General features: G+C 65.6%; 58 protein-coding genes (2 of these 58 running past the window's edge). 27 read left to right on the top strand and 31 right to left on the bottom strand.

Translation table 11 applies throughout. The features are described 5' to 3' along the window. Nucleotides 1–656 carry the 5' portion of an NDP-sugar synthase gene (locus LDH74_RS20580; protein WP_226040516.1) on the bottom strand. The gene continues 319 nt to the left of window position 1, outside the view, so the window shows 656 of its 975 coding nt (coding positions 1–656); its start codon is at nt 654–656; the stop codon falls past the left edge of the window. Nucleotides 657–780: 124 nt separating this feature from the next. On the opposite strand from LDH74_RS20580, the gene LDH74_RS20575 reads away from it, so the two are divergent. After that, a complete protein-coding gene (locus LDH74_RS20575) occupies nt 781–1,071 on the top strand; it encodes a transcriptional regulator (RefSeq protein WP_226040515.1) in 291 nt (96 codons plus the stop codon). Nucleotides 1,072–1,265: 194 nt separating this feature from the next. Beyond that, on the top strand, nt 1,266–1,637 hold the full coding sequence (locus LDH74_RS20570; protein ID WP_226040514.1) for a hypothetical protein: 372 nt from the start codon (nt 1,266–1,268) through the stop codon (nt 1,635–1,637). A 187-nt stretch (nt 1,638–1,824) separates the two neighbouring features. Here the strand turns inward: LDH74_RS20570 and LDH74_RS20565 are convergent, their stop codons facing one another. Further along, nucleotides 1,825–2,286, bottom strand: a complete 462-nt coding sequence (locus LDH74_RS20565) for a Rieske 2Fe-2S domain-containing protein (protein WP_226040513.1) — start codon at nt 2,284–2,286, stop codon at nt 1,825–1,827. Between the two features lie 96 nt (nt 2,287–2,382). On the opposite strand from LDH74_RS20565, the gene LDH74_RS20560 reads away from it, so the two are divergent. After that, entirely contained in the window at nt 2,383–3,492 is a 1,110-nt protein-coding gene (locus tag LDH74_RS20560; RefSeq protein ID WP_226040512.1) for a saccharopine dehydrogenase NADP-binding domain-containing protein, read from the top strand. 136 nt (nt 3,493–3,628) lie between these two features. Beyond that, nucleotides 3,629–4,024: a hypothetical protein gene (locus LDH74_RS20555; protein WP_226040511.1), complete on the top strand. Its 396-nt coding sequence runs from the start codon at nt 3,629–3,631 to the stop codon at nt 4,022–4,024. A gap of 8 nt (nt 4,025–4,032) precedes the next feature. On the opposite strand, the gene LDH74_RS20550 is transcribed toward LDH74_RS20555, so the two are convergent. The 5 genes from LDH74_RS20550 to LDH74_RS20530 form a co-directional block, all read right to left on the bottom strand. Next, complete coding sequence (locus LDH74_RS20550; RefSeq protein WP_226040510.1) at nt 4,033–4,950, bottom strand: aminotransferase class IV; 918 nt, start codon at nt 4,948–4,950, stop codon at nt 4,033–4,035. Further along, entirely contained in the window at nt 4,943–5,605 is a 663-nt protein-coding gene (locus LDH74_RS20545) for an aminodeoxychorismate/anthranilate synthase component II (RefSeq protein WP_226040509.1), read from the bottom strand. Before LDH74_RS20545 ends, LDH74_RS20550 begins: the two co-directional genes overlap by 8 nt. Further along, the gene (gene pabB, locus LDH74_RS20540) at nt 5,598–7,226 is read right to left on the bottom strand and encodes an aminodeoxychorismate synthase, component I (protein WP_226042574.1); all 1,629 of its coding nucleotides are present in this window, start codon (nt 7,224–7,226) and stop codon (nt 5,598–5,600) included. Before pabB ends, LDH74_RS20545 begins: the two co-directional genes overlap by 8 nt. Before the next feature lie 151 nt (nt 7,227–7,377). Then, nucleotides 7,378–8,061 (bottom strand): DUF4332 domain-containing protein, encoded by a 684-nt coding sequence (locus LDH74_RS20535; RefSeq protein ID WP_226040508.1) that lies wholly within the window; start codon nt 8,059–8,061, stop codon nt 7,378–7,380. A 76-nt stretch (nt 8,062–8,137) separates the two neighbouring features. Then, nucleotides 8,138–8,941, bottom strand: a complete 804-nt coding sequence (locus LDH74_RS20530; protein ID WP_226040507.1) for a shikimate dehydrogenase — start codon at nt 8,939–8,941, stop codon at nt 8,138–8,140. A gap of 168 nt (nt 8,942–9,109) precedes the next feature. Here LDH74_RS20530 and LDH74_RS20525 point away from each other — a divergent pair, with 168 nt between their 5' ends. Continuing rightward, nucleotides 9,110–10,054, top strand: a complete 945-nt coding sequence (locus LDH74_RS20525) for a calcium/sodium antiporter (RefSeq protein WP_226040506.1) — start codon at nt 9,110–9,112, stop codon at nt 10,052–10,054. Between the two features lie 34 nt (nt 10,055–10,088). Here the strand turns inward: LDH74_RS20525 and LDH74_RS20520 are convergent, their stop codons facing one another. Both LDH74_RS20520 and LDH74_RS20515 read right to left on the bottom strand, forming a co-directional pair. Further along, the gene (locus LDH74_RS20520) at nt 10,089–11,072 is read right to left on the bottom strand and encodes a hypothetical protein (protein WP_226040505.1); all 984 of its coding nucleotides are present in this window, start codon (nt 11,070–11,072) and stop codon (nt 10,089–10,091) included. 67 nt (nt 11,073–11,139) lie between these two features. After that, nucleotides 11,140–13,560 carry a PAS domain S-box protein gene (locus tag LDH74_RS20515; protein ID WP_226040504.1) on the bottom strand — a complete coding sequence of 807 codons (2,421 nt, stop codon included), beginning with the start codon at nt 13,558–13,560 and terminating at the stop codon, nt 11,140–11,142. A 580-nt stretch (nt 13,561–14,140) separates the two neighbouring features. On the opposite strand from LDH74_RS20515, the gene LDH74_RS20510 reads away from it, so the two are divergent. The 3 genes from LDH74_RS20510 to LDH74_RS20500 all read left to right on the top strand — a co-directional run bounded on the left by LDH74_RS20510 (nt 14,141) and on the right by LDH74_RS20500 (nt 17,969). Further along, the gene (locus LDH74_RS20510; protein WP_226040503.1) at nt 14,141–15,652 is read left to right on the top strand and encodes a D-aminoacyl-tRNA deacylase; all 1,512 of its coding nucleotides are present in this window, start codon (nt 14,141–14,143) and stop codon (nt 15,650–15,652) included. Nucleotides 15,653–15,810: 158 nt separating this feature from the next. Then, a complete protein-coding gene (ftsZ, locus tag LDH74_RS20505; RefSeq protein WP_226040502.1) occupies nt 15,811–16,983 on the top strand; it encodes a cell division protein FtsZ in 1,173 nt (390 codons plus the stop codon). A gap of 614 nt (nt 16,984–17,597) precedes the next feature. Then, complete coding sequence (locus LDH74_RS20500; protein WP_226040501.1) at nt 17,598–17,969, top strand: hypothetical protein; 372 nt, start codon at nt 17,598–17,600, stop codon at nt 17,967–17,969. Between the two features lie 593 nt (nt 17,970–18,562). Here the strand turns inward: LDH74_RS20500 and LDH74_RS20495 are convergent. Next, complete coding sequence (locus LDH74_RS20495) at nt 18,563–19,195, bottom strand: rubrerythrin family protein (protein ID WP_226040500.1); 633 nt, start codon at nt 19,193–19,195, stop codon at nt 18,563–18,565. Between the two features lie 88 nt (nt 19,196–19,283). On the opposite strand from LDH74_RS20495, the gene LDH74_RS20490 reads away from it, so the two are divergent. Beyond that, on the top strand, nt 19,284–20,504 hold the full coding sequence (locus tag LDH74_RS20490) for an MBL fold metallo-hydrolase (protein ID WP_226040499.1): 1,221 nt from the start codon (nt 19,284–19,286) through the stop codon (nt 20,502–20,504). Between the two features lie 87 nt (nt 20,505–20,591). Here the strand turns inward: LDH74_RS20490 and LDH74_RS20485 are convergent, their stop codons facing one another. Further along, nucleotides 20,592–20,927 (bottom strand): 2Fe-2S iron-sulfur cluster-binding protein, encoded by a 336-nt coding sequence (locus LDH74_RS20485; protein ID WP_226040498.1) that lies wholly within the window; start codon nt 20,925–20,927, stop codon nt 20,592–20,594. Nucleotides 20,928–21,134: 207 nt separating this feature from the next. On the opposite strand from LDH74_RS20485, the gene LDH74_RS20480 reads away from it, so the two are divergent. Beyond that, nucleotides 21,135–22,541, top strand: a complete 1,407-nt coding sequence (locus tag LDH74_RS20480; protein WP_226040497.1) for a geranylgeranyl reductase family protein — start codon at nt 21,135–21,137, stop codon at nt 22,539–22,541. Nucleotides 22,542–22,825: 284 nt separating this feature from the next. Here LDH74_RS20480 and LDH74_RS20475 read toward each other — a convergent pair whose 3' ends face one another. Further along, nucleotides 22,826–24,106, bottom strand: coding sequence for an amidohydrolase (locus tag LDH74_RS20475; RefSeq protein ID WP_226040496.1), 1,281 nt, complete (start codon nt 24,104–24,106; stop codon nt 22,826–22,828). A 90-nt stretch (nt 24,107–24,196) separates the two neighbouring features. Beyond that, nucleotides 24,197–24,532, bottom strand: coding sequence for an uS10/mL48 family ribosomal protein (locus LDH74_RS20470; RefSeq protein WP_098724481.1), 336 nt, complete (start codon nt 24,530–24,532; stop codon nt 24,197–24,199). 186 nt (nt 24,533–24,718) lie between these two features. Between LDH74_RS20470 and LDH74_RS20465 the strand changes: the two genes are divergently transcribed. Beyond that, nucleotides 24,719–25,159, top strand: a complete 441-nt coding sequence (locus tag LDH74_RS20465; protein WP_226040495.1) for a bis(5'-nucleosyl)-tetraphosphatase — start codon at nt 24,719–24,721, stop codon at nt 25,157–25,159. 189 nt (nt 25,160–25,348) lie between these two features. After that, a complete protein-coding gene (locus LDH74_RS20460) occupies nt 25,349–26,398 on the top strand; it encodes a DUF5787 family protein (RefSeq protein ID WP_226040494.1) in 1,050 nt (349 codons plus the stop codon). 35 nt (nt 26,399–26,433) lie between these two features. Here LDH74_RS20460 and LDH74_RS20455 read toward each other — a convergent pair whose 3' ends face one another. After that, nucleotides 26,434–26,934 (bottom strand): DUF5797 family protein, encoded by a 501-nt coding sequence (locus tag LDH74_RS20455; protein ID WP_226040493.1) that lies wholly within the window; start codon nt 26,932–26,934, stop codon nt 26,434–26,436. A 258-nt stretch (nt 26,935–27,192) separates the two neighbouring features. Further along, the gene (locus LDH74_RS20450) at nt 27,193–28,482 is read right to left on the bottom strand and encodes an MFS transporter (protein ID WP_226040492.1); all 1,290 of its coding nucleotides are present in this window, start codon (nt 28,480–28,482) and stop codon (nt 27,193–27,195) included. A gap of 115 nt (nt 28,483–28,597) precedes the next feature. Between LDH74_RS20450 and LDH74_RS20445 the strand changes: the two genes are divergently transcribed. Together LDH74_RS20445 and LDH74_RS20440 are read left to right on the top strand one after the other, a co-directional pair. Next, the gene (locus LDH74_RS20445) at nt 28,598–28,852 is read left to right on the top strand and encodes a hypothetical protein (protein WP_226040491.1); all 255 of its coding nucleotides are present in this window, start codon (nt 28,598–28,600) and stop codon (nt 28,850–28,852) included. Between the two features lie 87 nt (nt 28,853–28,939). Continuing rightward, entirely contained in the window at nt 28,940–29,248 is a 309-nt protein-coding gene (locus tag LDH74_RS20440) for a transcription factor S (RefSeq protein WP_226040490.1), read from the top strand. A gap of 319 nt (nt 29,249–29,567) precedes the next feature. Here LDH74_RS20440 and LDH74_RS20435 read toward each other — a convergent pair whose 3' ends face one another. The 4 genes from LDH74_RS20435 to LDH74_RS20420 all read right to left on the bottom strand — a co-directional run bounded on the left by LDH74_RS20435 (nt 29,568) and on the right by LDH74_RS20420 (nt 32,455). Next, nucleotides 29,568–30,392, bottom strand: coding sequence for a methyltransferase domain-containing protein (locus LDH74_RS20435; RefSeq protein WP_226040489.1), 825 nt, complete (start codon nt 30,390–30,392; stop codon nt 29,568–29,570). Continuing rightward, nucleotides 30,389–30,778: a nascent polypeptide-associated complex protein gene (locus tag LDH74_RS20430; RefSeq protein WP_226040488.1), complete on the bottom strand. Its 390-nt coding sequence runs from the start codon at nt 30,776–30,778 to the stop codon at nt 30,389–30,391. The genes LDH74_RS20435 and LDH74_RS20430 overlap by 4 nt, the downstream gene beginning before the upstream one ends. Nucleotides 30,779–30,860: 82 nt before the next feature. Beyond that, nucleotides 30,861–31,718, bottom strand: a complete 858-nt coding sequence (locus LDH74_RS20425; RefSeq protein WP_226040487.1) for an SDR family oxidoreductase — start codon at nt 31,716–31,718, stop codon at nt 30,861–30,863. 248 nt (nt 31,719–31,966) lie between these two features. Continuing rightward, nucleotides 31,967–32,455, bottom strand: coding sequence for a PUA domain-containing protein (locus LDH74_RS20420; protein WP_226040486.1), 489 nt, complete (start codon nt 32,453–32,455; stop codon nt 31,967–31,969). Between the two features lie 195 nt (nt 32,456–32,650). Between LDH74_RS20420 and LDH74_RS20415 the strand changes: the two genes are divergently transcribed. Then, nucleotides 32,651–32,827, top strand: a complete 177-nt coding sequence (locus LDH74_RS20415) for a hypothetical protein (RefSeq protein WP_226040485.1) — start codon at nt 32,651–32,653, stop codon at nt 32,825–32,827. 93 nt (nt 32,828–32,920) lie between these two features. On the opposite strand, the gene LDH74_RS20410 is transcribed toward LDH74_RS20415, so the two are convergent. After that, nucleotides 32,921–33,418 (bottom strand): NYN domain-containing protein, encoded by a 498-nt coding sequence (locus LDH74_RS20410; protein ID WP_226040484.1) that lies wholly within the window; start codon nt 33,416–33,418, stop codon nt 32,921–32,923. A gap of 72 nt (nt 33,419–33,490) precedes the next feature. After that, nucleotides 33,491–34,315 (bottom strand): M48 family metalloprotease, encoded by an 825-nt coding sequence (locus LDH74_RS20405; protein ID WP_226040483.1) that lies wholly within the window; start codon nt 34,313–34,315, stop codon nt 33,491–33,493. A gap of 352 nt (nt 34,316–34,667) precedes the next feature. Between LDH74_RS20405 and dapA the strand changes: the two genes are divergently transcribed. From dapA to LDH74_RS20365, 8 genes are all read left to right on the top strand, one after another. Then, a complete protein-coding gene (gene dapA, locus LDH74_RS20400) occupies nt 34,668–35,594 on the top strand; it encodes a 4-hydroxy-tetrahydrodipicolinate synthase (RefSeq protein ID WP_226040482.1) in 927 nt (308 codons plus the stop codon). Beyond that, nucleotides 35,591–36,361: a 4-hydroxy-tetrahydrodipicolinate reductase gene (dapB, locus tag LDH74_RS20395; protein ID WP_226040481.1), complete on the top strand. Its 771-nt coding sequence runs from the start codon at nt 35,591–35,593 to the stop codon at nt 36,359–36,361. The genes dapA and dapB overlap by 4 nt, the downstream gene beginning before the upstream one ends. Beyond that, nucleotides 36,358–37,194, top strand: coding sequence for a 2,3,4,5-tetrahydropyridine-2,6-dicarboxylate N-succinyltransferase (locus LDH74_RS20390; RefSeq protein WP_226040480.1), 837 nt, complete (start codon nt 36,358–36,360; stop codon nt 37,192–37,194). Before dapB ends, LDH74_RS20390 begins: the two co-directional genes overlap by 4 nt. 107 nt (nt 37,195–37,301) lie before the next feature. Then, nucleotides 37,302–37,523: an AbrB/MazE/SpoVT family DNA-binding domain-containing protein gene (locus LDH74_RS20385; protein WP_226040479.1), complete on the top strand. Its 222-nt coding sequence runs from the start codon at nt 37,302–37,304 to the stop codon at nt 37,521–37,523. 49 nt (nt 37,524–37,572) lie between these two features. Continuing rightward, a complete protein-coding gene (lysA, locus tag LDH74_RS20380; protein WP_226040478.1) occupies nt 37,573–38,916 on the top strand; it encodes a diaminopimelate decarboxylase in 1,344 nt (447 codons plus the stop codon). Nucleotides 38,917–38,926: 10 nt separating this feature from the next. Then, nucleotides 38,927–39,757 carry a diaminopimelate epimerase gene (dapF, locus tag LDH74_RS20375; RefSeq protein ID WP_226040477.1) on the top strand — a complete coding sequence of 277 codons (831 nt, stop codon included), beginning with the start codon at nt 38,927–38,929 and terminating at the stop codon, nt 39,755–39,757. Beyond that, nucleotides 39,754–40,917: a M20 family metallopeptidase gene (locus LDH74_RS20370; RefSeq protein ID WP_226040476.1), complete on the top strand. Its 1,164-nt coding sequence runs from the start codon at nt 39,754–39,756 to the stop codon at nt 40,915–40,917. The genes dapF and LDH74_RS20370 overlap by 4 nt, the downstream gene beginning before the upstream one ends. A gap of 130 nt (nt 40,918–41,047) precedes the next feature. Continuing rightward, nucleotides 41,048–42,118: a hypothetical protein gene (locus LDH74_RS20365; RefSeq protein WP_226040475.1), complete on the top strand. Its 1,071-nt coding sequence runs from the start codon at nt 41,048–41,050 to the stop codon at nt 42,116–42,118. A gap of 63 nt (nt 42,119–42,181) precedes the next feature. Here LDH74_RS20365 and LDH74_RS20360 read toward each other — a convergent pair whose 3' ends face one another. From LDH74_RS20360 to purB, 3 genes are all read right to left on the bottom strand, one after another. Next, nucleotides 42,182–42,598: an EamA family transporter gene (locus tag LDH74_RS20360; RefSeq protein WP_226040474.1), complete on the bottom strand. Its 417-nt coding sequence runs from the start codon at nt 42,596–42,598 to the stop codon at nt 42,182–42,184. Beyond that, nucleotides 42,598–43,020 (bottom strand): EamA family transporter, encoded by a 423-nt coding sequence (locus LDH74_RS20355; protein ID WP_226040473.1) that lies wholly within the window; start codon nt 43,018–43,020, stop codon nt 42,598–42,600. Before LDH74_RS20355 ends, LDH74_RS20360 begins: the two co-directional genes overlap by 1 nt. A 180-nt stretch (nt 43,021–43,200) precedes the next feature. Continuing rightward, nucleotides 43,201–44,586: an adenylosuccinate lyase gene (purB, locus tag LDH74_RS20350; RefSeq protein WP_226040472.1), complete on the bottom strand. Its 1,386-nt coding sequence runs from the start codon at nt 44,584–44,586 to the stop codon at nt 43,201–43,203. A 176-nt stretch (nt 44,587–44,762) separates the two neighbouring features. Here purB and purH point away from each other — a divergent pair, with 176 nt between their 5' ends. The 4 genes from purH to LDH74_RS20330 all read left to right on the top strand — a co-directional run bounded on the left by purH (nt 44,763) and on the right by LDH74_RS20330 (nt 48,181). Further along, nucleotides 44,763–46,400, top strand: a complete 1,638-nt coding sequence (purH, locus tag LDH74_RS20345; RefSeq protein WP_226040471.1) for a bifunctional phosphoribosylaminoimidazolecarboxamide formyltransferase/IMP cyclohydrolase — start codon at nt 44,763–44,765, stop codon at nt 46,398–46,400. 213 nt (nt 46,401–46,613) lie between these two features. Next, nucleotides 46,614–46,808 (top strand): hypothetical protein, encoded by a 195-nt coding sequence (locus LDH74_RS20340; protein ID WP_226040470.1) that lies wholly within the window; start codon nt 46,614–46,616, stop codon nt 46,806–46,808. 12 nt (nt 46,809–46,820) lie between these two features. Further along, nucleotides 46,821–47,375, top strand: coding sequence for a metal-dependent hydrolase (locus tag LDH74_RS20335; RefSeq protein ID WP_226040469.1), 555 nt, complete (start codon nt 46,821–46,823; stop codon nt 47,373–47,375). 143 nt (nt 47,376–47,518) lie between these two features. Then, a complete protein-coding gene (locus LDH74_RS20330) occupies nt 47,519–48,181 on the top strand; it encodes a DUF3267 domain-containing protein (protein WP_226040468.1) in 663 nt (220 codons plus the stop codon). Between the two features lie 198 nt (nt 48,182–48,379). On the opposite strand, the gene LDH74_RS20325 is transcribed toward LDH74_RS20330, so the two are convergent. The 7 genes from LDH74_RS20325 to LDH74_RS20295 all read right to left on the bottom strand — a co-directional run. Continuing rightward, nucleotides 48,380–49,105, bottom strand: coding sequence for a diphthine--ammonia ligase (locus tag LDH74_RS20325; protein ID WP_226040467.1), 726 nt, complete (start codon nt 49,103–49,105; stop codon nt 48,380–48,382). A 47-nt stretch (nt 49,106–49,152) separates the two neighbouring features. Continuing rightward, a complete protein-coding gene (locus tag LDH74_RS20320; protein WP_226040466.1) occupies nt 49,153–50,487 on the bottom strand; it encodes a DUF373 family protein in 1,335 nt (444 codons plus the stop codon). A 184-nt stretch (nt 50,488–50,671) separates the two neighbouring features. Then, nucleotides 50,672–51,667, bottom strand: coding sequence for a signal peptide peptidase SppA (gene sppA / locus LDH74_RS20315; RefSeq protein ID WP_226040465.1), 996 nt, complete (start codon nt 51,665–51,667; stop codon nt 50,672–50,674). A 90-nt stretch (nt 51,668–51,757) separates the two neighbouring features. Next, nucleotides 51,758–53,125: a carboxylate--amine ligase gene (locus LDH74_RS20310; protein ID WP_226042573.1), complete on the bottom strand. Its 1,368-nt coding sequence runs from the start codon at nt 53,123–53,125 to the stop codon at nt 51,758–51,760. Nucleotides 53,126–53,215: 90 nt separating this feature from the next. Next, on the bottom strand, nt 53,216–53,650 hold the full coding sequence (locus LDH74_RS20305) for a nuclear transport factor 2 family protein (RefSeq protein ID WP_226040464.1): 435 nt from the start codon (nt 53,648–53,650) through the stop codon (nt 53,216–53,218). Nucleotides 53,651–53,833: 183 nt separating this feature from the next. Beyond that, the gene (locus LDH74_RS20300; protein WP_226040463.1) at nt 53,834–54,715 is read right to left on the bottom strand and encodes a phosphoserine phosphatase; all 882 of its coding nucleotides are present in this window, start codon (nt 54,713–54,715) and stop codon (nt 53,834–53,836) included. A gap of 313 nt (nt 54,716–55,028) precedes the next feature. Continuing rightward, nucleotides 55,029–55,391: the end of a glycoside hydrolase family 2 gene (locus LDH74_RS20295; RefSeq protein ID WP_226040462.1), read on the bottom strand. 1,560 nt of this gene lie beyond the right edge of the window; only the last 363 of its 1,923 coding nucleotides appear in the window; the start codon falls outside the window, past its right edge; it ends in the stop codon at nt 55,029–55,031.

Raw genomic sequence — 55,391 nt, 5'->3', positions numbered from 1 at the left:
GTGTAGGCGTAGGTGGCCTCGCGATTCTGCAGCCACTGAACGAACCAGCCCGGCTCGTCGGGGTTGTTGCCGTCCTCGAGGTAGGTCGGGAGCAGATCCAGGGATTGGCGGGGGAACGCGTAGCAGGCGATCGAGACGAGCGTGCTCTTGGGATCGTCGGGTTTCTCCTGAAAGTCGACGACGCGGTCGCCCTCGAGTTCGACCAGACCGTAGGATTTCGCCTTCTCGCGGGAGCCGACGTCGTAGGCGGCGAGGGTGGGGGCGTCGTGGTCCTCGAAGTAATCGAGGAAGTCGGAGACCGCGAAGCTGATCAGGTTATCGCCGGCGATGACCAGGAGATCGTCGTCGACGTTCTCGCGGTCGATCAGTTGCGCGAGCGCGCCGACGACGCCGAACTTGTCGTCTTCCTCGGTCGTCTCCTCGACCGAGAGCTGGGGCTTGTCGAACTCGCTGTCCGCGAGATGGGCCTCGAAGTCGGGGGCGAAGCGCTGATTGGTGCTGACGTAGACCTCGTCGATCCGGTCGTCCGCCTCGAGTTCAGCGAAGATGCGATCGACGACGGTCGACTCGCCGATCGGGAGGAACATCTTCGGCCGATGTTTGGTAATCGGCCACATTCGCGTCGCGTACCCGCCTGCAAGGACGACGGCCTTCATGGGCCGGTGTTCACCTGCGGGGTCTAAGTCACTTGTCCTTTCATAAGATCTGGACCGGTCTCGCGACCGAGCGTCGGTGACTCTCGTCCGATAGTATAAAAGCGCGAGCGCCGTGAGCAGACGTATGCGCGAGGCCGACGAAACGACGCGGCAGAAACTCGCCGACGCGCTCCGCGAGGAGCCGGCGACGCCAAGCGAGCTGGCCGTTCGACTCGATCTGACGCCGCACGCGATAGTCCGCCACGTCGAACACGTCTCCAGGTCGGTCGACGGGACGGACGAACAGCTACTCGTCGCGCCGCCGACGTGTCGAGACTGCGGGTTCGACGACTACGACGACCTCCTGAACTTGCCCTCGCGGTGTCCCGATTGCAAGAGCGAGTCCGTCGACGAGCCGACGTTCACGATCGAGTGAGATCCCCGACTGTCACCGGCTCCCGATTGTCCAGTGAGAGTGACAATTGTCAGCCGGATTCGACACTAATATTTAGGGTGCAGGCGAGAACCCGATAGGAACCCTCGAGCGAACGGCGGCGTCACGGGCCGATGAAACGCCTATCGGTCGGTTTCCGTCACGTTCGCCCGAGAACGGCGCAGCACGGAGCACACATGACTTCCAGATCTCACCCGGAGCGAGACCCCGTCGAGTTCGTACGGGCAACATTCGACTGGCTCGACGAAGACGACGCACCCGACGCATCGGCCGAAACGCTCGACGACGCGTTCGCACTCCTTGCCGATCAGCGTCGGCGACTCCTCCTGTCAGTCCTGCACACCTACGGCGAGGAACTGACGCTGCCGGACGCGGCCGAGGAGGTAGCGATCCGCGAAACGGGACTCAACGTGGCGGACATTCCGGCCGAACAGGTCCAGGAAGTCTATCTCTCGCTCTACCACGATCACCTCCCGCGGTTGGTCGATGCCGGCCTGCTCGAGTACGATCAGGAACGGGATCTGGTCACTCCGGACGGTCTCTCTTAGAACCCCCGATAGCCAGCACACAGTCGGTCAGACGGGGGCTATCCGATTTCACGCCACCGATAGTAGTTACTGAAGCAATTTACACGCTGATCACAACGCAGTCGTGCGATCAGGTGCGTATTGACTTTCAGTGGCTACTATATTCGATCGTCCCCCGGCTCCCGTCATCGGTCGACGAGAACGCCGACTAGAATTCGACGTTCGAACTCGAGGTCCGATCGAGATCGTCGCTTTCGATCGGGCCGAGACCAACGAACACGTAGTCCTCGTCGGTCAGGTAAACATCGCCCTCGGAGACGGTGACTTCGAGGTCGGTGAGATAGGCGCCCTCGCAGGGACCGTACGTGCAGTGGCCGGAGTCGGCCTCGAAGTACGCGCCGTGGTTCGCACAGATGAGTTCCCCGTCTCGCATCGGCGCACCAGACCCCTTGTCCAGTTTGATGTGCGTCAGGTGCTGACAGTAGTTCAGCCAGCAGGCGACCGGCTGGTCGTCCGCCGCGTCCCCGGCGCGTTCCCCGCCGTTCGTCGCTGTGACGCCGTTCGTGACGAGAATTGCTTCCCGTTCCTCGCCCGACTCGTCGGTCACGCGAAAGCAAACCGTCGAGTCGTCGGGCACGTCCGACAGCGCCGTGATCCGTCCTGCATCCATCACCGCGTCCGTTACCGGTCGGTGGCCCTGAACGTTACGACACCAAGCAAGCACTGTCTGACTCAGGTTTAAACCACTCTCCGCCCAAGGCCGCCTATGGACTCCCTTCTCATCTACGGCTCCTACGGCTACACGGGGCGGCTGATCGCACGCGAGGCCGTCGCTCGAGGCGGTTCGCCCGTCGTCGCCGGCCGCGACGGCCGGGCAGTCGCCGAACAGAGCGACGCGCTCGGCGTCGAAGGGCGGACGTTCGACCTCGAGTTGGGCGATCCGGCCGCACAGCTCGGGAGTTTCGACGCCGTCCTGAACTGCGCGGGGCCGTTCGTCGACACCGCCGAGGCGCTGGTTGCGGCCTGCCTCGAGACGAACACGGACTATCTGGATATCACGGGTGAGTTCTCGGTGTTCGAGTTCCTCCGCCAGCGCGACGCCGCGGCTCGAGAAGCGGGCTGTACCCTCCTGCCGGGCGTCGGTTTCGACGTCGTGCCGTCGGACTGTCTGGCTGCCTTTCTCTCGGAGCAACTCCCCGAGGCCGACGAGTTACGACTCGGAATCAAGGGCGGCGGCGGGCTTTCGCGGGGCACCGCCAAAACGCTCGTCGAGCACCTCGGCAACGGCGGCGTCGTGCGCCGGAACGGGCGGCTCATTCAGGTACCGACCGCCTTTCGAACCCGCGAGATCGACTTCGGTGACGGGCCCGAACACGCCGTCACGATCCCGTGGGGCGATGTCGTCACCGCGGCCCACACCACCGGCATCGAGGCGGTCGAGGTCTACACCGCCGCGCCGTCGTGGGCGACGAGAGGACTGTCGGCCGTCGATTCGATGGGGTGGCTCCTCGAGCGCCGGCCCGTCGAAGGACTGCTGAAGCGACTGATCGACGCCCGTCTCGACGGTCCGGACGAACGGCAGTTGGCGACCGGCAGCGCCGTCGTCTGGGGCGAGGTCACCGACAATTCCACCGGCCAACGAGCGCGTGCTCGCCTGCGAACGCCGAATCCCTACGCGCTGACCGCCGAGTCCGCGGTGACGGCCGCCGAACGGGTCCTCGAGGGCCGGAGCCGAACTCCCGCGGGCTTCCAGACGCCGGCGTCGGCGTTCGGGAGCGAGTTCGCCCTCGAGCTTTCGGGAACGGAGCGCGAACTGATCGACGCACCGACCACATCGGATAGGGCGGATAGAGCGGCCGTCGAACCCGAGCACTGACGGGAACGGCTGCGATCGGGAGTCGTCCGTCTGTCGTGTTTCCGCCAGACAGCCACGGCGTCGATCCTCAGCGGGGGCGAAACTGTTGCATGAGTGAGTGTATTTTTATACTGTCGACTCGAGTCAGTAGCTATCGATGTCTTCTGATCGGCCGACCCTCCGCGAGCGGTATGCGAACGATTTGCACTCCGGATCCCTGCCAGTCCTGCTCACTGCGGTTCCGATCGCGATGGTGGTTGCACTCGGAAGCGCGTGGTACTGGGACGAGTTCGCCGGCGGATTTCTCCTGTTGATGACGATCGGTGTATTCGTTCCCTACGCACACGAAAATTATTGGCCGCAGGATCGGCCGTGGTCGCGGGACGTGTTGTGGACCATCGCTGCATCGGCCGTCGCCAGCGGGCTGTTCGCAGGCGGCTATCTGCTCGCCGGTGTCCCGCTCTCCGATTCGACCCTCCGCGCGGCGGTCGCGTTCGGGGTGACGGTCCTCGGCGGCGGGACAGTGGTATGGTCGCTTCGACGGAGACGGTGATCGCGGCTTCAGGGTCGTTCTGATCGATAACACGATTCCTCGACGCGCTCGTCGTACGACCGCGAGAGTCGATCCGTAATCGGACCACCGCCGATTTCGAGGCCATCCAGCGTCGCGATCGGCCGCAGTTCCCAGGTCCGATTCGTGAGAAATGCCTCGTCGGCCTCGAGCACGTCGGCCGGCTCGTAGCGCCCCTCGTGGACCCGCATCCCGGCCCCGCGAGCGATCTCGAGGACGATCTCTCGAGTGATCCCTGGCAGAACGGGACCGTCGGTCGTCGGCGTGTACAGTTCGCCGTCGCGGACGAAAAACAGGTTGCTCGTCGCGCCCTCTGTGACGCGGCCCTCGAGGTCGCACATGAGCGCCTCGTCGGCCGTCGCGGCTCCGTCCGCGTCCCCGCTCTCGGCGCGCAGTTCAGTCCGCGCGAGGATCCCGTTGAGGTAGTTGTGCGTCTTCGCCGCGGCCGGGACCGCCTCGTCGGGGACGCGTCGCGTCTCGACCGTCTGAACCGTCGCCGGGCCGTCCCAGACAGGTTCGCCCTCGAGTCCCCCACGGGGGAGCGGTTTGACGTAGATCACGACCGTCGGATCGACGTCTGGGTGGGGCGTCAGTTTCCCCGGCTGGACGCCGCGCGTGATCGAGAGGCGGACGTAGGCGTCCGCGAGGTCGTTCGCCGCGAGCGTCTCGTCGATCCGCTCGCGGAGGTCGTCGCCCGTCAGCCCGTGCTCGAGCGAGAGGGAGTCGCAGGTCCGCTCGAGTCGCTCGAGGTGGCGCTCCCACGCGAACACCGTTCCGCCGTAGGCTCGCAGGGTTTCGAAGGCGGCATCGCCGTACCGAAACCCCCGGTCGTCGACGCTGACGGTCGCCTCGCCCGCGGGAACGATCTCGCCGTCGACGTGATAGTAGCGGTCGTCGCCGTCAGTCATCCCGTATCCCCTCCGCCGCCGTCGCTTCCGCAGCGAATCGACAGAAATTGGCGATCATGCGCTTCCCGACCCGCAACGAGATGCCGTCGCCGCCGGCCGCGTCGTCGTGACCCCGCGTCAAGATGCTTTCGGGGTGGAACTGGACGCCGACGTGGGGCCGCTCGCGGTGGCGGACCCCCATCAGGACGCCGCGCTCGTCGATCGTCTGCGCCGTCTCGAGCAGCGAATCGGGAAGGTCCGCGCGGTCGACCGCCAGCGAGTGGTAGCGCCCGACCTGAAACGTCTCGGGCAACGCGGCGAAGATCCCGTCACCATCGTGCTCGACCGTCGAGGGCTTGCCGTGGACGACGTCGGGCGCGTGTACGACCGGCGCGCCGTTGGCCGCACAGAGGGCCTGGTGGCCGAGACAGACCCCCAGAATCGGGTACGCCGTCTCGGCGAACAGCGGGATCGAGATGCCGGCCGCTTCGGGCGTTCCCGGCCCCGGCGAGACGACGATGCCGGTCGGCTCGAGGTCGCGGACGCCCGCGAGACCGATCGCGTCGTTGCGCCGGACGATCACCTCGTCCGCTATTTCGCCCACGTACTGCACGAGATTGTACGCGAACGAATCGTAGTTATCGATGACCAGGATCCGAGTGGGGGACTCAGTCATCCGACTCACCGCCGTCGGCCCGCTCCGAGTTCGGTTCGCCGCTCGCCTCGAGCCCCAGTTCGGCCCGCTCGCCGAGCGCCTCGTCGACCGCGGTGATGAGCGCGCGAGCCTTGTCGAGGGTCTCGTCGTACTCCCGGACCGGGTCCGAATCGTGGACGATGCCCGCGCCGACCCGCAGGTGGTACTCGTCGGCGTGGCGGACCAGCGTCCGGATGACGATATTGAGCGTGGCCCGCCCGTCGAAGCCGAAGATGCCGACGCTGCCCGTGTAGGGGCCGCGCCGGGTCGCCTCGAGTTCGTCGATGATCTCCATCGTGCGCGGTTTGGGCGCGCCGGTAATCGTCCCGCCCGGGAAGACCGCCGCGACGGCGTCGGCCAGCGTCTCGCCGTCGCGCAACCGACCGGTCACGTTCGAGACGAGGTGCATCACCTCGGCGTAGCGGTCGATCCGGCGGTACTCCTCGACCGCGACGGAGCCGTATTCGCAGACCTTCCCGAGGTCGTTGCGCTCGAGGTCGACCAGCATGGCGTGTTCGGCTCGCTCTTTCTCGTCGGTGAGCAGGTCGTCCTCGAGCGCTCCGTCTTCCTCGGGCGTCTCGCCGCGCGGCCGGGTGCCGGCGATGGGCTCCGTTCGGACGAACTCGCCCTCGCGCTCAAGTAGCAACTCGGGACTCGCGCTCACCAGGTCGGCCGCCCGGAGCTCGAGCAGACAGGAGTAGGGTGCCGGGTTGACCCGGCGCAGCGCGTCGTAGGCCGCGACGGGGTGGACCGCGGCCGGGGCGACCAGCCGCTGGGAGACGTTCGTCTGGAAGGTGTCGCCCTCGCGGACGTACTCCTTGACCCGCCGCACGCGATCGGCGAACGCCTCCCGACCGCAGTCGCTCTCGAACGTCGCTTCCGGGCTCGAGACGGGTGGCTCGCCGATTTCGGGATCGCCGTCGCGGACGGCCTCGGCGAGTTCGAGCGCTCGGTCGCGGCCGCGCTCGTAGGCCGCCTCGAGGGCGGCATCGGTCGGTTCCGCGTCGCTCTCGGTATCGATGTCGGAATCGGGATCGCCGATCCGCGGACAGGCCGTGATCCGCAGCGTCACGTCGCCGTCGGTGGGCTCCTCCCAGGCTGCGAACCGATCGTAGACCGCGACTTCGAGACGGGGGAGCCCTCGGTCGTCGACCGCAGCGTCGGGCAGGGTCTCGAGTTCGCGGGCCACGTCGTAGGAGAGCCAGCCGACGGCCCCGCAGGGGACGGGCACGTCGCAGTTTCCGCGGGCGAGCCGATCGCCCGCGAGCAGTCCCTCGAGTGCGGCGAGCGTCGGCGACCGCTCCGAGTCGCGGGTTCGCGTCACGGCGTCGGGACCGACGGTCAGCCGGTCGACGGGATCGACGCCGAAGTAGCCCCAGCCGGGCTGACCGCCGGTCGTCTCGAGGAAGGCGGAGCCGTCACCGTCGCGCGCTCGCCGGTAGGCGAGAAACGGGTCGGCGACGGACACGCGAGCCTCGACGGGGACGCGGCGTCCGGCGGGCGTCGGCGACGCGGCGCGGTCCGTCGCCGACCCGTCGGGTTCGCGGTCGCGAGCGGCGGCGCGAAACGAATCGGGCGTCGTCACGACGCGCGGATCGCTCATGTCCCCCGAGAGGAGGGCTGGGGTAATCATCTTGCGGTTTCGGGGGCCGGAATAGCGCCGAAAACCGGCCCCGCGAACGGTCGAAATTGACGTGGAGATGCGCAATTCGCAGAAGAGAAAGGGAGAGGTGTAACGGGCGACGTGCCGTCCGTTATCTGACTTCGGCGCGATCGATCCAGCCCTGGATGCGCGTTTCGGAGATGTCGGTCTGTTCGGCCAGTTCGGCGGCGTCGGCGGCGGCGAGTTCGCCGACGGTGTCGACTCCCGCGCCGGCGAGGCGGTCGGCATAGGCCGGACCGATTCCCTTGATCTCGACGACGGGTTCCGGGTTGGTCTCCTCGGGCTCGGCCTCCGTTTCCGGTTCGGATTCGGCCTCCGACTCGACCGCTGACTCCGGCTCGAACTCGGTGTCGTCGACCGGTTCGAACTCGGTGTCGTCGGCCGTCCCGGATTCGGTGTCGGCCTCGGCCTCGGCTGCCGCGGCCGATTCGGGCGTCAGCTCGCTGTCGGCGGTCTCTGTGTCGGGTTCGGGTTCGGTCGCTGCGTCGGGTTCGGCCTCTTCGACGGGCGACTCGTCGCTCGTGTCGGCCGACTCCGCCGTCGCCGTCGATTCCGACAATTCCGTCGAGTCGTCCGTCCGCGAGCCGGTCGCGGCCGATTTCGTCGGCCCGGCGCTCGCGTCGTCGACCGTTTCGTCTCGATCCGCGTCGGCGACAGTCCCGTCGTCCGCCGTCCCTTCCCGTTCGACCGTTACCCCGACCTCTCGAGTGCCCCCGCGCTCCGACTCCGAGTCGTCGAACCCCAACAGGGACTTCAGCTTCTGGAGGATTGCCATTATCTCGACGTAGTGGGTTCCACCACTTAAATTCGCCTGATACTGTCACAGCAGCGGCCGCAGACACCGCGTCGGCTCACAGTCGTGATCGAAGCGCGCTGTTCATCACGTCGACAGGTGCGTCCCGGCCCGTCCAGATCTCGAACGCCTCGACGCCCTGATAGAGCAACATCCACGCCCCGTCGATGGTCGTCGCCCCGGCGGCGGCCGCATCGCGCAGGAGTCGCGTTTCGATCGGGGTGTAGACCGCATCGAGGACGGTTAACTCGTCGTGGAGCGCATCCGCGGGGACCGGCGTCTCGGCCGAGTCCATCCCGACGCTCGTGGCGTTGACCAGCACGTCGGCGTCGGCCACGAGTCGCTGCATCCCTCCCAGCCCGTGTCCGGTCGCACGGGACACCTCGTCCGCGAGCGCGTGCGCTTTCGACTCGGTTCGGTTGGCGATCGCGACCGTCGCGCCGGCGTCGGCGAGACCGAAGGAGACCGCCCGGCCGGCACCGCCGGCGCCGACGACGACCGCGCGCGAACCCTCGAGGTCGACGTCGTGGTCGCGGAGTGCGCGCAACGCGCCGACGGCGTCGGTGTTGTACCCCGTCGGCGGGCCCGACCCCGAGAAGTCGATCGTGTTCACCGCGCCGATTCTGGTCGCCAGATCCTCCGGCGCGACGATCTCGAGCGCGTCCTGTTTGAACGGGATCGTTACGTTGAGCCCCGCGATTCCGAGCGCGTCGGCCCCCCTGATCGCGTCGTCGATATCGTCTTCGTCGGGCTCGAAGGTCACGTAGCGCGCCTCGAGCCCGAGTTCGTCGTACGCGGCCTCGTGCATCGGCGGCGACAGCGAGTGACCGACCGGATTGCCGAGTAAACCGTAAACGTCCATAGCCATCGTTTCCTGTCACTCGACGCGGCAGGACCATAACCGGTCTGGCTTCCACAACGATCTCCGGTCTCCGCTATCTGCGAGGCCTCACTGCGTTCGGCCTCGCTGGACACACGAACGACGGTCCGTTTCGCGTCGTTTTTACTCTCCTCTCGAGTAGCCGGTGCCATGCTCTCCGGAACCCCGCTCGACCTCCTCTTGCTGGCGGGCGGGATCGTCGCGCTGTACGGTGGTGCCGAGTTACTGGTCGCGGGCGCGGGGCGGCTGGCACTGGGGATCGGGCTCCGGGCCGCGACCGTCGGCGTAACGGTGATCGCGTTCGCGACGACTGCACCGGAACTGTTCGTCTCGACGATCGGCGCGCTGAACGTCTCGAGCGACGTCGGACTCGGCACGGTCGTCGGCTCGAACATCGCGAACATCGGACTGGTGCTCGGGATCTCCGCGCTGATCAAACCGCTACAGATCAGTGACCGGGTGCTCCGGCGGCACGTTCCCGTGATGGTGCTCGCAGCAGTCCTGTTGGTCGCCCTCGGCACGAACGGACGGATCGGTCGCCTCGAGGGAGTACTCTTCCTGCTGGTCCTCGCGGGGTTCACGGCGGGTATTCTGTACTCCGTCAGTGGGGAGTCCCCGCCGATGGTCGACGAACCGGACGCGGAGTCGGGGGCGTCCGTGCGGGACGTCGCGCTCGTCATCGGCGGGCTGATCGCGCTCGTCGTGGGCTCGCGGTGGCTCGTCGCCGGCGGGACGAGCCTGCTGTCGGCGCTCGGCGTCTCGGATCTCGTCATCGGTCTCACGGTGCTCGCCCTCGGCACGTCGCTCCCGGAACTGGCGGCCTCGGTCGTGGGCGCGGCCCGCGGCAAGACGGCCTTCGCCGTGGGCAACGTCGTCGGCTCGAACATCTACAACGTCCTCGCGGTGCTGGGGGTCGTGGCGCTGATCACACCGATCGAGATCCGACCGTCGACGCTCCGGTTCGAACTCCCGATCATGGTCGCGTTCACGCTCGCGCTGGTCGGGCTGATGGCGTACGGCCGGCGGCTAACGCGGGTCGACGGCGCGATCCTCGTCGTCGGTTACGTCGGATTCATCTTCCTTCTCGTTCCGTGATCGGGGGAGCGCTCGCAGGACCGCATCTTGGAGTTCACGTCGACGGTCCGTCCTGCTGATCGCTCCCGGCCGACGACTCGCCGAGCGGGCTCGTGATCTCCCGCGAAGACGACGATTCGCCGGCTTCGGATCGGTCGGCTCGCGGCCGCGCCAACGTCCACAGCATCCGATCGCCGTTCGCTGCTGACGCCGTCGGGGCCGGCGCGTCCGCGGCCGCCGACTCGGTCGTCGCCCCGTCCGAAGCACCGCTCGAGTCGGAACGCCGATCTCGTCGGCTGGGACGGCGGAGGAGATCCGCAACGTCGGCGAGTGGCCCCTCGGTCACCCAGTCGATCCGCCACTGTGGTGCATCGGTCGCGAGCGCGACCTGCGTCGCCTCGGCGTCGTACTCGACGAGACCCGCTTCGGACAGTACCGGTAGATGCTCGTGGACGAGCGCCGCCGAGACGGTGGAACACTCGGGCCCGGTGACGTCGACGAGCCGCGTCCCGTCGCTGCCCTCTCGCGCGACGACTGCCGCGGCGAGATCGGTGACGGAGACGGTTCCGCGCCGCTTCGAGAGGACGGCACAGACGGTTCGCCGACGCGGATTGCGAAGGGCCTCGAGGGTCCGGTCGACCGTCGACTCGTCGACGGGAAGCGTTTCGCCGGTCGGATCGGCGAGGAGGGAACGAACCCACTCCGACTCGAGGACGGGGTGCTCCGCGAGAGCGATGGTCGTTTCGTTACCGTCGGTGCGTCGGGTCACGAGTCCGGCGTCGACGAGTCGCGGTACGTGGGCGTGAATCAGGTCCGTGTGGACGCGCTCGTACTGCTCGTTGGTGACGATCGGACAGTCGCGTTCCACGGTCGTGACATCGATCGCGAGTCGCTCCATCGACGACCGTTTTGACGCCGACGAGCGGTCGGTCGAAGTCGTGTCCTCGGACTCGAGCAGCGTCGCGAGCAGGTATCGACGTCGCGGCGCTGCGAGGACGTCCAGCGCCGTCGTGAGTTCGGCGGATGGGGGTGTACTCATTGCCAGATAGAGACAACGAGCGGGGGAAAGGAGTGTACCAGCATGCTCTGGTATCCGGCGGTGGTCGTCAGTCGCTCGAGTCGAAATACGCCGAGAGGAGTTTCGCCTGTGCGACTCTGAGGTGCTGATGGAAGGTCTGCCGGGCGATGCCGAGTCGATCCGCGACCTCGGACGCATCGCTGTTTCGCGTCGGCCACTCGAAGTAGCCGCCGTGGTAGGCCGCCTCGAGAGCCGTGCGCTGTTTGTCGGTCAGCATGGACTCGACGGTTCGTCGGAAGTCGCCGCGCGTCTCGACCGGTCGCTCGACGGTTTGCTTCGAGCGGAGCCGGCTGTCGGGGTACGCCGACGTGATCCGATTGACGAGTCCGCGAAGGTCCGCATTGGGGCTGACCTGGACCGTCATATCCGCGACGCCGTCGTGGATCGTTTGCGACTGCAGTCGTGCGCCGTAGTCCGCGAGGTGATCGGTGATCGCCGATCCGCGGACGACGCACTCCCAGTAGCTCTCGTCGTCGGCCTCGATGAGCCGCAGTTCCGTGAACGCGTCGTCGTCGCGAGCGACCTCGCGGACGCGTTCGGGATCGGCGTCGGACACGGTGATGTAGTAGACGAACACGCCGTCGGTCAGCGGCAACACGTGGTCGATCGACAGCGCACAACCGAGCTCGTCCGAGAGTCTGGTACAGGCATCGCCCCGATCGGTCGACTCGAACTCGAGTTCGATGACGGTGTCCTGATAGAGGAGCCGGCGGAGCGTCATTGCGTTGATCGCGTGGCCGATCGTTCCCCCGAACTCCTGGAGCACCTCCCGCTCCCGGTCTGCGAAGGCCGACGGCTCGTCCGCGGCGATCACGAGCGCTCCGAGGGACCGATCGCTCGCGACCACCGGGACGACAGCGACGGAATCGTACTCCCGCTCGTTGGCGTGGTGTCGCCACGTTTCGACCGGACTCTCACCGAGGGACCGATACCGCTGGACGGTGCGGGTTTCGAGCACCGACGCGCCGTCCGCATCGGCCGGCGGGTCGACGAACGACGAGAGGACGGGCGTAGACTGGGCGTCGATTCCCGCCCAGGCCACGGGCTCCCACGCATCCCCGTCGGTCGCCGCCGCGGTGTCGGTTCGGCCGATGACTGCGAATCGGTACGCGTCTGCCGACGCGAACTCCCGGACGATCGCGGTTTCGATTTCGTCGCGAGTATCGGCCGCGACCATCGTCTCGTCGATCGTCCGAATAACCGCATTGAGCCGTTCCAGGCGCTCGAGTTCGCGCTCGCGGGCCTTGCGCTCGCGAATGTCTCGGCCGACGCCGGTGAAGCCGAGCACGGTCCCGTCGTCGTCCGTGATTCGGGCGCTGTTGAACTCGTAGGGGATCCGTCGACCGTCACTCGTCAGGACGTGCCCCTCGGCGGTGACGCGCTCTCCCTCCTCGAGGATTCGATCGATCGCATCGCGAATGTGGTCCCGATCCTCCGGAGCGATGAACTGAAGCGGGTTCATACCGGAGAGTTCGTCCGAGTCGTGGCCAGTCGCGCGTTCGAACTGGTCGTTCCACTGGACCAGATTTCCCTCGGAATCGTACGCGTAGAGAACGTCCGGCTGCGCTTGGAGAATGCTCTCCGTGAGCGCTTTCTCCTCGCGAAGCGCGCGCTCGCGTGCCTCGCGCTCGCTGATGTCGCGGCCGGTCCCGGTAAAGCCGAGCACGGTGCCGTCGTCGTCGGTGATTCGGGCGCTGTTGAACTCGTAGGGGATCCGACGGCCATCCTTCGTCAGGAGGTCAGCTTCGGCAGTTACGTACTCGTCCTCCTCGAGAACCCGCTGAATCGCTGCGGCGATTCGGTCCCGGTCGTCCGGTGCGATGAATTCGAGCGGGGCCATCTCGGCCAGTTCCGACTCGGCGTAGCCCGTCACCGCCGGTAACTGATCGTTCCACTCGAGGTGATTTCCCGTCGCGTCGAACGCGTAGACGATGTCCGGTTGCGCCTCGAAGACGTGTTCGGCGAAGGCCTTCTCCTCGCGGAGCTCTCGAATCCGCTCGTGCTCCTCGGTGCGGTCGTGGACGACCCAGACGTACCCCCGGAGATCGGCGTCCGAACGATCGACGGGGACGCCGACCTCGCTACCCTCCCGGACCGCCGCGATCACCTCGCGAGCCCAGAACCGGCTCCCGTCGCTCCGGACGCGCCACCCGTCAGTCTCGGCGGTGCCGTCGGATCTCGCTCGCTCGAGCAACCGTTCGGGTCGGCCGTCGTCTCGGTCGTCCTGCGGGAAGACGGTCCGATAGTGGGAGCCGACGATCGTTTCCGCGTCGTATCCCGTGAGGCGACGCGCACCCCCGTTCCATGCGGTGATGCGTCCGTCGGCGTCGAACGACACGATAGCGCAATCACCGGTGAACGAACTCAGATCGGCGATATCGAGATCGAAATCGACCGACTCCGTATCGGCTTCGGTGTGGCCTGTTTCGTTCGACGTGTTCTCGGTCATTGATCGACCAACTCATCTACGTTATATGTTACCGCCACACACGAAAAGCTACGGGTAGCCGTTGCTACGGGTATTTCCGCGATTCCGGTATCGCCGGCGGTGACGGCGTCAACAGCCCGGTTTAAATGGCAGTACGGTAAGATCATCGTTCGATCGATCCTCGGTTTCCCATCCCGTTCCCCTGGCCTCGGCCCGGTTGCCGGTGTCTGATCAGTGTTCGAGTGGATCGGTATACCGTTCCAAAAGCGAGTAGAAGAAAAACTACGCCAAATAGTTAAAATTCAATAGCGTTCGAAAGTTCGTCCAATACAGGGTATCAATTACGTATGGAAACCATCGATCTGATAATGCTGTATGGGATTGCAGTACTGTTATTTGCCATATTCACACTCCAGTTCGATCTTATATTTCCGAGTTGAGGCGAGAGGATCGGGTTTCTCGGAACTGGACTTTGTACACTCTCTCTGGGAGCGAAATTCTGGCGGCAAACGGGTAGCTGACGACATCCGGGTAGCAACCGCGATCAGGAGACAGCACGCGGATTCTGCAACTCCCGACGGGTAGCGCTGCCGAGACGAGGATGCCAGAAACCACGGAGAGCAAACGGCCGATGGCGAGTAGCGTGCCCGGCCAAACCGATTCGACCGCGCGCTCCGACGGATACCGGTCGACGAATGCCATCACCGCCGTCGAAAGCGCAGGCTATTCGTCGGCCCGGCACCGACGCTCTCCCGTGATCGCGATCGTCGAAAGCCGCGCCGACCGCGCCTCGGAGCATATCTGCCGGTCTCTCCGCGAGCGCGCCGACTGGGCGGAACTGACCGACGACGACCTCCCGACGGCCGACGGCGGCGGAACCTATTATCGGACCGACGGTGCAGAACTCCGCTCGTTCGACGAGTTACACATCGACCTCGAGCGCCCCGCCGACGCCTTCGACTGCGACCCGGACCTGCTCGTCTTCGCCTCCCGGCACTCGGGGGACACCGGTGCGCTACTGACGGGCCACTTCACGGGCAACTTCGGCCCGGCCGAGTTCGGCGGCGAGCCCGACGCGCTGGCCGAGGCCGCGCCGAACGCGCTGAATCGGCTGCTCGAGGCGTTCGACAAATACGCCCCCGAGCGATACGACGTTGGAATGGAGTGTACTCACCACGGTCCCTCCGAGGTGGGCTGCCCGTCGCTCTTTGCGGAACTCGGCAGCGGCGACGAACAGTGGGACGATCCCGCCGGTGCCGACGCCGTGGCGCGCGCCATCCTCGAGTTGCGAACTGTCGACCCCCATCGGTCCAGACAGGTCGTCGGCTTCGGCGGCAACCACTACGCGCCGCGATTCGGACGGGTCGTCCGCGAGACGGCGTGGGCGGTCGGCCACGTCGCGGCCGACTGGGCGCTCGAGGCGATGGATCACCCGACGACCCACCGCGCGGTCCTCGAGCGGGCCTTCGAGGCCAGCAACGCCGATATCGCGCTGCTGGACGGGGAGTGGCCGGTCCTCGAGGAGACGCTCGCGGACCTCGACTGCCGCATCGTGAGCGAGACGTGGCTTCGCGAGGTCGACGACCGCCCGCTCGCGGTCGTCGATGCGGTCGAGTCCGAACTGGGGGCCGTCGACGACGGGAGCCGCTTTGGCGACCGGCTCGCGGAGTCGGTCACCGTCGTCGAGCTGCCAGCCGATCTCGTGAGTACTGCACAGGGGATCGACCCCGATCGCGTCCGAGCGATCGTCGAGACGAACACCGTTGCCTTCGCGACGGAAAACGGCGGGAGTCGCGTCGGTTTGCGGGCGGCGATCCCCGATACCGATGTCGACAGCGAAACCGGGGATGACGCCGACTCGAACGGACCCCGGGAAACGATCGTTACGGAACTGGCTGCCGTGCTCGAGGAAAAGTACGACGCGGTGACGATCGAGGACGATGCCGTCGTCGCCGAGGAGACCGCGTTCGACCCCGCGCTGGCACACCAGGTCGGCGTTCCCGAGGGACCGAAGTTCGGCGCGCTCGCCGACGGCGAGTCGGTCACCGTCGACGGGGAAACAGTCAGTCCCGAGAGAGTTACGACCGAACGGACGCGGCGATTTCCGACTTGATTGATACGAAAGCCGATAGTAAGACGATCTTTCCCGGGGTCTTCCTGCAAATTCGTCTACTCCATACCCAGACACATAAGAATCAATTAACGTGTCAGACATCCGTCTGACGTGTGGGGGAAAGGTAATTATGCTCCATTGTTTAGACAGGGGCAAGAATGGACTCCATAATCGACAACGCGATCGACGAGGCCGAGGACGGGGAGGCCACGGCCCCCGACGACGCCGCGCCACAGGGTGGCGGATCGGCAGACGGCGGCTCAGCAGACGGGCATCAGACGGGAACGATGACCGACGACGAGCTGGAAGACGTCCTGCAGGACCTCCAGACCGACATCACGGTCGTCGGCTGCGGTGGTGCCGGCGGCAACACCATCAACCGCATGCACGAGGAGGGCATCCACGGCGCGAAGCTCGTCGCCGCCAACACGGACGTCCAGCACCTCGTCGAGATCGACGCCGACACGAAGATCCTGATGGGGGAGGAGAAAACGGGCGGACGCGGGGCCGGTTCGCTCCCGCAGGTCGGCGAGGAAGCGGCTCTCGAGAGCCAGCAGGACATTTACGACGCTATCGACGGCTCTGACATGGTCTTCGTCACGGCCGGCCTCGGCGGCGGCACCGGAACCGGCTCCGCACCGGTCGTCGCCAAGGCCGCCCGCGAGGCCGGCGCGCTGACGATTTCGATCGTGACGACGCCGTTTACCGCCGAGGGTGAAGTTCGGCGGACGAACGCCGAAGCGGGCCTCGAGCGCCTGCGCGACGTGAGCGACACCGTCATCGTCGTTCCCAACGACCGCCTGCTCGATTCAGTCGGAAAGCTCCCCGTCCGACAGGCGTTCAAGGTCAGCGACGAGGTGCTGATGCGCTCGGTGAAGGGCATCACGGAACTCATCACGAAACCCGGCCTCGTCAACCTCGACTTCGCCGACGTTCGAACCGTCATGGAACGCGGCGGCGTCGCGATGATCGGCCTGGGCGAATCCGACTCCGAAGCGAAGGCCGAGGATTCGGTCAAGACCGCGCTCCGCTCGCCGCTGCTGGACGTCGACATCTCGGGCGCGAGTTCCGCCCTCGTCAACGTCACCGGCGGCAACGACATGGCCATCGAAGAGGCCGAGGGCGTCGTCGAGGAGATCTACGACCGGATCGACCCCGACGCCCGCATCATCTGGGGGACCTCGATCGACGAGAGCCTCGAGGGCAGCATGCGGACGATGATCGTCGTCACCGGCGTCGAGTCGCCCCAGATCTACGGCCGGCCCGACGGCGAGGACGCCGTCCAGCCCGAAGCGCCCGCGCAAGGCGAGGACATCGACTTCGTCGAGTGATGGGGACCGCGAGCCGTTAGACCGCAGAGCGGATCAGAGGGAGGAGGGTCCATCTTCACCACTTCTAGCCGTCTGTACTCACATTTCAAGGCCGTGGACTGTAAGTAAGAATTGTGACAAAGATGTCCGAACGATCTCGTTCACCTTCTGCACCTTTTCGATCGCATGGTCGAGTTCTGCTTCCATTACATGCTTCACTAAAAGTCCTGATTAACCGCCCTCCATCGAGTACTATACGCTTCTATATAGGTCAAATCTTACACAGACTACTCAGTTTCTCGCCGACGCTGGTAGCTATCTGACTTTCCTTGTTCTCCACGTTTCAACAACAGCGCGCGAAGCCACATCCAAAAGTGGTTCAAACGGTTTTCAATGTGAATCGACTGCTCCCGCAGGTTCCTCTATCTGATACATGGAAATAGTTATTGTGCTAAAATATAAAATTAAAATTGATGTCTGAAAATGGGAGAACTAATCGGCGAGAGTTACTAAAAAACACCGCGGCGTTCGGCACAGCATCGGCCACCGGACTTGTTGGCGTAAGCACCGCATCAGCGAATAAGGCGACAGTCGATATCGACTCGTTGCTGGCGAGAACGGAAGTTGAGTCGATCGTGAGAGAAATTCCAGGACTGGAGCTACAGTCGGACGACACCACAGTGCTGGAGAACGAGTCGGTAATCGTTTTGATTCCGGCGAACTACGGATCGCTGTTCGTCACTGACTCGGAGAACGGACGAACGGCGGCGTTCTACTTCGAAGAGCGGGTTCCTGCGCTCGACGCCGATTGGCCCAAGGGAACCCACGCTCGGCTGCGGGCGACGGCTGACGATCCCGAGCCCCTGTTCCAACGAACCACGACGGACGAAGAAATGCACCGCTATCTCGTTTCTATCGGTGCATCGGACCTCCGTACCGACGACGTTCATATGAGTGTGACCCCGGAAACAGACGAGATCGACGTCACACACATATATGCAGACTGATACTGGCGTAATATTCTAAAAAGAAGGAACGCCCCGATTCCACTGATCATAAGAAGGACAAGTTGAGATTTCGAACCAGGTGCTTGAGATCCGGCTGCTCTAAAAGGAACTCCAGTCATAAGGGTGAGGGCAAACAATTTTGCTCTCGTAGACACTAATATTGATTTGATTCTGTCATATGAGAATTGGGGATGTTCACTTTTCTCCAAATCCTCTCTCTTAAACACATAATAGGGTGATAATAAAAAACCGCCAAGAGGAACGAGAATGGCTAGGTCATATCGCTGAAATTTATCAAGGTCAAAGCGACTCATGTCTACGTATACGGAGATAGCGATTAGAAATTGAATGAGATATAGAGATAGGAGTATACTCTCTGCTGGACTGACCATATATACCATAAGAGCTGATTAGAAATAAAGCCTTTGATGGAAAAATGTCAATTATAATTTTAATAACTGGGGAACCAATATCAAAAAGTCACGACCTGTGTGGATGAGACATTCTAAAATCACTCGCTCTCGATGATCGCTCACAGATACGATGCTTGGCCCGAGTGGAGTACGCCGTCAGACTTAACCACCGTCCCCGCCTCAGCAGATCGGTTTCGGATCGATCCCGAGGTCGTCCAGCGAACCCGCGTACGCGTCGTATGCGGCCTCGATTACCTCCTCGGCCGCCCGTGCACGCTCCCAGTCCTCGTCCTCTGCACAGACGCTCTCGAGCAGCGCGGCCGCCCGCTCACCCTGCGCGGCCGTGTCGGATCGCAGCTCCCGAAAGCAGTCGGCCCGTCGCTCGTCGCCCTCGTTGACGAAGAAGCTCACCACCTGCAGGTGCGTCCGGTCGCCGACCAGCGACCGTCCGACGACCCCGCCGAGACGCGCCGCCGTCGACTCGAGCGATCGCAGTTCGTCGTGCATCGGCCCCGCGTCGTCGCCGTCGAACTCGTGGTCGCCCTCGATCAACGCTGTGACCCGGTCGTAGTGGTCGCGCTCCTGGTCGCGGAACTCGGCGAACGCCTCGCGGGCCTCTTCGTCCCTCTCGTCGTCGGTCCAGTCCTCGAACGTCCCCGTTGCGGCGCGTTCGCTGTCGGCGACCGTCCAGAGGACAGTCTCCGCCGTCAGGTCCGCGTCAGTGAGCGCGACGAGCAGTTTGGACGACCCGAGCCGCTCGAGTTCGGTCTCCATCGATTCCTCGACCGCGTCCCGGAATTCGGCGGCGTCCATACGCCGACGACACCGCGGAGCGTGTTGAACGTTGGTGGCGGTCCGGCCCGGCCCCGCGTTTAACCGCGGCAATCACGTACCGATCACCATGACCGACCGGAGCGACGCCGCCGATCCGACCGACGAGACCCCCTCGATCGCTCCCGAATCGCTGGCCGAGCGGCTGCGATCCGGCGACGAACTGACCGTCCTCGATGTCCGCGACCGCGACGAGTTCGAGCGCTGGCACCTCGAGGGAGAAGCCGTCACGGCCGTCCAAATCCCCCACATGAAGTTCATTCAGGCCGAAGCCACGGGCGGCGCGGACGAGCTTGCGGCCGATCTGGCGGAGCCGATCCTCGCAGTCTGCGGCCGCGGCGAGGCGAGCGCGCACGCCGTCTCCCTCCTCCGGGAGGCGGGCATCGACGCGCGCAACCTCGCCGGCGGGATGGACGCCTGGGCGGATCTGTACGTCGCCCGCGAACTCGAGACCGACGCGCCGGCGACGGTCGTCCAGTACGACCGCCCCTCGAGCGGCTGTCTCGCCTACGCGATCTACAGCGACGGCGAGGCGGCGGTGATCGATCCGCTTCGAGCGTTCACCGATCGGTACGTCGACGACGCAGAGGACCGGAACGCGCCGATCAGGTACGCGATCGACACGCACGTCCACGCCGATCACGTCAGCGGCGTTCGAACCCTCGCGGAACGGACGGACGCCGAAGCAGTCGTCCCCGAGGGCGCGACCGACCGCGGGCTGGCGTTCGACGCGACGACGATCGGCGACGCCGCGGAACTGCGTTCCGCGAGCCCTGCCTCGCACGCTCGGCAGGACGGCGACGAGTTACGGGTCGGCGACGCGACGCTGACCGCGGTCGCAACGCCCGGTCACACGACCGAATCGCTCTCGTACCGACTGGAGGACCTCCTGTTCACCGGCGACACACTCTTTCTCGAGGGTGTCGGCCGGCCGGACCTCGAACGCGGGGACGACGGCGCGGCCCACGCGGCACGCCGGCTGTACGAGACCCTACAGGGTCGCCTCCTCGAGCTGCCCGACGACGCGATCATCGCACCGGGCCACTACAGCGACGCTGCCGAGCCGTGGGACAACGGCGCGTTCGTCGCCAGAATGGGGGCGCTGCGCGATCGAGTCGGGGCGCTCTCGCTGGACGAAGCCGAGTTCGTCGAGCGCGTCACGAGCGACCTGCCGCCGCGGCCGGCCAATCACGAGCGGATCGTCGCAGCGAACCTCGGCCTCGAGGACGTCGACGGGGAGACGGCGTTCGAACTCGAACTCGGGCCGAACAACTGCGCGGTCGCCGACTAACGGCGACCGCAGCGGGGCTGACGGCGACCGTGGGGGAAACGATGGGACGAGCCGAAGAAACGAGCGGTGATACGGACCGCGGCGCGTTCAGTCGTCGGCGACCGCGCCGTCGTTCGTGCCACCGGCCTCGAGGTCGCCCTCGATGCTCGGCGGGTACTTGCCGCGATCGAGTTTCAGATCCGACTGCGGACGCGCCATACAGGTCAACGCGTAGTTCTCCGCTTCCGCGTCGGTGAGCCCGCGGGCGGCGGGCTGAGTGACCTCCCCCTCGAGGATCTTCGCCGAACACGCGAGACACATCCCGACTCGGCAGGAGTACTCCTGGGCGATGCCCTCCTCGAGACACCGACTCAGGATCGTCTCCTTGTCGGTACAGGTGATCGTCTCACCCGTGCCGACGAACTCGATCGTGTACTCTGTCATACAGGCCGCTACGAAAGACCGCACTAAAACTCTTTATTCCCCGCTGTCGTGATGACAGCGGGAATCGATCACCGAAACCCGCTCGCTCGAACGAATCCGACGCAAACGCCCGAACTGAAACTGACCCGTCGTCGTCCGGTTTCGACCCCGCTAATCCAACAATTCACACATAAAACGTTTTCTTCCCGTGGTGTGGACAGTGTTGGTATGAGTACGCAGGAACAGTCGGCCGCTACTACGACGACGGGAACGCAGTCGCCGGACGCTGTCGTCGTCGGAGCCGGCACTGCAGGGTGCTACGCCGCAGCGACCATCGCACGGGAAGGGTACGACGTCGTCGTCCTCGAGCGAAAGTCCGAGACCGAAGCCGGCCACATCGCCTGCGGGGACGCGCTGAAGGGTGCCGACGCCTTCCCCGAGGCGATTCCGAAATCGAAACTCGAGCCGGCCTTCACCAACACCGGCGTCGATCACGGTCGCTTCGAGATTCCACAGGAGGACACCGTCCTCGAGATTCCGGTCCCGGGCGAGCTCGCCGTCATCGACCGGTGGGAGTACGGCCGGCGGATCATCGACGGCGCCGAAGACACCGGCGTCGACTTTCACTACGACACCGTCGTCAAAAACGTCGTCCAGAACGACGACGGCCGCGTCACGGGCGTCGAGACGATCCGCAAGGGGGAGCCGCTCGAGTACGAGTCCGATATCGTCATCGACGCCGCGGGCTCGCTGTCGGTGCTCCAGGACAACGTCGACTTTTCGGACTCCACGTTCGACACGAACGTCAACTACAGTCACTTCTGTTCGGCCTACCGCGAGATCGTTCACGTCGAGGACCCCGTCGAATGGGACGACGCACTCGTCTTCAAGCCCACCGAGCGCGCGGCGGGCTACCTCTGGTACTTCCCGCGGACCGACACCGAGATCAACGCCGGCCTGGGCTTCCAGATGACCGAGGAGCCGATGCAATTAGTCGACGACCTCAAACGCGACCTCGAGAACCGCCCCGAGTTCGAGGGTGCCGAAGTCGAGGACAAACTCGGCGCGGCGCTACCCACTCGGCGGCCCTACGACTCCGCCGTCCATCCGGGCTACATGGCCATCGGCGACGCCGCCGGCCACGTCAACCCGACCACGGGCGGCGGCATCGCCGGTGCCGCCTACGGCGGCAAGTACGCCGCCGAGCAGGCCATCGAGGCCCTCGAGACCGGCGACTACAGCGAGGACACCTTCTGGGCGTACAACGAGAAGGTGATGGAGCACTTCGGCGCGCGCTACGCCGCGCTGGACGTCTACAACATCCTCTCGACGGCCGTCGACGTCGACGACCTGATGGGACTGCTCGCCGCGATGCCCGGCGACAAACTCGCCGAAGCGCTGTACTCCGGCAGCACGGACATCGGGCTCAAACTCAAACTCGAGGCCCTGGTCAAGAGTCGCGGTCACTGGGGAACCATCTGGAACCTCTACCGGACCAAGCGCCGCGCCGACGAACTGCTCGCCCACTACGAGAACTATCCGACCAGCCCCGCGGGACTCGCGGGCTGGCAGGACCGCCGCGACGAACTCATGGAGAAGGTCTACGAGACGACCGGGGCTGACCCAAAGTACTAACAGCGAACTTTTGCGCTGCGGGCGCGGCTTCGCCGCGCCCTCGGCAAAATCTCGAGAGAGCGAAGCTCTCTCGGACCTCGCGGGATCTTCGATCCCGCTTAGCTTCGATGAAAAGCACTCCTCCCTCCCCGTTGGGTCGGTCGTCGGCCCGCTCGCTCGGCCTCCAGCCTCGCTCGCGGTGAATATCGGTGAACCGCCTGCCCTTCCCCGGGTCACGGATTCCTCGCGGTGCTCGGAGTCCGCTCCCGGCCACTCCCGCTCGAGAGTAGTTGAAAAAGCGCCGGTCAGGATTGTTGACGGCTAATCCGCTCGATTGATCCCGCAAGCACGTCGATCCCGTGGCCGATACTCGCCTCGTCGACGTCGAACGTCGCGGTGTGGTGGCCGCCGGGGTGGTCGGTGCCGACGCCGACGTAGCAGGCACGACCGCCGTTTTCCTGCACTTTGCGCATGAGAAAGGTCGCGTCCTCGCTGCCGCCGAGATCGTCGCGCTCGAGAACGCGCTTCACGCCGGCCGTCTCGCCCGCGACGTCGGCGACGACCGAGACGAGTTCCTGATCGCTCGTCGCACTCGGGGCCTCCGCACCGGTTTCGATTTCGACCTCGCAGTCGTGCATCTGGGCCGCGCTCCGGAGTACCCGTCGGGTTCGGCGCTTCATGTATTCCATCAGCTCGGTCGTCTCACCTCGAACTTCGGCGACGATCCGCGCCTCGTCGGGGATGACGTTCGCGGCGCTGCCGCCCTCGACGACGCCCGCGTTAACGCGCGTCTTGCCGTCGTTGTGCCGGGGAATCCCGTACAGGTTCTGGACGGCCGTCGCCATCGCCTGCACGGCGTTGCGCCCCTGCTCTGGGTGGCCACCGGCGTGTGCCGATTCGCCCGTGAACTCGGCCTCGAGGTGCGACACCGCCAGAAAGCCGTCGATGCCGGCGACGATCTCGCCGGTCGGATGGTCGAGCCCGATGTGCACCGCGAGCAGGGCGTCGACGTCTTCGATGTGTTCGCTCTCGGCCATCGACTTCCCGCCGCCGACGACCTCCTCTGCGGGCTGGAAGAATACCTTCAGCGTGCCCCGGAAATCGCTCTGAGCGACCCGCTCGAGCACACCGATCCCGATCGTCGCGTGAGCGTCGTGGCCGCAAGCGTGCATCGCGCCCTCGTGCTCGGAGCGAAATCCCTCGGCGACGGGGAGGTGAGCGGGGTCATCGGACTCCGCCCGCGGCAATCCGTCGATATCGACGCGGAGGCCGACGGTCGGCCCCTCGCCGCGCTCGAGAACGGCGACCGCGCCCGTGTGGCCGCCCTCGAGCCGCTCGAGGGTGTCCTCGTCGACCCCCGCATCTCGAGCGCGTTCGTACCAGTGGGTGAGGTCGGCGTCGTCGGGGACCGCCATCCGATGCTCGCCCGCGATGGCGTCGGGGCCGACGTGGAGTTCGGCGAGGTCGTCGCCCAGTCGAGACTCGAGCTCGTCGACGATCCGTGCGGTCGTATATAATTCACACCAGGCGGGCTCGGGCTTTCGGTGGAGGTCTCGGCGAAGCGAGACCAGGTCGTCTGCGGTCATATCCGCACCTCTGTGGGAACGGTAAAAAACCCTGTCGACGGTGGCATCTCGAGAGAAGTGACTCGAAACTGTAGCGAGACCGAGAGACGCTCAGTTCCCGCGACCCGCGCCGTGGATCTGCTCGACCTCGGCCTCGATGTGGACCGAGTCGGGGAAGCTCTGCGAGGCGATGTTGCGCGCGAGGCTGTCGTGACCGTGGATCTCGAGTTCGCGCGTGAAGACGGTGTACTTCCACGAGGAGAACTCCCGGTCGTCGTCTGCGTGGAGCCGACAGCGCTGGGGGACCGAGAACGTCTCGGGGGGGTGAGAGTGGGGGCCTTTCAGCGCCGCTCCCTTTCGCTCCGCGTTGGTTTTGATGTCGTCGACGATACTATCGAGCGCGGCTCGATCGCCGCTCTGGAGGGTGAGACGGGTGACGAAGGTCATGGCTAGTGGTGTCGAATACGTCCACGGTCGGCGCGTAAAAACTTGCTGAGACGCACCGGTCGCCCCGCCGGCGGTGACCGACTGCGGGCAGTCGTCCGACGACGTCGTGAAAATCGAGTCCGGAATCAGTGTACGCTGGACGAACAGTCCGATATTCTCTTAACGTCTCACCTATTATCGAAGTTAATGGCAGTCGAAGCTACGAGCGCAGGCGCGATCCTCTTCCGCGATACGCGGGGCCGGCGCGAGTATCTTCTACTCAAGAGCCGCCCAGGCGATTGGGAGTTTCCCAAGGGCGGTGTCGAAGGAGATGAAGAACTTCAGCAGACGGCGATCCGCGAAGTAACGGAAGAGGCAGGTATCGAACAGTTCAGACTACTCGACGGCTTCCGCAAGGACTACGACTACGTCTTCGAGGCGAACGGCAAGACGATCCACAAGACCGTTCACCTCTTCATCGCGAAGTCGTTCGAGGCCAGCGCGGAGCTATCGAACGAGCATCGCGACCTCCAGTGGCGCGATTACGACCAGGCGATCAACACCGTCACGCAGGACGGCCCTCGAGAGATCCTCGAGGACGCCCACGAGTTCCTCGACGAACGCAAGGAGGAGGAGGACGAAGAGTAGTCGACAGCTGCCGATCGTCGGGTCGAATCCCGTCGGACATCACCTCGCCACCGACAGGTGACAGTTCGACGGCGCGCCATCGCGTCCCAGTCGGAGACTCGGCTGATAGCGCCGCTGCCGTCGCTGGCCGACTGACCGGCCGCTGACAGATCGAGCAGCGTTTTTGCACTCGCGTTCCCAAGGGCCTGCGTGGACCCACACACCGCCGAGTTCGGGTTCGAGCTGCGGAGCTGCCGGTGGGCCGAACGCGAGTGGCCCCCGGACGAGTCCGCCAGCGACGACCGCGCGTTCGTCGTCGCCCGCCAGCTCGGGACCAAGCGCCGGCGTTGGGACACCATCGTCCTCGAGTGCGACCCCGATGCCCTCCGCCGCCGCGCGAACTTCGGTCCCGACCGGCTCGATGGCGACCTCCTTCATCTCGTCCGCAATGCCCCCGCCGAATGGGCCTACTACCGCGACGCGCTCCCCCACCCCGGCTATCCGTGGCGCTACGTCCGCGAGGCGATCCACCAAGCCGACGATCGGGGCATCCTCGAGACCCGCAAGTCGGGAAATCGCATCGAGATTCGGCGCAAGTGGACCTATCCGGACTGGCTCGAGCGAATCGTCGCGATCGAGAACAAGCCGGACCTCGACGCCAGCGCCGCCCGCGCGCTCGGCGCGCAACTCGAGTACGACGTCGCGATGGGACTCGCCGACGAGGTCTGGGTCGCGACCCGAGAAACCGGCGAGCGCGTCGAACCGGTTCTCTTCGAGGATCTGCCGATCGAGGCGGGCATCCTCGCGCTCGCACCCGACGACCTCACTGCCGAGGTCGCGTGGCATCCCCGCTCGCTTGCCGTCGACGAGCCGGGAACGCGGATCCTCGAGCGACCCGACGGCGGGAAACGGGACGGGTCAGCCGCCCGGTTCGAGTCCGTCGATCCCGACTGGAAGGCCGACAAACGGCTCGCGATCGCCGAACGCGCCTACGAACGCGGCTGGCGCTCGTTCGTCGACACGATGCGTCCCGACTGCCGACACTTTCAGCTACGCGCTCGAGACGCTCACCAGGCGCTGCCGTACTGCGCCGCCAAGGACCGGTGCCAGACGGCAGCCGAGTGCGCCGGCTCCTGTCGGGACTTCGAACCCGAGCCGCCCGTCTGGCGCACCCGCGGCTGGCCGATCGAGGGCGGCCCCGGAAAACGATCGCAGCAGTTCCTCGAGGAGCGGCGCCGGCGACGGCGGCCGGGACTGTAGCCCGTCGCACCGGTCGGCGGCTCGAAAGCGGGATGTCAGTCGGAGACGGCGACCTCGAGGTCGTCGCGCTCGACCGCCAGCCGGAACGTCGGCACGGTCCGGTACTCGACCTCGACGACGCCCTTGCGACGCAGGCTCTGGAGACCCGAACGGACGTCCTCGGCCTCGGCATCGACGGCGTACTCGTCTCGGAGCTTGTGCAGCACCGAGACGACGCTCTCTGACTCTTCCTCGGGCCCGGCGAGGACGGCGACGATCCGCGCTTGCAGTTCGGGAACGCGGATTTTGGACGGGGCTCCGTCGTCGGGATCGCTCTCGATCCCCGGCTCGACGTCGACCAGCTCGGCCGCTTCCGCGGTCGCCCGGATCAGGCTGTTGTCGTCCCGAAAGTAGTAGTCGCCGAGTTCGTTCTCGAGGAACTGGTGGACCTCGCTGCCGCTGTCCATCTCCCAGCGCTCCTGCAGTTCGGAATTCTTCGTCGGCTGTAGCTCCACCACGTCCGCCAACCGATCCTTGGCCTCCTCCGAGAGCGTCATCGTCGAACCGTATGGGTAACCGGTACTTTTGCGTTGCGTCCCGCCAGTTCCGTGATCCGTCACGCCGACCGACCCGAACGCCGCGTTCGGTCCCGGTCCGGGATCGAACGGCCGGAGAAACGCGAGACGAGCGCATCGGCTCGAGCGCTCACGGACGCAGAGGGAGTCTCGGAGACGGTCATCGATTCGGAATACGGGAGCGAGAGACGCGACCGAGTCGAGAATCACGAAACGCCCGGTTGGCACCGGTACTTCCACTCAATCGCTCCCGACGACCGGCACCGAGGCCGTCGACTCGAGCGTCTCCTCGACCTGCGTATAGACCAGAATCGCCCCGAAAACGGCGAGGACCGTTCCGAAGACGAAGGGGACTTTGAAGCCAAAGCCCACCAGTGCACCCGAGGACAGCGGCCCGAGGGCGATTCCGTAGCCGAAGGCCATCGTGAGCACCGACAGCTTCGACCCGGACTCGCCCTCGCCGGCGAGATCGCCCACCAGCGCCAGCGACGGGGCGAACACCATCGCGGCCGCGATCCCCTGGAACAACCGGGCGACGAACATGACAGCCGAAGACAGAACGAACCCCTGGACGAGCGTCGTCGGGATCAACAGGACCATTCCGACGACGATGAACGGGCGACGACCGTACCGGTCGCAGGCCCGTCCGATCGGCGTCTGCAGCGCGACCTGGGCGATGATGAACGCCGCAAACTGGAGGCCGAACCAGGTCGACCCCTGCTCGAGGCGCGCGTTGACCTGGGGCTGAATGGTCGCAAACAGCGCGATCGCGGTCGCCATGAACAGCGATGCGACGCCGAGCGTGAAGATCGGATCGAGCAGGTTAGGTCCCGACCGATCGAGGATCGGAATCGAGAGATCCGCACCGGCGTTCGCGACCGTCGACTCCGGATCGGAGACGAGCACCGTCACCAGCACGTAACTGATCGCGGCCGTGATCGTGGCGATGTAGAAGGCGGCGGCGAACCCGTCGACCGTCATCCCGCCGGGGAGCGCGTACGGGCCGCGACTGACGACCGCACCGGCCACCGCCGGCCCCGCACCGAATCCGACCAGTCGAAAGGTGTTGTAGACGCCCATGTTCCCCCCGCGGTCGCCGGCCGTCGCGAGTTCGTTCACGAGCGCGACCGACGACGGAATGATGAAGGCGACGCTGACGCCCTGTAGCCCGCGGATGACCAGCAACGAGACGTACGTCTCCGCGGCGACGTAGGCGATGTTCGTGACCGCCAGACCGGCGAGTCCGACCAGAATGAACGGCTTGCGCCGCCCGAGCCGGTCCGACAACCGACCGGTAAACGGCTGAAAGCTGCTGTTGAGGAAGCCGAAGATCGAGAGGATGACCCCGGTGATCATCGACTCCCCGAGGCCGAACGCCGTCCCGCTCACGATACCGCTGGTCACGTACAGCGGAATGACGATGATCAGAAACGAGTTGCCGATTCCGTCCGCCATTCGGGCACCCGCAAGCGCCAGTACCCGTCGGTCAACGGCAAACGGTGCGATAACCCGCTCGACGACTCTCCGCATCGACCGTATCTGCGTGATCGGACCCGATTATAGTTTCGAATCGAAATGTTAGTATCCGCGACAGTACGCGCGAGCACGGCAGAACTACAAGCCGCCGGCCCGCGTTCGTCCAGCCATGTCCGACGTCAAACTCAGCCGCATCGAATCCGTCCTCGAGGACCTGGAATACCCCGTCACGAACGACCGAGCCGCCGCCGAACTCGAGGATGTCACCCTCCTCCTCGCGGACGGCGAGCGAAATCTGGGGGCGCTCATCGAACGAAGTGACAGCGATCGCTTCGAATCGATGGACGACCTCGAGTCGGAGCTCAACAACGTCCTCCCGCGCGAGGCCGTCGGCGAGCCGTACCAGTCGGAGGGCGAGGGGTAAGCGCCTCGCGCCGGTATCGGAGCCGAGACCGGTCAACGGGCTGAAACAGGCCCCTTAAGTCGCTCCACCTCCGTAGCCCGGACAACGATGGAATTCTGCGACGACTGCGGTTCGATGATGAAAGCCGACGACGGGCTCTGGGCGTGCGACAGCTGTGGCTTTACGAAGCCGAAAGGCGATGCCTCCGAGTACACCGTCACCGACGATCAGGAAGCGAGCGAAGTCATCGAGTCCTCCGGCGAGACCTCCCTGCCCGAGACGAACGCCATCTGTCCCGAGTGTAATAACGACCGCGCCCTCTGGTACATGCAACAGATCCGATCGGCCGACGAGTCCGAGACGCGCTTCTTTATCTGTACCGAGTGTGAGCACAAGTGGCGCGAGGATGATAACTAACGAACTTTTGCGCTGCGGGCCAGCAAAGCTGGCCCTCGGCAAAATCTCGAGAGAGCGAAGCTCTCTCGGACCTCGCGGGATCTTCGATCCCGCTTAGCTTCGATGAAAAGCACTCCTCCCTCCCCGTTGGGTCGGTCGTCGGCCCGCTCGCTCACCCTTCGGGTTCGCTCGCGGTCAATGGCTGGGTAACGGCCTGCCCTCCCCCGGATCGCGGGCTCCTCGCGGTGCTCGGAGCCCGCTCTCGGCCACCGCTCACTCGAGGTACTGCTGAACCGGTCTCTGAATCTACTGCAACTCGAGCAGAAAAGTCTCCGACTCGCTATTCGTTGCGCGCGATCGTCAGATATCCCGTGTGGCCCACGGGGGCGGTCGACGGCCGCGAACCCCGTTCGTCGAACTGCATCTCCCGCTGGATCGTCTCTCGAGTGGTGACGTCCGAGAGGCCGACCTCTCGAGCGGTCTCGGAGACCGCTCGAGTCGACTCGATGAACGGGCTGTAGACCGCGAGGAACCCGCCGTCGACGAGCAGCTCCGGCGCGTGCTCGACCATCGCGGGCGCGTCGCCCGTATCGAGCGTGCACACGTCGAACGACGACGGCTCGAGGTCGTCGAGGTGCTCGAGCACGTCACCCGTTCGAACGTCGACGGCATCCTCGACGCCGCCCAGCGCCATGTTCTCGCGGGCAACCTCCGCGAACTCGGCGTCGCGCTCGTAGGTCACAACTGACGCGCCGGCGCGGGCCATCATCGCTGCCAGGACGCCGGTTCCGGTCCCGGCGTCGAGGATCCGATCACCGCGAGCGATCCCCGTTTCGCCCATCACGAGGCCGATATCGCGGGGGACCATCGGCGCGCCCGTCCGCTCGAACTGGTGAAAGAGATCCGGGCCCCGCAGTCGGCGGACGTGAAACTCGTCGCCCAGATGCGTCTCGATGGTGTCGCCCGACTGCACGTCCTCGGGGACCTCGAGCACGCCGAGGTCGGTCCCCTGCTCTCCACCGGGTTTCACGAGGTATTCGCGGTCGCCGCGGACGAGCAACACCGGGACGCGGTCGTCGCCGCCCTCGGCCTCCGCGTCGGTCTCGGTGTCGGCCTCGGTCTCCGCCCCGCCGTCCGCGTTCTCGTCGCCGCTCACTCGAGTCACTCGAGGGAGGCGACCGCCGCGGCGAGGTCACCATCGTTGTCCTCGAGGGCCTCGAGGGCCTCGTCCTCGCCCACGCCGGCTTGCGTGGCGACGAGTTCGACGTCCTCGTCGGGAATCGACGGTTCGGCGTCGCTTCCGGTATCGGCGCTCCCGGTGCTACCGCCGGCGGATCCGGCCTCGACCTCCTCGGGCGAGCCGATGACCTGGTAGGTCTCCTGGCCGCGGGCGTCCATCTTGGTGACCTCGGCGTCGTCGAAGACGAGGTCGTACTCGTCGGTGCGGATGATGACCTCTTCGGCGTCGATGTCCTCGACGTCGATCCCCATCTGCTCCATCATCTGTTCCATCTTGCGCGGGTTGAGTCCGCCGCCACCTCCTCCAAACATACTCGATACGTCGCCGTGGGTTCCCTTTTACTTTGTCGTTCGGTCGAGCGACGGGTAGCGTGGACGAGATGATGAGGTATCCTTACGTCTCAATCGAACGGGAGTAGCTCGGATCGAAGAGCTGTGCCGAGGTCGGTTCGGGATCTCCCTCGGTGAGATTGTACTCCGAGAAGTCTTCGACGCCGGCCTCGCGGAGGAACTCCTCGTCGTAGACGTGATTTCCGGTGAACTCGCCCGGGTCGCGATTGAGGATCTCCAGAACGGTGTCCGAGACGATTTCTGGGGTGCGCCAGTCGTCTTCGGTCCCCATCTCGAAGTAGCGGGTCGCGCGCGTATCGATCGCAGTTACCGGCCAGAAGGTGTTACAACCGACGTCGTCGTCCGCCAGTTCCTGCGCCAGCGACAGCGTGACGAAGGACATCCCCATCTTCGACCAGGAGTAGGCCGCCGCTCCCGGCGCGCGATCGATCTCGACCGGCGGCGCGTTCGTCAGGATCCAGGCGTCGTCCTCGACGCCGCGGAGGTGATCGAGGAAGCCCCGCGAGACGAGATACGTGCCGCGTACGTTGACCTCGTTCAGGAGGTCGTAACGGTCGGCCGGGATCCCGTCGACGTTGCCGATCTGGATGGCCGAGGCGTTGTTGATAACGATGTTGATCTCGCCCATCTCGTCGATCGCTTCGTCGATTGCCGCCTCGACCGCGTCCTCGTCGCGGACGTTCAACTGAATCGCGTGCGTGTCGACGCCCTTCTCGGCGCACTCCTCGGCCGTCCTGTGAATCGTCCCCTCGAGGTCGGAGTCCGAATCGTCGACGGTCTTTCCCGTCGAGACGATGTCACAGCCCCGTTCGGCGAGCGCGAGTGCGAGTTGTTTCCCGATGCCCCGCGTCGTTCCCGTGATAAACGCGGCCTGGCCGCTCAGATCTGGTTGCTGTAGCATTCATCTACGTTACATACACCCACACTCTAATAATTCATTCAAACTCCCGGACCGCCGATAGTCGTTTTCGATCCGCATCGACGCACGACTGGGCGTCGTGTTCGAGGAGTTCGACAGCCTGCTCTAGAGTCGCCACTGAAAGTCACTGCACACCTGATCGAACAACGGCGTTGCGATCAGTGTGTAATTCGTTTCAGTGGCTACTATCGGTCCTCGAACGATCCTCCGTCCCTCGAACTGATTCTCCGTCACGTCTCCGCGGGCGCGCCCTCGCGCACGTTCACCGCCATCCCCGTCTCGAAGTCTCGGATCGCTGCGGCGTCGAGACGCGCCGTCCCAACGGCGATCAACTCGCCGCGTTCGTGAACGACCAGCACCTCGTCACCCGGTCGGATCTCGTCGCCGACCTCGAGCACGAACTTCGCGAAGACGTTCTTCTCGTCGCGGACGAACGGCTCGCTCTCGTCGTCGACGACGACGCGATACGAGGGGTGTGCGAGCGCGGCGTCGAGCCGGCGACCGCCCTCGAGGCCGAGGGTGAATCGGCCGTCGGTACCGAAGGAGACGATCCGGCCCGCCTCGGCGTGGACCTGCTGTGGCCGCCCCGAGGTGGTGCGTTTGATCGTCAGCGATTCCTCGGGCGGGAACAGGGCCGCGCCCGCGCCCCCGCCGAACTGGTAGTCGCCGACGGTCCGGAGTTCCGGGAGACCCGCGCGCCCGTCTACTGGCTCGCTCATTGACCGGCGTTCGACCCGGCGCGTCGAAAGCCCTTCGACCTGCCGGCGGTGCGATGGCACTCGAGGTCGAATCCGATACCGCGTCCGCCGGGTGGGGCCGACAGCTGCTCGCGGCGAATGTCCCAATTGGTTAGAAAACGGACTGGAACGAGATGGGGAATGTTATAATGATCGATTTATTACTATCGGTATCGTATGGATGTCACGCAAATCGGTCTCGGGGTGACGCTGCTCGTCATCGGGACCCTGACACTGATCGGGCCGGCCGCACTCGTTTCCGGGCCGCTTACGTACCTCGTTACCGGTGCGACGCTGCTCGTCACGGGGTACGCGCTGTTGATCGGACTCTGGCAGAGCCGACAACCGAACTAGCGTCGCTTCCATCCTGAACAGACGACAGCAACCGAGAAACTACTCTCTCGTCCCGAATCTGGCTCGAGCCAACCTTCGGTCGGGTCCGTCGACTCAGAGGAGAAACGTCTCGTGGCGGTCGCCGAGGTCGAGGAACGAATCGGCCGCTTCGATGAGTTCCTCGGCCGTCGAGGACTGGAAGGCCATCACCTCGACGCGGACGCCCTCGTGGCGCAGGTGCGAACAGAGCCGCGAGAAGTCGCCGTCGCCCGTACAGAGGACGATGGTGTCGACGTGGTTGGCGAGCGTCACCGCGTCAAGGCTCATCCCGACGTCCCAGTCCGCTTTTTTCGTCCCGTCGGAGAACGTCTTGATGTCTTTGATCTTCGGCTCGAAGCCGATATCGACCAGCGCGTCGAAGAAGCTCTCCTCCTCGGGCGAGTCCGCACGGATGACGTAGGAGATGGCGCGCGTGAGCTGGCGGTCCTGAACGGCCTTCTCGAGTAAGGCGGAGTAGTCGATATTCCGGCTATGGAGACTCTGTGCGGTATGGTAGAGGTTCTGGGCGTCGACGAGAACGGCGACGCGCTGCCCCGGATGAATTTCCGTCATATCCTAGCATGTCGCGCGCGACCATAAAAAATCGCGGCGTTCGCTCTGATCGCGTTGCGACCGTCGGCGGTCTCAGCTTCGAAGCTTCCGGATGCGCTTTTCCGTCGGCGGGTGCGTCGCGAACAGCGACTGCAGGAGCCCTTTCTCCGAGTTGAAGATACACAGCGCGCTCATGCTATCGTCGATCTGAGACTCGCGGCCCTGTGCACCGCTCGAAATCTTCTCGAGGGCGCGGGCGAGCGGGTCGCCGCTGCCGATATACTGACGGGCGTCCTCGTCGGCGACGAACTCGCGGTAGCGCGAGATGGCGAGGACGAAGATCATGACGAGCATCTGTGCGATGTTCGAGATGACCATGCCGACGATGATTCCGCCGATGCCGCGCTCGCTACTCATGATGTAGACCATGTAGGCGACCCAGCCGACCATCATCGCGATGGAACTCCCCACCACCATCGCGATGACGTCGCGGTTCTTGATGTGGGCGAGCTCGTGGGCGATCACGCCCTCGAGTTCGTCGCGCTGGAGGAGACGGATGAGCTCCGTCGAGACGACGACGACGCCCTTGCCCTTCCGACCGGTCGCGAAGGCGTTGGGGACGCCCATGTCCATGACCATCAGTTTGGGCTTTTTGATGCCCATATCCCGACAGAGGGAGTCGGTCATCTGATGGATCTCCTGATACTGGCCGTCTTCGGGCATCGGTTCGGCCTTTCTGGTCGCCGACCACGTCCCGATCTTGTACTGAATAACCGGTAGCACGAGCAGTCCGACGAGGACTAACGGCCACGCGCCGGTGCCGAGCCAGAGCAGCCCGAAGCCGCCGACGAGCATGTAGAACGCGAACAGGATCGAGCCGACGATCGCCATTCGCACTTTCAGTCCGAAATCTGTCATACGCGACGGTAAGTAACGCTCGGGGATAAATTACGCGGAACTGTATGTCAGGTATTGCGTCGCAGGGAAGTCGATCAAAGACACAACGGATAAGTCAGTTCGGATCCACGTCACAGGCATGTGCCGCGTCGCTCACCAGACCGTCGGCCCCGTCGTGAGCGGCGTCTGTTCTCGTTTTCCAAAACGGAAACGTGCGTGAGTGTGCTCGCGGCGGGTCTGGCACCCCGTCCCGGGTACGATTCGACCGCACGACTGACCGCATTCAACGAACCCCAGAGCGCCCACCGATCGGAACCGATACACCCTACCGATCGAAGGGCGACACACGACCCACCGACACCACAGTCAACACATGAGTTCACCCATCGACCTTTCGGGCGTCTTTCCGGCGATGTGCACGCCCTTCGACGACGACCGGCGAATCGACTTCGAAACGCTCCAGACCGACGCCCAGCGCCTCGAGGCCGCGGGCGTCGACGGGCTCGTCCCCGTCGGCTCCACGGGAGAGTCGGCGACCCTGACCCACGACGAACACGTCCGCGTCGTCGAAGCGGTCATCGAGGCCGTCGACGACGTGCCGGTCATCGCGGGCACCGGCTCGAACAACACGCGCGAGGCCCTCGAACTCTCCGAACGTGCCGCCGACGCGGGCGCGGACGGCCTGTTGCTCATCTCGCCGTACTACAACAAGCCCGAACAGCGCGGGCTGGTCGAGCACTTCCGGACGATCGCGGACGCCGTCGACCTGCCCCAGATCGTCTACAACGTCCCCTCGCGGACGGGCCGAAACATCGAACCCGACACGGCCGTCGAACTCGCGAGCCACGAGAATATCGCTGGCTACAAGGCCGCCAGCGGCGATCTGGGCCAGATCGGCGAGATCGCCGAACGAACGACCGACGAGGACTTCGCCGTGCTCTCGGGCGACGACGCACTCACCCTGCCGACCATCTCCGTCGGCGGGACGGGAACGATCAGCGTCGCCGCGAACATCGAACCCGAGCGGACCTGCGCGATGGTCGGCGCGGCGCTGGACGGCGACTACGCCCGCGCACGGAACCTCCACCACGAACTCGGCCCGCTGTTCCGCGGACTCTTCGTCGAGACCAATCCGATCCCGGTCAAGGAGGCCATGCAGATCCGCGGCTACGGCCCGGCCCGCATGCGCTCGCCGCTTTCCCGGCTGGCCGACGAGTACCGCGAGGACCTCGAGACCGTGCTGGCCGACCTCGAGCGGGAATCGACCGAAGTGGCGGACGCGGCGGAGGGTGATCGATGACGGTCAGGCTCGGCATCACCGGCGCGACGGGGCGCATGGGCCGGGAAGTGATCGCCGCCGCGACCGAGCGCGAGGATTGCGAGATCGTCTTCGCCGTCAACCGGGAGCCCGGAGGCGACGCGACCGTCGGGGGGATCACCATCGAGCCCGCGGCCGAGTTCGACTCGCTCGTCGCCGAGCGCGAACCGACCGTCGTGATCGACTTCACCGGCCCCGAGTCGGCCGCCGGCTACGCCGCGACGTGCGCCGAGGCGGGCGTCGCCTTCGTCACCGGCACGACCGGGTTCGACGACGAGGAGTACGAGGCGCTCGAGGCGGCGAGCGAGGATATCGCCGTCCTCCACGCGCCGAACTTCGCCCGCGGCGTGCAAGCGCTGGTCAACGTCGTCGGTCAGGCGGTCCGGAACCTGCCCGGCTACGACGTGGAACTCGTCGAGACCCACCACAACGAAAAGCGCGACGCGCCGAGTGGCACCGCGAATCGGCTGCTCGAGGAGATCGAGGCCAACGGGGACTTCACCGAGCGCACGCACGGCCGCGAGGGCGACGCGCCGCGTTCGGAGCGGGAAATCGGCGTTCACGCGCTCCGTGCCGGCGATATCACGGGCGAACACGAAATCGTCCTCGCGGGCAACCACGAGGAAGTTCGGCTCACGCACCGCGCCGAGGATCGCGGCGTGTTCGCCGCCGGCGCGGTCGACGCGGCGGTCTGGATCGCTGGACAGAAGGCGGGGTGGTACGACTTTTCGGACGTGATTACGGAATGAGCGCACTCGAGACCGAAATCGACGAGCTGTGGGAGCGAAAGCAGAACGACGAAATCGACGCCGAATCCGCCGGCGAAGACGAATACGCCACCCTCGAGGCCTTCCTCGACGCCCTCGAGTCGGGCGAGATCCGCGCCGCCGAGAAGCAGGGGGACTCCTGGGAGGCGAACGAGTGGGTCAAGCAGGGTATCCTACTGAACTTCGGCCTCCGCTCGATCGGCCAGTACGAACACGGTGGAACCACGTACAACGACGTCCTGCCGCTCGCGGACTCGAGCGAGTACGGCGACCGCGGAAGTCGCAACACGCCCGACGGCACCGTCGTCCGCCGCGGCGCGAACATCGGCTCGGACTGCATCATCATGAGCCCCGCGTTCGTCAATATCGGCGCCCGCGTCGGTGACGGCACGCTCGTCGACTCCTGTGACACCGTCGGCTCCTGTGCGCAGATCGGCGACAACGTCAAACTCGGCGCGAACACCCTCATCGGGGGCGTCCTCGAGCCAGTCGAGGGCGCGCCGGTCATCGTCGAGGACAACGTCTCGCTCGGGGCGGGCTGTCGCGTCACGAGCGGGTTCGTCGTCGGCGAAAACAGCGTCGTCGGCGAGAACACGCTGCTGACGCCGCGAATCCCGGTCTACGACCTCGTCGAGGAGGAGGTTCTCTACGGCGAACTGCCCGCCGACCGGCGCGCGTTCACCCGCTTCGTCGAGTCCTCGATCAGCGACCACGACCTCTTCGAGGGCGGGGCCTACAAGCCCGCCGTCGTCGCGACCGATATCGAGACCGAGACGCTCGAGGCGACCGAACGCGAGGACGCGCTGCGCGAATAGACGCGCCGCTGGCGGACGTGTCTCGTGGGAACTGAGTTTCGATCGCCGCGGGGAAGATGACGAAGCGTAGGGAGGTTTTTGTCCATTCTCCTCGTAGTCGGATCGAAATGAGCAAACGGACTGAGGCCGACGATCGAGGCCGAATCGTCATCCCGCGGGACATCCGTGAGAAACACGGCGATCGATACCGCGTCGTCGAACTCGACGATCGGGTCGAACTGATTCCGTTGAGAGACGACCCGATCGAGGGCCTCCGAGATGCCGTCGGTGATGCGCTCGACGGCAAGTCGATCGACGAGATCAAACGGGAAGCGCGCGAAGTCGAGTAGCCGAGACGGAACCCAAAGCTTGAATTCTCGCGGTCACCTGAAACTGACAATGACTGACGCTGTGGCTTCGCTTTCCGTCCGCCGCCTCTCCGACTGGGACGCGGCCGAACTACGGGCCCTTACTGCGGAGTACGGTTCGCCGCTGTACGTTCTCGACCTCGAGCGAGTCCGCCAAAATTACCGGCGACTCGAGGCCGCCTTTTCCGACGCCGAGATCCTCTACGCGGTGAAGGCGAACGCGCTGGGGGACGTCCTCTCGACGCTTCGCGAGGCGGGGGCTGGCCTCGAGTGTGCCTCCGCCGGGGAAGTCCAGCGGGCGCTCGAGGCCGGCGCGTCGGGCTCGGAGGTCCACTACACGGCGGTCAACCCGCCCGCAGGGGACCTCGACTGGATCGTCGACGCCTGGCACGAGAACCCGGGGCTGACCGTCACCGCGGGCTCCGAGGACACGATCGATCGGCTGGCCGACCGCGGCTATACCGGCCGGCTCTGTCTGCGGGTCAATCCCGGCATCGGTGCCGGCCATCACGAGAAGGTACGGACGGGCGCTGCGGCGAAGTTCGGCGTCCCCGCGGAGCGTGCGGTGGACGTGCTCGCGGACGCCGCCGACCGCGGCTTCGACATCGTCGGAATCCACGCTCACGTCGGTTCCGGCGTCTCGAGCGACCAGCTCGAGGCCCACCGGGAGTTCGTCGCGCGGATGGGCGATCTGGCGAGAGCGGTAGCCGACGCGGTCGGTGACCTCGAGTTCGTCGACGTCGGCGGCGGGTTCGGGGTTCCGTACCGCGAGGACGAGGAGCCGCTGGACCTCGAGTCGGTTGCTGCGGCGACGCGAGACGCGATCGGCGAGATCGACGCCGAACTGGCGATCGAGCCCGGTCGCTACTTCGTCGCGGACGCGGGCGTGCTCCTCACCGAAGTGAACACCGTCAAGGCGGCCCGCGAAACGACCGTCGCCGGCGTCGACGCGGGGATGACGACCCTGATCCGGCCCGCGATGTACGACGCGTACCATCCGATCCGGAACCTGACCGCCGACGCGGAGGCATCGGCCTCGAACGACGGCGACGGCCGCGAACGACTCCCGCAGACCGTCGCCGGCCCGATCTGCGAGAGCGGCGACGTTTTCTGTACCGAGCGCGAACTCCCGGTAAGCGAACGTGGGGACATCCTCGCAATCGGCAACGCGGGGGCCTACGGCTACGAGATGGCGAACCAGTACAACACCCGACCCCGGCCCGCGTCGATCGTCCTCGAGGACGGCGGCGGTCGACTCTCCCGTCGCCGCGAAACGGTCGACGACGTGACGCGAGCGGAGCGCGAGGCAGGGAGTGCCCCGAGCGCGGACCGAAAGAACGACCACGGCCGGGCGAGCGACATCGACAACGACTGACGAGAGCACGATGAGTATCCCATTCCAGAAGTACCACGGCACCGGCAACGACTTTCTAATTATCCACGCGGACGAACACGTCCCGGACCGGGGCGCCCTCGCCGAGCGCGAGTGCGACCGGACGGACGGCGTCGGTGCCGACGGGGTCCTCTTTCTCGCTCCCGAAGAGACGTTCAACCCGCCTCGCGTCGTGATGACGCTGTTCCAGCCCGACGGCGCGACGGCACCGATGTGCGGCAACGGCGCTCGCTGCGCCGCAGAGTGGACGATGAATCGGACCGGGAGCGACAGCGTGATGATCGACACCCAGGCGGGCACCCTTCGAGCCGATCGCGACGGCGAGGACGTCGTCATCGAGATGACCCCGCTCACGTTCGACCCCGGCGAGATTCCGGTCGCGGCCGACGAACCGGTCTTCAACGCGGAGATCGAGGGCCTCGAGGTGTCGGTCGTCAACACCGGCGTCCCCCACGCGGTGAGCTTCGTCGACGATGTGGACGACGTCGACCTCGAGGAACTCGCGCCGCCGGTGCGCCACGCCGACGTCTTCCCGGGCGGAACGAACGTCACCGTGGCCAGCCCCGACGGGTCGGGTGGCTTCCGCCAGCGCACCTACGAGCGCGGCGTCGAGGGCGAAACCGACTCCTGTGGCACCGGAGCGGTGGCCGTGGCCGTCGTGGCGCGTCGCCTCGGACTCACCGACGCCGACCCGGTCGACGTTCATCCGCCGGGCGGCCATCTGCGAGTGAGCTTCAACGACCGCGGGCGTCCGACGCTCGCCGGGCCGGTCGAACACGAGTTCGACGGCGAGGTGGCCGTCGAGCCGCCGATCGAGCCGTGACGGACGGTCGTTCCGCCGCCGGGCCCGACGGCGACGACGCGTTCGATCCCATCGCGTTTCTCGAGGACGCCGTCCAGCGTCCCTCCCACGAGGCCGTCGGGCCGATGCGCGACTTTCTCTGCGAGACGCTCGAGACACGGGACATCGAGCCCCGCGTCGACGACGCCGGGAACGTGCTGGCGAGCCGCGGGCCGCCGGCGACCAGCGCCGAGACGCACGTCGTGTTGAACACGCACATCGATACGGTGTCACCGCACGTCCCCTACGAGCGCGACGGTGACGAGGGTGCTGACGGTTCGGGCGTGATTCGGGGGCGGGGCTCCTGCGACGCGAAGGGACCGCTCGCGGCCATTCTCTCGGCCTTTTTCGCGGTCGAGCCGACCGAGAGTCGAGTCACGCTCGCGATCACCCCCGACGAGGAGGTACTCTCGACGGGAGCCTATGCGCTGGTGTCGGGCGACGAGTCGCCCACTCGAGACGCGGACGCGGTGATCGTCGGCGAGCCGACCGACCTCGACGTCTGTACGGCCGCGAAGGGGCGATTTCAGGGGACGATCCACCTCTCGGGAGCCAACGCCCACGCCGCCGAACCCGAGACCGGGAGCAACGCGGTCGCGGCCCTCGAGCCGGTCCTCGAGGCGATTCGAACCGTCGACGAGCAGGCGGACGCGCCGCCGGCCCACCCCCGACTCGGCGCGGCAACGCTGACGCCGACCGTCGTCGAGGGTGGCGAGGCGACCAATCAGGTGCCGGCCGACTGCGCCCTGACGGTCGATCGTCGGAGCGTCCCGCCCGAGACGGCCGAGAAGTTTCACGAATCGCTGACGGCACACCTGCGGGCCGCCGTGCCCGACGATATCGGCCTCGAGTTTCGCTTTACCGACCGGCCGACGCCGTTCCTCGAGGCCTGGGACACGGATCCCGACGCGGCGGTCGTCGAAGCACTCGCAAGCGCGTCCGGCGGCGAGGTACGTCCGTTCACCGCGGCGACGGAGGCCTCGTACTTCGCGGCGGACGCGCCGACGGTCGTCTTCGGCCCCGGCGTGCTCGCCGACGAGGGAGGAGCCGTCGCACACGCCCCGCGGGAGTACGTGCGGATCGCTGACGTCCGCGAGGCGGCGCGGGCGCTCGAGGCGACGCTGGTCGAACTGGTCGGGTGAGGACGGCCTGGCCTCGAGCCGTCGTCGGGGTCGCTCGCGTCGCCCCCGTTGCGATAGCCGGGCGCGCCGACCTGTCTCCGACTGACGGCAGCAGTCCTTTACCCAACGGGGCCGATGTATAACGGACTCCATGAGTAGCGACCCGGACGCCGGCTCGCGGCCGGCCGATACGATGCGCGAACGCGTCGGCGAAACGCGCGTGAAGATCTGGTTCCTGATCAGCGCGAACCGGTGGCTCGTCACCGGCGTCATTCTCGCGAGTACGTACGCACTGCTCCTCGTCTTTCACCTCTTCGGGCCGACGACCCCACAGCGGTTCGTGACGACAGGGAACGTCTCCTCGCTGTTCAGTTCGATGATCATCGCGACCGTCACGAGCGTCACCCTCGTCCTGTCGGTCTCGCAGTTCGTCCTCGCGGGAGAGATCGGCCCGCTCGGACAACAGCGCGAGCGAATGACGAACGAGACCGAGTTCCGAGAGGAGGTCGAGGACGCCGCAGGAATCGGCGTGAGCCCGGTCGAGCCCTCCCGGTTTCTCCGGACGCTCATCGAAACGGCCGAAACGCGCGCGATAACACTCAACGACGCGGTTACCAGCGACAAAGGTTCAGCACAACACGAGGAAATCGCCGCGTTCACGGACGGTCTCGTCGAACACAGCAAGACGGTCAGCGACGACCTGCGAGACGCGGATTTCGGCTCGTTCGAAACGTTGCTACCGGTCCTGAACTACAACTACTCCTGGAAGATCTTCACCGCGCGGACGCTCCGTGACAAGTACGACGAGTCGCTGTCGACCGAGGCCGCGACCGCGTTCGACGAACTGATCGAAGCGTTGCGGTTCTTCGGCCCGGCGCGCGAACACTTCAAGACCCTCTACGTTCAGTGGGAGATCATCAACATCTCTCGAGCAGTCCTCTACGGCGCGATGCCGGCGCTGGCGATCGCGGGCTACATGATGCTCGAGTTCGACCCCGCGAAGGTCACCGGCGCAGCGTTCGGCGTCAGTACCGCCTACCTCGTCGTCAGCGCTCTCTACGTGGTTACGCTCGCCCCGTTCGCCGTGTTGCTCTCCCATCTGCTCCGCGTCCTCACGGTCATGAAGCGAACGCTCGCCATCGGACCGTTCATCCTCCGAGAGACGGAGCAACTGAAAGCGGTTCGTCAGGAGGAGTCGACCGAGATCCAGTCGAAACGGTGACCGCGGTCGGAAGCGGTGACTGGAGGTGACGCCGCCGCCGGTGCGGTGACTCCGACATTCCCGTCACACGGACATCAGCGCGATCGCCACCACACTCAATCCGATAGCAGCGAGTTTGCGGATGGTAACAGTTTCGTCGAAGACGACGAGCCCGACTAGCGAACTGATCACGATGAAGAGCCCGTAAATCGGGACGACGATACTCACCGGACCGAGCGCCAGCGCTCGATAGTACGTCAGCAGACCGACGGTCAACAGCACGCCCATCGCGACGAGATGTGGCGTCCGCGGATGTCGGAGGTACGGCCGTACCGACAGCCCGCGATAGACGAGCACGAGTCCGACGGTGACGAACATCACCGAATTCGAGAGGAACACGGCCATCGTACTGGACATGTCGGTCATCGCGATCGAGAGCAGGGGGGCGACCAGGCTGTACGCGAGACAGGAAAACAGCGAGAGGCCGATGTACCGTCGCATCACTCCTCCCCTCCGGCGGCGAGGTAGATCGCACCCGCTGCGGCGACGATGCCGGCGCCGCGAGTCGCGGTCAGCTCCTCGCCGAGAAATGCGATCCCGATAATCGAACTCCCGACGATGAAGAGACCGTAGATCGGCACGACGACGCTAACCGGGCCTCGCTCGAGCGCCTGATAGTACGCGAGGATGCCCGAAGAGAGAAAGAGGCCGGCGACGTAGACGATTCCCGCCGACGGAGTTACCGCGTCGGACGGGCGGCCGGTCCCCGTGATGACGAGCACGACGGTCGTCAGACAGAGAAAGATCGTCGTCGAGAGGAAGAGCGCGACCGCGGGCGGCACGTCCGACGTCACGACGCTCGTCAGGGGTGCCATCAGTCCGTAGGCCAGGAGGGCGACGAGCACCCACACGAGGTATTCCATACCGATCCTCGACGCAGGGCGATTAATACAGTCACGGTCTCGGAATCGAGGGCCGGAGCAGGATCCCGGAAATCGGATAGCGGTCGGGCAAGCGATCGGCGGGTGGATGGCGGTCGGGGAAGCGGCCGACAGGTGGATGACGGAACGGTCGGCGATGGACGACAGGAACAGTCGGTCGTTCTACTCGAGGTCGTCGACGAGCCGGCTCGCGACGCCGGTGTAACCCGCCGGCGTCAACGCGTGCAGTTCCTCGCGGACGTCCTCGTCGACCTCGAGTTCGTCGAACAGCTCGCGGAAGTCCGCGAGGGTCACGTCCTTCCCGCGGGTGACGGCCTTGACCCGCTCGTAGGCGTCGGCTTGCCCCTCGCGCCGGAGGACGGTCTGGACGGCCTCGCCGATGATCTCGGGGGTGTCCTCGAGGTCGTCGCGCATGACCTGCTCGTTGGGGACGACCTTCGAGAGCCCCGACGCGGTCTTGCCGTAGGCGATCAGGCAGTGGGCGAAAGCGCCGCCGATGTTGCGCTTGACCGTCGAATCGGAGAGGTCGCGCTGGAGTCGGGAGGTGGTGACGTAGTCCGCGAGGAAAGAGAGATCCGAATTGGCCTTCGAGAGGTTGCCCTCGCTGTTTTCGAAGTCGATCGGGTTGACCTTGTGGGGCATCGTCGACGACCCCGTCTCGCCCTCGACGGCCTCCTGCCCGAGGTAGCGGTCGGAGACGTAGAGCCACACGTCGAGATCAAGATCGAGCAACACGGCGTTGGCCCCGCGGAACGCGTCGAACAGCGCCGCGAGGTCGTCACAGGGATTGACCTGCGTCGTGAGGGGTTCGAACTCGAGGCCCAGCCCCTCTACGAACTCCCGTGCAAACGCCGGCCAGTCGACGTCGGGATAGGCGGCGACGTGGGCCGCGTAGGTGCCCGACGCGCCGCCGAGTTTCCCCCGCAGATCGTCTGTCGCCTGCCGGATGCGGCCGGTCGCCCGACCCAGACGCGAGGCGTAGACGGCCATCTCCTTGCCGAACGTCGTCGGCGTCGCGGGCTGGCCGTGGGTCCGGGCCAACATTGGAAGGTCGCGGTGCTCGCGGGCCATCCCGGCGAGCGTGTCCCGAACGTCGTACAGTTCCGGAAGGAGCACCTCGTCGACGGCGTCCCGGACGAGCAGCCGGTGGGCGAGGTTATTCACGTCCTCGCTGGTCAGCCCGAAGTGGATCCAGGCCGAGGCGTCGCTGTCCTCGGGCAGTCGGTGCCGAACGAAGTACTCGACGGCCTTCACGTCGTGGTTCGTCGCCTCGAAGTCGGCGTGACCCTCCGTCTCGAGTTTTTTGATCAATCGTGCGTCCTCCTCGGCGAAGTGGCTGTACAGCCCGCGGAGGTGCTCGCGCGCCTCGAGGCCGAGTTCGAGCGGCGTCGCCTCGAGGTCGGCTAGCGCGATCAGGTACTCGACTTCGACGCGAACGCGGGCGCGCATGAGCGCGGCCTCGCTCGCGTACGGCGACAGCGGGGCGGTCCGGCCGTCGTACCGGCCGTCCAGCGGCGAGACGGCGTACAGGGCGTCGGTCTCGGTCATTGTGCGAGTCTGTCCAGCGCGGTGCAAAAGCGTATCGAAACCCGGAGCGTCCGATGCCACGAGCGTGCATACCTCTACGATTCACGTCGCGAATATCGGTGGATCGATACACGTTCGTGCATAGTTCATCCGCCGAGACCGCAACCACTTTGCCGCTCGCGGGCGCGGGTTCGACCATGACGCGAATCGCCGGGATGGCCGGCAACCGAGGGCGCAATCTGTTGAACATCGCCGACCGACGGCCGGGCGGAGTCGAGTTCGCCGTCGTCCTGACGAACACCGAGGACGCGCCGGTGCTCGAGGCCGCGGCCGAGCGCGGGATTCCGACCGAGGTCGTTCCGCTGGAGGACGGCATGAGCCGCAGCGAGCACGAGGAGGCGGTGCTCGAGGCGCTGTCGGACTACGAGTTCGACCTCGTCTGTCTGGACGGCTACATGCGGATCCTCTCCGATACCTTCCTCGAATCCGCGCCGACCACGCTGAACGTTCACCCCGCACTGCTGCCGTCGTTCCCCGGGATGGACGCGTGGGGCGACGCGCTCGAGGCCGGCGTCTCGGTGACCGGCTGTACGGTCCACGTCGTCACCGACGCGACGGACGCCGAGGGCGCGGTCCTCGAGAGCGAGGTCGACGCCGGGCCGATCGTCACGCAAGAGCCGATCCCGGTCTACGAGGGCGACGACGAGGAGGACCTGAAAGAGCGGGTTCTCTACGAGGGCGAGTTCCGCGCGTACCCGCGAGCCGTGAAGTGGTTCGCCGAAGGGGCAGTCGATGTGGATCTCAAGGCGGGCACCGTTTCTGTCGACGCGGACGTGGCGAGTACGGATTCGAACGATCACAACGGTCTCCCGGCACGTCGGCTGGTCTCCGACGACCGCGCGGACACGCTCCGCTACGGGGAGAACCCGCACCAGGACGCCGCGGTCTACGCCGACTACACCTGCGACGAGGCCAGCGTCGTCCACGCCGACCAATTGAACGAGGGCGCGAAGTCGCTGTCGTACAACAACTACAACGACGCCGACGGTGCGCTCAACCTCATCAAGGAGTTCGACGAGCCCGCGGCGGCGGTCATCAAACACACCAATCCCGCGGGCTGTGCGACCGCCGACTCGGTGGCCGAGGCCTACGAGAAGGCCCTCTCGACGGACCCGATGAGCGCCTTCGGCGGCATCGTCGCGCTGAATCGCAAGTGCGACGCCGCGACCGCCGAGCAGGTCATCGACTCGTTCAAGGAGGTCGTCGTCGCGCCCGGCTACACCGACGACGCGCTCGAGGTACTCCTCGAGAAGGACAATCTCCGTGTCTTAGACGTCGGCGAGTTAGGTGAGCGGACCGAGCGCTTCACCGAAAAACCCCTCGTCGGCGGCCGGCTGGTCCAGGAACGCGACCTCCAGTCGATCTCGGTCGACGACCTCGAGGTCGTCACCGAGCGCGAGCCGAGCGACGCGGAACTCGAGTCGATGGTGTTCGCGTGGCAGACACTCAAACACGTCAAATCGAACGGGATCCTCTTCACGAAGGGCACCGAGACGGTCGGCGTCGGGATGGGACAGGTCTCTCGAGTCGACGCGGTTCGGCTGGCAGCGATGAAGGCCGATGAACACGCGGAGGGAAAGGACGCTGAGGGAGCCGTTATGGCCTCGGACGCGTTCTTCCCGTTCCCGGACGGTATCGAGGAGGCCGCGGAGGCGGGCATCGAAGCGGTCGTCCAGCCCGGCGGCTCGGTCAACGACGAGGACGTGATCGAGGCGGCGAACGAACACGGCATGGCGATGGCGTTTACAGGCCAGCGGAGTTTTCGGCACGACTGAGCGGTAGCGAAGGAGTGCCGAAAGCTCGAAAGACGAGCGGAGCGAGTCTTTCGTTGTTTCCGACACGATTAGGACCGCGATCGAACGGTACGCGTAGCGACCCGTGAACGCAGTGAGTAAGCCGCTTTTTGGTCGAAGCCGATCGGTTCGGCGGCCTGCTACTGCAGCGGTGTCGGATTTGACTATACGGGTCCTACGCGTGCAAACATATCGATGGTAAACCTGAACTCGCGGTCAGCGAACAAGCTAAGCATCGTATCGACGCTGATCGACAGCCTACTGGCGTTTCGGCGCGGGCGGCCAAAGAGCGGCCTCCTGCTTCTCGGCGCGGCCGCGCTCTCGTCCCGCGTTCCCGGCATCGGGACAGCAGTGTCGCTGGCCCTCCGGATCGCCCGGAGGCTCCGATAGGCGACCACACCGATGGTCGACGTCACCGGCCACCTCGCGATGGCGCTGCTGTTCGCCGCCCCGTCGTGGCTCGTCTGGGGCCGACGTGGCGCGCTGGGGTTTACGGGCTTCGCGTTAGTCACCGCGATGCTCCCGGACACCGATCTCGTCTTGCAGCAGGTGCTCCCGATCACCCACCACGGCGTGACTCACACCGTAGTGTTCGTGCTCCTGATGAGCGTCCTCGTCGGCGCGGCCGTCGCGAAGTGGCTCACCCCCTGGTTCGCTGCTAGCCGCTGGATTCGAAGCACCGAGATCACGTCCGAGACGGTCTTCGTCTTCGCGACAGCGGGGTTAGCACTCGGCGGAATCAGCCACCTGTTCGCGGATATCCTCTCCGCACCCGACATCGCGCCCCCGATCAAGCCCTTCTGGCCGCTGTACTCGGAGCCGGTGATCGTCGACGTCATCTACTACGATTCGCCGATCTGGAACTTCGGGCTGTTCGCCGTGGCAATCGGACTCCACCTGGTGCTCGCCCGGTACGAGAGCGCGCCGCTCGAGACGAGGTATCGGATCAGTAGCTGAACCGAACACAGTGGGAAAGGGACCGCCCGTTCGGCCGATTTCGTCCGTTCACGGCCTGGCCCGCGCCCTCACAGACCGACGCCACGCCGAGTAGAGCGGTGGTCCAGCGGGACTGTCAAGTACCGGAACAGAGAATCGGTCGTATGGTCGAGACGGATTCGACAGTCCGTACCGAACGAGAGACGCCGAGTCCACCGGCACCACCGGAGGGATACGACGAGCCGAAACTGTTCGAATATCCGACACTGATGCTGCTGTTGGTGTCAATTCCGCTGTTTTTGTTCACGGCATACGGATTCGGCTGGTTGCTCTGGCAAATACAGGGACCGGAGGTGTTCGCAACGCTGTTCAGCGTGACTGAAACGGAGGATAGTACAGTAGTCGTCTTGGACATGATCGATGTGGGACTTCCGCTCGTCGTAGCACTGTTCGTGACAGTCGTCGTCCACGAACTAATTCACGGTACTGTTATGCACTACTACGGACAGGACGTGACCTACGGGGTGAATCCGGCCATGGGTGCCTTCTACGCGGCGGCGTTCGGTCAGTTCCAGCGACGCGAGCAACTGTTCCCCATCGGGCTCGCCCCGCTCGTGAGTATCGCGGTCGTTGCGACGCCGTTTTTGGCCGTTCCCGTGTCGAGCATCGCCGTCACGGCCTATATGGTGGTAGTCATAAATACGACCGGCGCGGTCGGGGACCTGTACGTCGTCTGGCGTCTCCGGCGGATGCCGGAGGGAACGCTCCTGTACGATGTCGATCTCCGACACATGTACGTATTCGAACCGCTCGATGTCGGGGCGTGACCGATCGAGTACCATCCGTCACATCTCGGCGCAACATCTGTCTGGTGAGAGCATCGCTCTCGCTGATCGTTGCTCACTTCGTCTGCTCACGGCACGAAGTGCCGTTCGCACGGTATGCGGGACCAGAGGTCCCGTACTATTCGCAAAGAGACCAAAAAGGCCGCTCGCTCACTCCGTTCGCTCGCGGTACAATCGCTGTCACTCGAGTCGCGCGTCCGTAATCCGCAACCGCCCGCGCGTCCCGCCCCACTCGGTCTCGTACTCGAGATCGATCCGCCGATCCATATGTGGCCCGTCCACGACGAACGTCTCGAACTCGCCGCCCTCTCCCAGAATGTGGACGCCGTACTCCTCGTGGAGATCCTCGAGATCCGCAATCGCATCGGCGTCGAGCGTTCGACCCAGCCACGACTCGTCGAGTCCGTGAGCCGCGACCTGAATGATCGTAATTTCGAAGCCCGCCTCGAGCATCGCGTCGGCCAGTTCGCGGGGGTTTTCCTGCCACAGCGGCGCGAAGAGGTCGCAGTCGAGCCGGTCGCACATCCCCCGAATGCGGCTCGTCTGGTACTCGCTCTCGACGGCTCCCGCCGTGACGCCGGCGATACCGCCCGCGAGGAGGCGATCGAGTTCCTCGAGGGCGGCCTCGAGGGGCTCGAGTTCGTCGTCGCCCTGCGCGCTCGAGTCGGTCGCCGCGTCGGCCGCGAAGTCGTCGGGTTCGACGTCGATCAGTTCGATCCCAATGCTTTCCGCCGCCTGCGCGGCCAGCTCCGTTGCGGGGACGTGATACATGTACGAGTCGCCCGCGGGATGGACGGTGACGAGCCGTTCGACGGGGAGCCCCTGCTCGAGGGCCCGATACAGCGCCCACGAGGAGTCCTTACCGCCGGAGAAGAGGCTCACCCACGCGCCGTCTGCGTCGCTCATGGTCGGTGGTGGGCAGGAGCGGGTAAATGAATACCGAGTCCGAACGATCAGGGGTCCCGTCCGCCGGCGTCGGATCCCGTACTCGGGTCGGCTCCGGCATCGGGACTCGCGTTCGAGTCGGCCCCGCCGTCGGTGCGCTCGGGATCGAACCGCTCCAGCGTCGGATCGGCCTCGCGATCGGCGACCGCCTCGGGACCGTCCGGCGACGGCGGATCGCCGTCCGCGGGTTCCGTCTCCGGACCGCCGTCACCCCGTTCGACGTCCTCGCGCGAGCCGCTGACGGACGAGGCGATCCGCGCCCCGACGAGGCTGATCACGATCGCGGTGACGACGAACAGCGCGAGCCGTTCCCCGGCCACCATCACGAACTGCTCGTTCGAGAAGATCCCGAACTCGTTTTCGGGGACGACGAACGGATCGATTACATCCTGCTCCTCGAGGAAGTACGCGGAGAAGCCCCGAACCACCAGCCCGACGGCGACGACGATAAACGGCAGGTTGAGAAAGGACCGGCGGATCGGATCCTCGCCGATCGCCTCGTCGAGCAGCCGACCGGCGCTGGCGGTCAGCGCGGCCATCGCCAGCCAGGGGATGCTGTCGAACGCGAAGCGCGTCGCCGGGATGACTACTCCCGGCGTGTCTCCGAGATTTGAGACGCCGAGCGCGCCGACGAACAGACCGACGAACGTCAGTCCGGCCGCGACCACGTAGGTGACGACCGACACCTGGCCGGAGTACAGCGACTCCCGCGTCTGGTGGGCGAATCTCGCCAGGATCTCGTCGACGTTGAACCCCTTGTAGAGCAAGAAGAGTCCGATGACGGTGGTGATCGCGGCCGCTCCCTCCGCGGGGCCGACGGTGGTCGCGAGCAGCGGAAAGACGAGCAGCGTTAGCCCGATCGGAACGAGGACGGTCTGTCGCAGTTCCTCGTCCGCGAGGAACTGCTTGAGCAGGTAGTAGGTCGACTCGATGTCGCGGGCCTGCCGGACGACGACGCGATCGACGGAGTCGACCCGAACGCGGCTCTCGACGATCGGAATCAGCCGTTCGTCGTCCGCGCTGTCGGTCACCACGACCGCCGAGTCCGGGTCGTAGTCGGCGATGAGGTCGTCAAGCTGCTCTGCGACCGCCCGATCGGCCGACACCATCGACTCGCGGTCGCCCGAGACGACCGCGACGACGACCTCCTCGTTCTCGTCGCGCAGGTCCTGGGCGACCCGCAGCGACTCGAGCAGGGTATTCACTCCCGAGTCCTCCGGATCCGCGAGGCCGACGTCGGTCACGAGCGCGCGGACTGCTTCCCAGCCGACGACGGGCGAGCGGAGGCCAGTCTTCCGGCCGACGTCGTCGGTCCGGTCGAGGCAGACGACCAGCGTTGTCACGATAGGCGATGCATTCCGTGCAACGATAAAACCACTTACTCGTTCGAGCGCGACTGCGCTGCCGCCACGCGGGGCGACCCCGGATGCTGGTAGTTGCAGTACCGGTTCTGGGGCAAACTGCCGCCGCAGCTCCACAGCGGTAACCGCCGGTCGCCGTGCTCCGCAGTGAAGACCGATTGCCGCCTCAGCTCCGCAGCCGGAACCCGCGCCCGTCGCCGAGGCCGGCGATCCCGGCACCGAAGGCGTACGCGACCCGCTGCGCTCCCGCGCCGACGCGGGCCATTAGCGGCCGCTCGGGTTCGAACTCCTCGACGGTCACCTCGTCCGTGTCGAGGCGATCGGCCAGTTCGGTCTCGAGTTCCCGCCGCGTGCCGAGGTGATCGACCAGGTCGAGCTCGTGCGCCTGCTCGCCGAGGTAGATCCGCGCTTCGGTGTCGCGGACGAACTCGGGCTCGAGGTCCCGCCCGTCGCTGACCCGCTCGACGAAGGTGTCGTAGTAGTCGTCGATTATCCCCTGCAGGTACTCGCGTTCCTCGTCCTCGAGGTCCTTCAGCGGGGTGCCGGCGTCCTTGTAGTCGCCGGCGGCGAATCGCTCGTAGGAGAGGCCGACCTTCTCGGCGAGGTCGCTGGCGTTGACCCGCGAGCCGATGACGCCGATCGAGCCGACGATGGAGCCCTCTCGCGCCCAGAGCTCGTCGCAGCCGCTGGCGATCCAGTAGCCGCCGCTGGCACAGACGTCCGTCGCGTAGGCGACCGCGGGTCCGTCGAACCGCTCGGCCGCGAGGCGGATATCGTCGCTCGGCACCACTTCGCCGCCGGGCGTGTTCAGCTTCAGGAGGAGCGCCCGCACGTTGTCGTCGTCGTTCGCGCGATCGATCTGGTCGACGATGTCGTCGGCCGGTGTCGCGCCCGGACTCGTGGGGAGTGGACCGCCACCGCCGTCCCGACTGATCGGACCCTCGACGGCGACCTCGGCGACATCGTAGGCCGGAAACAGCGAGCCGGCGATATTGCTCGCGAACCGCAGCCCGACGAGAACGGCCGCGATCGCGACCAGGACGCCGAGCAGATCCGTCAGCGTCTCCGGATAGACGACGAACAGGGCGACCGCGACGGCGGCGGACGCGAGTCCGCCGAGAGCGACCGTCGCGAGTCGATCGATCCCGCCACTACTGACCACGGACAGCACCTCGAGTCATACCGATAGCTGGGGGCGGTTCCCGTTAAGCGTTGGCGGTTATCGGTGCGGTCGGTCCGGCACCGATCGGCGCTACGGTCGCCTCGAGTCGGACGGCGACCCGCCGTCGGTCTGGGCCGACCGCGTCGAGTCCCCGTCCACGGTCGGACTCGTATCGGCAGTCTCCGTCCCGTCTTCGTCCGCGATTTCGGTCTCGACGTTCGCCTCGGTCTCGGCCGGCGGCTCCGCGTCGGACCGGCTGTCGAGCCACGCCCGCACGAGGTTCACGCCGTCCTGGAAGAACGGCACCGGATCGTCGGCGACCGCGTAATCGAATCGAGGGTGGCGAACGAGCGACGTGGCGACCTCGCGCGCGGCCGTCTGAAGCGACGGGCGCTCGACGAGCGGGTACGCTTCGGTCGCCACGCTGTGGAGGTAGCTGAGTTCGCCCCGCAAGAGGTGCCCGCCCATCCCGACCTCGTAGGTCGGCTCCGACACGATCGACTCGCCGGTCGCCAGCTGCCAGTAGTAGTAGGGAAAGTCCGCGCCCGCGCGAACCGAGAAGGGCAGCGACGACCAGAACCGCGGGTTGATCTCCATCAGCTTGAACTCGCCGTCCGCGGGGTCGCGCAGGAACTCGACCATCGCGAGCCCGTGCCACTCGAGTTCGTCGAGCAGGGCGCGGCCGGCGGTCTCGAGTTCGGGAATGTGGACCGACTCCCGGTACGCGCTGGGGCCGCCGCAGTACTTCCAGCCCCGGCGCTGACAGTGTTGGAACGTCGCGACCGCCTCGCCGTGATCGTAGAGCGCGAAGAAACCGAACTCCCGGGAGTCGGGGATCCGCTCCTGGACGATCGGGACGTGGCCGCGCGTCTCGAGTTCGGCCTGCGGGTCCGGTCGAACGCCCGGTTGCTGGTACTCCGTCGAGCCGATCTCCGCGTCGTCGAACCGCGCGCCGAGATAGTCGGACGAAGCGACGGTATAGCGCGGTTTCACGATCGTCTCCCGGTCCCAGTCGTCCCACTGATCGAGGAGCGCGGTGTCGGGAGCCGCGACGCCGGCCGCGTCGGCGGCCGCGAACAGTTCGACGCGATCCTGTACCTGCCGGAGGGTTTCGAAGTCCGGCCACGGGGTCGCGACCTCGTCGGCGAACGCGTCCTTGCGCTCGGCGAGCACGTACACGTCCTCCTCGCGGACCGGAACGATCGTCTCGACGTCCGGGCGCTCGGCCAGCGAGAGGAGGGCGTCTCCGTACGCGGCGAGATCCGAGTTCGGGTCCGGCAGGCCGACGAACTCGTCACGGTACGCCGAGGCGGCCGCCGGGGTCGACCGCGACTCGGAACCGACGATAGTGCGGACGCCGCGCGGTCGGAGCGATCGGAGACAGGCGACGGTACTCGGGGCGTCGATCCCCGGTACGACCACGCCCGCGTCGTCCGCGTCGTCCCTGTATCGTTGCATGAGCAGTGACTGTGGGTCCCGTTCCATTGTTATAGATCGTATACTTCGTCCCGCAGTGGGACATGCCACGTTAGCCGCCGCCGGGCAGTGTTATGCATCGAATACCCGTTGCTCGAGGGCGGTATCCCTGTAGGCGGTACACGTCCGTATCCGTCCGTCGTTCAGGTCGAACACGTGGGCGAACGCGACGTCGAAATTCCGCCCGTCGATCGTGCCGACGTAGGCACCCGTTACGACCGTCGTTTCGTCCGCCTCGATGACCCGTTCCGGCAGCGCCTGGAGGTGATCGGCTCGCCGGCCCGGCTCCCTGATTACGTTCTCGAGGACGGCCTCGATTCCCGTATAGGTTCGATCGGCGTGACTGCCGGTCGTAGCGTCGGTCCAGCAAACGTCGTCCGCCAGCGTCGCCGCCAACTCGTCCGTTTCGCCGCCGTTCGTCACGGCGTGATTGAACTCGGCGTAGAACTCGGTCACCCGTTCTCGAGCGGTCGGGCTCGCGGCCGACCGGTGCTCGTTCGATGTCATGACTCTGCTAGCTTCTGGCGAAAACGCGCGCGGACAAAAGAACAACACTACCTTCACACGTTCTGAGAACGTCACGAGCGCTGTCACACGGCTACGGACGCCGCTCTATCGGTGCGAAAAACGAGTCAAAACCGCTCGAGAAATCCGAAAATCGGGAGAGAGATCGCGGTAGACGGAATCGACTTAGAGCAGTCCCGTCTTCTGGAGTTTCATCAGGTCCTCGGTGTCGAGGGTCTCGCCTTCCTTGAACTTCTGATAGATTTCCTCGGCCTCCTCCTTGGCCTCCTCTTTCTTCTTGTCGCGCTCGGACTTGCGCTCCTCTTCTTCTTCCTTGTCCAGTTCGCGCAGGCGCTTCTGGACGCGGACGAAGTCCTCGTGGTGCTGGTCGGCGGCCTCCTGGGCCTCGACGAAGGACTCGTGCATCTCGTCGGCCTCGTCGCGGATGTCGTCGGCCTCGCGATAGGCTTCGATCATCTGGTTGTGGTGTTCCTGGGCCTTGTCCGCCAGCTCCGTCACCTTCTGGTGGTGCTGGGAGGCGTCCGATCGCACTTCCTCGGCCTCATCGACGAGCTCCTCGAGGTCCTCGTTCTGATCGAGCTTCTGCTTGCGCTCCTCGTACTCCTCGCGCTTTCCCTCGATCTTCTCGATGAGCTCCTTTTCCTCCTCGCTCGAGAGGACCTCGGTCTGCTGTTTGAACTCGAGTTGCTCGATCTCCTCTTCGAGCTCGTCGAGATCCTTCCCCTCGTTGAGCTCCATGTCCGATTTAAGCTGCTCGACCTTGTCGAACAGCTCGTTGGCTTCGGCGTTGAGCTCGTTGCGGTTTTCCTTGTGTTCCTGGACCTGTTCGTTGAGCTCGTCGCGCTGCTCGCGGTGCTCCTGGGCTTCGTCGACCTTCTCGCGAGTCTTCGCGTTGAGATCGTCGCGTTTGGAAGCGCGCTCGGAAGCCATCTGGTTCAGCTCGTTTCGCCGGTCTCGCAGTTGACCGGCCATCTTGATGAGCTGCCCTTTCGATTTGTTTGCTAGGTCGTCCTCTGTCAGTTCGATGTTTTTCGATTCGTCTACCATGTTACTCAAACCTCTGTGCCATACCCGCACCGGAGAACCGGTTTGACGGCCGTATAAGCCGTTCGCCGACGATTCGGCGAGTGACTCAGTACTGGCCGTCTCCCTGTTCGAAGCGACTGCTCACGATCTGCGAAACCTCGGTGAATAAGATTTCCTGTCATCGATCGTCGAGCGATACGCGCCCCGGTGGCGTTCTGGTACCTGTGAATACTGGCCCTTGTAATTTAAATGTACCGGTCACAACACCCCTGAAAACCGTTAGCAGGGGCCTCGTTCCGCCGTGTTAGATGGTACCATTCAGTGGCTCTCGTATTTATATCCGATACCCGTTTCGAACCGTCTGATTACCGACGGCGATTTCGAGGGCGACCCGGTCCGCCTCCGGCGGAATCCGCGCCGATCCGGCGGGCGCCGTTTCGAGCGGGCCGACGCTGACCCGTTCCGCGTCCGTGCGGTCGCCGGCCCGCCAGCCGACGATCGGCTCGAGTGCCTCGTGCGTGTCGTTACAGAGGGTAATGCCGACCGTCCCGGGAGCCGGTGGTCCGTCGAGGACGGCCTGGACGGGCTCGTAGGACTGCGCGATCGCCTCGGCGGCTCGCTTCGGGTCACCCTCGACGGTGTGGACGCCCATTCCGCCGCCCGGCGCGCCGTCCCGGAGCGTCGATGCCGCGAAGAC

This window comes from Natrinema sp. DC36 (genome assembly GCF_020405225.1).
Classification (GTDB): domain Archaea; phylum Halobacteriota; class Halobacteria; order Halobacteriales; family Natrialbaceae; genus Natrinema.
Note: the sequence above shows the minus strand (reverse complement) of the source record. Positions and strands in the feature narration are given on the sequence as shown.

Bases quoted from the DNA above. Each gene is read 5' to 3' on its own strand.
- dapA (WP_226040482.1), top strand. From the start codon at position 34,668: ATGAGTTCACCCATCGACCTTTCGGGCGTCTTTCCGGCGATGTGCACG.
- LDH74_RS20575 (WP_226040515.1), top strand. From the start codon at position 781: ATGCGCGAGGCCGACGAAACGACGCGGCAGAAACTCGCCGACGCGCTC.
- LDH74_RS20570 (WP_226040514.1), top strand. From the start codon at position 1,266: ATGACTTCCAGATCTCACCCGGAGCGAGACCCCGTCGAGTTCGTACGG.
- LDH74_RS20340 (WP_226040470.1), top strand. From the start codon at position 46,614: ATGGTAAACCTGAACTCGCGGTCAGCGAACAAGCTAAGCATCGTATCG.
- LDH74_RS20415 (WP_226040485.1), top strand. From the start codon at position 32,651: ATGGATGTCACGCAAATCGGTCTCGGGGTGACGCTGCTCGTCATCGGG.
- LDH74_RS20445 (WP_226040491.1), top strand. From the start codon at position 28,598: ATGTCCGACGTCAAACTCAGCCGCATCGAATCCGTCCTCGAGGACCTG.
- LDH74_RS20485 (WP_226040498.1), bottom strand. From the start codon at position 20,927: ATGACAGAGTACACGATCGAGTTCGTCGGCACGGGTGAGACGATCACC.
- LDH74_RS20425 (WP_226040487.1), bottom strand. From the start codon at position 31,718: ATGCTACAGCAACCAGATCTGAGCGGCCAGGCCGCGTTTATCACGGGA.
- ftsZ (WP_226040502.1), top strand. From the start codon at position 15,811: ATGGACTCCATAATCGACAACGCGATCGACGAGGCCGAGGACGGGGAG.
- LDH74_RS20475 (WP_226040496.1), bottom strand. From the start codon at position 24,106: ATGACCGCAGACGACCTGGTCTCGCTTCGCCGAGACCTCCACCGAAAG.
- LDH74_RS20520 (WP_226040505.1), bottom strand. From the start codon at position 11,072: ATGAGTACACCCCCATCCGCCGAACTCACGACGGCGCTGGACGTCCTC.
- LDH74_RS20410 (WP_226040484.1), bottom strand. From the start codon at position 33,418: ATGACGGAAATTCATCCGGGGCAGCGCGTCGCCGTTCTCGTCGACGCC.
- LDH74_RS20335 (WP_226040469.1), top strand. From the start codon at position 46,821: ATGGTCGACGTCACCGGCCACCTCGCGATGGCGCTGCTGTTCGCCGCC.
- LDH74_RS20490 (WP_226040499.1), top strand. From the start codon at position 19,284: ATGACCGACCGGAGCGACGCCGCCGATCCGACCGACGAGACCCCCTCG.
- LDH74_RS20305 (WP_226040464.1), bottom strand. From the start codon at position 53,650: ATGACATCGAACGAGCACCGGTCGGCCGCGAGCCCGACCGCTCGAGAA.
- LDH74_RS20430 (WP_226040488.1), bottom strand. From the start codon at position 30,778: ATGTTTGGAGGAGGTGGCGGCGGACTCAACCCGCGCAAGATGGAACAG.
- LDH74_RS20525 (WP_226040506.1), top strand. From the start codon at position 9,110: ATGCTCTCCGGAACCCCGCTCGACCTCCTCTTGCTGGCGGGCGGGATC.
- LDH74_RS20560 (WP_226040512.1), top strand. From the start codon at position 2,383: ATGGACTCCCTTCTCATCTACGGCTCCTACGGCTACACGGGGCGGCTG.
- LDH74_RS20535 (WP_226040508.1), bottom strand. From the start codon at position 8,061: ATGGCAATCCTCCAGAAGCTGAAGTCCCTGTTGGGGTTCGACGACTCG.
- LDH74_RS20545 (WP_226040509.1), bottom strand. From the start codon at position 5,605: ATGACTGAGTCCCCCACTCGGATCCTGGTCATCGATAACTACGATTCG.
- LDH74_RS20310 (WP_226042573.1), bottom strand. From the start codon at position 53,125: ATGCAACGATACAGGGACGACGCGGACGACGCGGGCGTGGTCGTACCG.
- LDH74_RS20385 (WP_226040479.1), top strand. From the start codon at position 37,302: ATGAGCAAACGGACTGAGGCCGACGATCGAGGCCGAATCGTCATCCCG.
- LDH74_RS20355 (WP_226040473.1), bottom strand. From the start codon at position 43,020: ATGGAATACCTCGTGTGGGTGCTCGTCGCCCTCCTGGCCTACGGACTG.
- LDH74_RS20480 (WP_226040497.1), top strand. From the start codon at position 21,135: ATGAGTACGCAGGAACAGTCGGCCGCTACTACGACGACGGGAACGCAG.
- dapB (WP_226040481.1), top strand. From the start codon at position 35,591: ATGACGGTCAGGCTCGGCATCACCGGCGCGACGGGGCGCATGGGCCGG.
- LDH74_RS20510 (WP_226040503.1), top strand. From the start codon at position 14,141: ATGCCAGAAACCACGGAGAGCAAACGGCCGATGGCGAGTAGCGTGCCC.
- LDH74_RS20420 (WP_226040486.1), bottom strand. From the start codon at position 32,455: ATGAGCGAGCCAGTAGACGGGCGCGCGGGTCTCCCGGAACTCCGGACC.
- LDH74_RS20365 (WP_226040475.1), top strand. From the start codon at position 41,048: ATGAGTAGCGACCCGGACGCCGGCTCGCGGCCGGCCGATACGATGCGC.
- LDH74_RS20450 (WP_226040492.1), bottom strand. From the start codon at position 28,482: ATGCGGAGAGTCGTCGAGCGGGTTATCGCACCGTTTGCCGTTGACCGA.
- LDH74_RS20300 (WP_226040463.1), bottom strand. From the start codon at position 54,715: ATGGTAGACGAATCGAAAAACATCGAACTGACAGAGGACGACCTAGCA.
- LDH74_RS20440 (WP_226040490.1), top strand. From the start codon at position 28,940: ATGGAATTCTGCGACGACTGCGGTTCGATGATGAAAGCCGACGACGGG.
- LDH74_RS20405 (WP_226040483.1), bottom strand. From the start codon at position 34,315: ATGACAGATTTCGGACTGAAAGTGCGAATGGCGATCGTCGGCTCGATC.
- LDH74_RS20555 (WP_226040511.1), top strand. From the start codon at position 3,629: ATGTCTTCTGATCGGCCGACCCTCCGCGAGCGGTATGCGAACGATTTG.
- purH (WP_226040471.1), top strand. From the start codon at position 44,763: ATGACGCGAATCGCCGGGATGGCCGGCAACCGAGGGCGCAATCTGTTG.
- LDH74_RS20470 (WP_098724481.1), bottom strand. From the start codon at position 24,532: ATGACCTTCGTCACCCGTCTCACCCTCCAGAGCGGCGATCGAGCCGCG.
- LDH74_RS20390 (WP_226040480.1), top strand. From the start codon at position 36,358: ATGAGCGCACTCGAGACCGAAATCGACGAGCTGTGGGAGCGAAAGCAG.
- LDH74_RS20325 (WP_226040467.1), bottom strand. From the start codon at position 49,105: ATGAGCGACGCAGACGGCGCGTGGGTGAGCCTCTTCTCCGGCGGTAAG.
- LDH74_RS20565 (WP_226040513.1), bottom strand. From the start codon at position 2,286: ATGGATGCAGGACGGATCACGGCGCTGTCGGACGTGCCCGACGACTCG.
- purB (WP_226040472.1), bottom strand. From the start codon at position 44,586: ATGACCGAGACCGACGCCCTGTACGCCGTCTCGCCGCTGGACGGCCGG.
- LDH74_RS20530 (WP_226040507.1), bottom strand. From the start codon at position 8,941: ATGGACGTTTACGGTTTACTCGGCAATCCGGTCGGTCACTCGCTGTCG.
- dapF (WP_226040477.1), top strand. From the start codon at position 38,927: ATGAGTATCCCATTCCAGAAGTACCACGGCACCGGCAACGACTTTCTA.
- LDH74_RS20495 (WP_226040500.1), bottom strand. From the start codon at position 19,195: ATGGACGCCGCCGAATTCCGGGACGCGGTCGAGGAATCGATGGAGACC.
- LDH74_RS20360 (WP_226040474.1), bottom strand. From the start codon at position 42,598: ATGCGACGGTACATCGGCCTCTCGCTGTTTTCCTGTCTCGCGTACAGC.
- LDH74_RS20455 (WP_226040493.1), bottom strand. From the start codon at position 26,934: ATGACGCTCTCGGAGGAGGCCAAGGATCGGTTGGCGGACGTGGTGGAG.
- LDH74_RS20515 (WP_226040504.1), bottom strand. From the start codon at position 13,560: ATGACCGAGAACACGTCGAACGAAACAGGCCACACCGAAGCCGATACG.
- LDH74_RS20550 (WP_226040510.1), bottom strand. From the start codon at position 4,950: ATGACTGACGGCGACGACCGCTACTATCACGTCGACGGCGAGATCGTT.
- LDH74_RS20330 (WP_226040468.1), top strand. From the start codon at position 47,519: ATGGTCGAGACGGATTCGACAGTCCGTACCGAACGAGAGACGCCGAGT.
- lysA (WP_226040478.1), top strand. From the start codon at position 37,573: ATGACTGACGCTGTGGCTTCGCTTTCCGTCCGCCGCCTCTCCGACTGG.
- LDH74_RS20465 (WP_226040495.1), top strand. From the start codon at position 24,719: ATGGCAGTCGAAGCTACGAGCGCAGGCGCGATCCTCTTCCGCGATACG.
- pabB (WP_226042574.1), bottom strand. From the start codon at position 7,226: ATGAGCGATCCGCGCGTCGTGACGACGCCCGATTCGTTTCGCGCCGCC.